Origin of the sequence: Chromohalobacter beijerinckii (assembly GCF_023061185.1) — a bacterium.
Taxonomy (GTDB): Bacteria; Pseudomonadota; Gammaproteobacteria; order Pseudomonadales; family Halomonadaceae; genus Chromohalobacter; species Chromohalobacter beijerinckii.
The window spans coordinates 1-57349 of sequence record NZ_JAKGAK010000017.1 but is presented as its reverse complement, the minus strand read 5'-3'; the positions used below and the strand labels follow the sequence as shown (position 1 = coordinate 57349).

The following is a 57349-nucleotide window of genomic DNA, read 5'->3' as shown; positions in this document are numbered from 1 at the left end:
GAGAAGTTGCGGCAGGACCGGATTGCCTGAATCAATGAACTGCGGAAAGAGGGCACCAAAGAACACGACGGCAAACGGGTTGGCCATGGACGTTATGAAGCCCTGCCGGAAGAGGCGAAGCGAGGAACCTGTGTCACTGACAGCGGCCTTCCGTCCCTCTTCCTTCGACAGGATGAGCTGAAGCCCGATCCAGATGAGATAGGCCACACCGAGCCATTTTATCCAGAGGAACGCGGTTGCAGATGTCGCAACGATCGCTGCGAGACCAAAAGCTGCGGCAATCATTTGCAGGCAGTTGGCGGTCAGGTCCCCACAGGCCGTAAAAACGCTACGTCGCAAGCCGTGTCGGATACTATTCGAGATGATTAGCAATTGGCTGGTATCAGGAGGCGTGGCAAAGAAGACCATCACAGCAGAAAGGTAGACCAAGTAGGTTTCCAAAGGCATTCGATGCTCTCCTCAGCAGCAATGAAAATACTATGCCCATTGCTTATGACAAAATCCACTCTGTCCCATCATATAGGTATCAGGCGGTTCCTGATGCCGCGCCATCCCCTCCCGGACAATGAAATCGCCTTCTGAGGCCCCGCAGCCGCTTTCTGAAGATGACCTCAGATGGCCCAGCGAGCTGATCTTATGCAAAGCAATCGCGTAAACCTTTCTATGTATGGCAAAGGCCTGTTTTTACAGTAGGTTACAATGACGACTCGACACGATACGCCGTATGAATGGCGACAGGGGACCGTCATCAAGCACTAGGCTCCTCTGGAGCCCGCTGTGGAAGAGAGGGGTTGGGCTTGCTCCTTGCTGACGAACCATGAGGCGTTATCGCAATCGCAGCCTGGCGGGCGGCTATCGAACTGTCTTCGGATAGTCGAAAAGCGGCAAACCGCTGGTCAAATCATGGGGCAATGGGGCTGTGTCATCACTACAAACGCAACATCATGTGCATTGGCTGACTGGTCAGTTTAGCGAATTCAGCAGAGAATCGATGTACCGCAAGTCCATCAAAACGAACGTGCGGTTTGAATCCTGCCTTTCGTTGATCTTGGTGTCCTTGGTCTTCGGGATGTTTGCTATTACTGACTATCATCTTCTCGGCGTATCCAGGGAGTATTATTTACTCATCACCATGCGCATCGTGGTGGTGAGCCTCTGCCTTCTCCTGGCATTCATCATCGGTCGTTGGGGCAGCTACTCCCGTAAAGTCTGGCTGCATGCCCTGCCACTTTGGATACTTGCGACAGGCATCATTTTAATCGTTCCCTTGCGTCCCGACAGCCTCCTCACTCAGATCACAGCAGTGGTGGTCGCCACCATGGCTTTCTACCTCCTGATCCCCAATCTGCTGACGGTGGCGATGTTTGCGAGCCTCTATTTGAGCATTGGCTTTCTAGCCGCTGCGGTGCTGTTCGCGGGGATTGCACCGGTGGTGACGCTGCGCCTAGCACTGCTGTTGATTATGACTAATGTCGTGGGCTTCTGTGCCTTGCTGCGCTTGGAGATCTTGCAGCGCAAGCAATTTGCACTGCTGCACGAAGAGCGTAATCAAAACCGCCACCTGCTCAAGGAAATAGCTCATAGAAAGTCACTGGAAGCACAATTGCGCATGGTCGCCGAGCGGGATGCCCTGACAGGACTCAATAGTCGCAGTCATTTCATGAAGCGAGCCGAGGCACTATTGCAGCGCTCGCGATTGGAAAAAGTGCCGTTCAGTCTTTTCATGATCGATGTGGATCATTTCAAGAGCATCAACGATACCTGGGGCCACACTCATGGAGATTGGGTTCTGACCAAAATCGCGGAGGTTTGTGCTCAATCCCTCCGCCCCACTGATGTGATAGGGCGTTTCGGTGGTGAAGAGTTCGTGGTGGCCCTGCCAGACACCAGCCCCAAGGACGCTCAAACCATAGCGGAGCGCTTGAAGAAAAAAGTCGCCGAACTTCCCTTACAAGAGGGAATGAACGAGTTGTGTTTGAGCGTCACCATCGGTATCGCTTTAGCCAACAGCGAAGAGGACGGCCTCGAGTCTTTGATCACGCGAGCGGATCAGACGCTATACGTTGGCAAGCGCAATGGCAGGAACCGGGTAGAGATGAGTCGCGATTCATGCTGATAGGTAGCGGTCATCAAGAGATTAAAGGCCTGCTCTTGGCTGGCTATCCCTCTCTATCCCGCCCTCACGGCCGGAGCGTGGCACCTTCTCTCCCCTCACTCATCGTAATCGATGGCGAAGGCGGACCAGGCTTGGCGCGTGGGCATGACTTCCAGCCGATTGAAGTTGATATGCGGGGGAAGCGTGGCGATGTAGAACATCTGCTCGGCGATATCCTCGGCGGTGAGCGCGGTGGTGCCGCTATACAGCGCATCGGCAGCGACTTGGTCGCCGCCGGTGCGCACAAGGGTGAATTCGGTTTCGGCGATGCCAGGGGCGAGGTCGGTCACGCGCACGCCCGTGCCGAGTAAGTCGCAGCGCAGGTTGTAGCTGAACTGTTTGACGAAGGCCTTGGAGGCGCCGTAAACATGGCTGCCGGGGTACGGCCATTGGCCGGCGATGGAGCCGACATTGACGATGGTGGCGCCCTCGCCGACGTCGATCAGCGTGGGCAACAGCGCATGAGTGACGTTGACCAGACCCGTGACGTTGGTGTCGATCATGGTGTGCCAGTCGCGCCGGTCTACTTTTTGAGCGGGCTGCGGCGCCAACGCGAGGCCGGCGTTGTTGAGCAGCGTGCGCACCCGCGTGAAACCTTCCGGCAGCGCGGCCACGGCGGCATCAACGGCGTCGCTGTCGCGCACGTCGAGGGCGACGATATGCACCGGCACCTGGCCTTGCAACTCTTCTTTCAAGGCTTCCAAGCGTTCGAGACGCCGCCCGGTGAGCACCAGCGACCAACCTGCGGCGGCGAAGCGATGCGCAGCGGCGCGGCCGAAACCGGACGTCGCACCGGTGATGAAGACACAATCCGTCATGAGAGTTTCCTCCAGTTGTGGAAATGAGCGGTGTTGGGGATCAAGCAAGCGCCTCGCGGATCAATACCCACAGCGAGAGCGCGATCAACAGCGGCGCGACGCTGGATTTAAGCGAACGCGGCGGTGCACTCTCGAAGCGCCACTGGCCGAGGGCATTGCCGAGCAGCGCTGGCAACAATAGCCATGCTGCCCAGTGCCAGGTGCTGGCGTGCAAGGCACCCGCCAGGCCCAGCCCGAGCAGGGAAGCGCTACTGCTGGCGGCGAAGAAAACGATGGCCGTGGCACGCATCGAAAGCGATGGCATGCGGCGATAGAGCAGGTACAGCATCAACGGCGGCCCGCCCGAGGAGGCCAGCGTCATGCATAGCCCCGAGAGCCCACCCGCGCCGAGTGCCATGTCACGCCGTTGCGCACCGTGACCGGGCGAGGCGACGTCCCGCTGGCAGAGCAAGGCCACGGCACCGCTCATCGCCAACAGCGCAACGACGATACGCATTGGCGCGGCCGGCACGCTCGCCAGTAGCCACACCCCGAGCCCGGTCGCCAGTGCCATGCCCAGCAACAACGGACGCAGGCACGGCCAGTCAGCATGACGCAGGGCGCGTCGCCATAGTCCCAGGCTCGTGGCGAGATCCAGCAGCAACGCCAACGGCACAGCCTGGATCGGTGGCATGAACAGCATCAATCCCAACGCCAGCAGCATGGCGAACCCGAAGCCGCAATATCCGCGCACGCCACCCGCCAATAGCGCGAGGCTCATCGCAGCGGCAAGCGTGGTCAGCGTCGGGGACACGGCAGCTCCTGGGATCGGGAATGAGGCACTGGCACAGCAGCCTAGCCAGCCTGTAAAAGCCACGGTAGGGCCAGTTACGGTGCCCCAATGGGACATCCCGCCGTCACGGCAGTCGGCATTGGTCGCCGCTAAACGCGGAACACAGGCGTGCTGAAAGGCACACACCAGGAAGGCATGAATCGGATCGAGTTCATCAAGCGGAGGGCTTACGGTACGCAACACGGCACACTTCGTCTTGAAGGGCCGTGTCGCGTTTCCCGGCGTGCGAGACGCTAACCGGGAACGGGGGCGTTACGCGACGTCGAAGCGGTCAGCGTTCATCACTTTCGTCCAGGCTTCGACGAAGTCGTTGACGAATTTCTCGCCATTGTCGTCTTGGGCATAGACTTCCGCGTAAGAACGCAGCAGCGAGTTGGAACCGAAGACCAGGTCAATGCGCGACGCCGTCCACTTGACGGTGTCCGTTTGCCGGTCACGGATCGTGTAGAGATTATTACCTGCGGGCTTCCAGGTGTTGCCCATGTCGGTCAGATTAACGAAATAATCGTTGGTCAACTGCCCTTCACGGTCGGTGAAAATACCGTGCTGGGTACCGCCATGATTGGTGCCCAGCACCCGCATACCGCCGATCAGCACGGTCATTTCCGGCCCGGTCAGCCCCATCAACTGCGCGCGATCGAGCAGCATTTCTTCCGGCTTCACCACGTAGTCTTGCTTCTGCCAGTTACGGAAGCCATCAGCCAGCGGCTCAAGCGCCGCGAAGGAGTCGGCATCGGTCATCTCGTCGGTGGCGTCGCCGCGGCCTTTCACAAACGGTACGCGCACGTCATAGCCCGCCGCCTTCGCCGCTTGTTCGATACCCACGCTACCCGCCAACACGATCACATCGGCGATGCTGGCACCGGTCTCGGCAGAGATCCGCTCATAAACGTCGAGGACTTTGGCGAGACGCTCAGGCTCGTTCCCCGGCCACGCATTCTGAGGCGCCAGGCGAATGCGTGCACCGTTAGCACCACCACGCATGTCGGAACCGCGATACGTGCGAGCGCTGTCCCAGGCCGTGCTGACCATCTCACCGATGCTCAGGCCGCTTTCGGCAATCTTCTGCTTAACGACCTCTTCACAGTAAGCGATGCTGCCTGCCGGAACCGGGTCCTGCCAAATCAGGTCGTCTGCAGGGACGTCAGGGCCGATATAGCGTGCTTTTGGGCCCAAATCGCGATGGGTAAGCTTGAACCATGCCTTGGCAAACGTTTCAGAGAAGTACTCTGGATCGTTCATGAACTTCCGGCAGATGTCGTTGTAGACGGGGTCTACTTTCATCGCCATATCGGCATCGGTCATGATCGGCTTACGGCGAATCGACGGGTCTTCGACATCCACCGGCATATCGTCTTCGGCAATGTCGACTGGCTCCCATTGCCATGCGCCGGCCGGGCTCTTTTTGAGCTCCCATTCGTAGTTGAACAGCATATCGAACCAACCCATGTCCCATTGGGTCGGGTTCTTGGTCCAAGCACCTTCTATGCCGGATACGACGGTATCTCGACCGATGCCACGGCCTTTGGTATTCATCCAACCGATGCCTTGGTATTCCACATCGGCTGCTTCTGGTTCTGCACTGAGCTCGTCAGCATCACCATTGCCATGACACTTACCAATCGTGTGGCCACCGGCAGTTAGCGCCGCTGTTTCTTCATCGTTCATGGCCATGCGAGCAAAGGTTTCACGTACATGCTCGGCAGTTTTCTGCGGATCTGGCTGTCCATTCACGCCTTCAGGATTGACGTAAATAAGCCCCATCTGCACCGCTGCCAGCGGGTTTTCCATGGTGTCCGGATTTTCGACATCAGCGTAACGCTCGTCGGAGGGCGCTAGCCATTCTTTCTCGTCGCCCCAGTAGATATCCTTTTCCGGATGCCAGATATCTTCACGACCGAAGGCAAATCCATAGGTCTTCAAGCCAGCGACTTCGTAGGCAATGGTACCGGAAAGGACCATCAGGTCGGCCCATGAAATCTTATTGCCGTACTTCTTCTTGATGGGCCATAAGAGACGACGTCCCTTATCGGTATTCACATTATCCGGCCAGGAATTGAGCGGCGCGAATCGCTGATTACCCGTACCACCGCCGCCACGACCATCCGCTAAGCGATAGGAGCCTGCAGAGTGCCACGCGACACGAGCAAACATACCTACGTAGCTTCCCCAATCTGCGGGCCACCACTCCTGGCTATCTACCATCAGCTTTCGGAGGTCATCTTTCAGTGCTTGAACGTCGAGTTTCTTGACCTCTTCCCGATAATTGAAGTCAGGATTCATCGGGTTTGTTTTACGGTCGTGCTGGTGCAGGATATCCAGGTTAACACCTTCCGGCCACCAGTCTTTATTGGAGGTTCCCGTGGAGGTGTTACCGCCGTGCATTACCGGACATTTTCCGCTCATATTACTTTCCCCTTGATGGTGCTAGCGCTTGGTTATATTCAAGATACCCATGATCGAAACCTTGAATAACGCGCTCACTTTCGCGTGACAGTCATGCGTTATTGACGTGACCTTTTTTAAAGCATCCTTGTAATAGTAAAAATTTGTATTTTGCTACTCATGCAATAGAAATAAATCATCACACGAGAGCCGGAGCGTGATGGGCATACCACTGTCACGAGGTCGGCGTGTTTCTGGCTCTATCTAGGCGCGGGAAACGCTGCCTAAGCTTGTGCGATAACCGACACCGTTTCTCGCCGACCGCACAGGACCTTGCTCATGACCACGACCAACGACTTCGTTCACCAGCTCGACCGCCAGTACGTCTTTCACTCCTGGTCCCAGCAGGGGCAGCTCGATCCACTGGTGATCGCCGGCGCCAAGGGGTGTCGCATGTGGGATTACGCGGGCAAGGAATACCTGGATTTCAGCAGCCAGTTGGTGAACACCAACATCGGCCATCAGCACCCCAAGGTCATCGCCGCCATCAAGGAGCAGGCCGAGACACTCACCACAGTAGCGCCAGCGCACGCCAATCTGGCCCGAGGCGAGGCCGCCAAGCGCATTGTGGAGCGTGCGCCGCAAGGCTTCTCCAAGGTGTTCTTCACCAATGCCGGGGCGGATGCCAACGAGAACGCCATCCGCATGGCGCGCAGTTACACCGGACGCGACAAGATCCTCTCGGCGTATCGTTCCTATCACGGCAATACCGGGTCGGCCATCGTCGCCACGGGCGACCCGCGTCGCGTGCCCAACGAGTTCGCGCGCGGCCATGCGCACTTTTTCAATCCCTACCTGTATCGCAGCGACTTCTGGGCCAGCGACGAGCAAGAGGAATGTCAGCGCGCCTTGCAGCACCTGCGCCGAGTCATCGAATGTGAGGGCCCCGGCGCCATCGCCGCCATTCTGCTCGAGCCGATCCCCGGTACGGCGGGCGTACTGATGCCCCCGGCAAACTACTTGAAGGGCGTGCGAGCGTTGGCCGACGAGTTCGGTATCCTGTTGATCTTCGATGAAGTGATGGCCGGTTTCGGGCGTACCGGGCGCTGGTTCGCCTTCGAGCACTTCGATGTCACGCCGGATCTGATCGTCTTTGCCAAGGGCGTCAATTCCGGTTATGTACCTGCCGGCGGCGTCGTGGTCTCGGACGCCATCAGCCGTCATTTCGACGAGCACATGTTCTTCGGCGGCCTGACCTACTCCGGGCATCCGCTGGCGATGGCCTCTATCGTCGCCACGCTGGATGCAATGCGCGACGAAGGGGTCGTGGAAAACGCCGCCCGCATCGGCGAAGGCGTGCTCGGCCAGGGGCTCGAGCGCCTGGCGCGCGAACATGCCATCGTCGGCGAAACACGCGGACGGGGAGTCTTTCATGCCCTGGAACTGGTCAGCGACCGCGAGAGCCGCACGCCGCTATCAGCGAGTGCAATGAGCGAGATCAAGCACGCCCTACTCGCCGAAGGCATGCTGCCGTTCGTGGCCGAGAACCGCATTCATGTGGTCCCGCCGTGCATCGTCAGCGAGGCGGAAACCCAGCAGGGACTGGCGATTCTGGATAACGTTTTGGGCGAGATGTCAGCCAAGCACGCCGCTTGATTGCCTGGGTCGCGGGCGGCATCGCCACCGCAAAGCTAGATAACATGCGCCGGGCCTTTGCCCGGCGTCGTCGCGAGTACGCCGTTACTCTAGCGTTCTCGCTAGGCGTTCGATGCCCGGTTCGATGCGTTCGGCATCGATGGCACCGAACCCCAGGCGCATGAAGTTGCGCGGTGGCACGCGCTCAAAGAAATGCTGAAAACCCGGCTCGATGAGCACGCCGTTTTGCGCGGCCTGCCAGGCCAGGCGTTGAGTATCCACGTCTTGCGGAGCTTCCAACCAGAACACGCTGGCATGGTCACCGCCGACCCGGCGGCAACTGGGCATATGCGTCGTGATGGCCTCATTCATCGTCTCCCAGCGCTGGCGCATCTCGTCGGCGAACTGGCGCAGATAGCGGTCGTAATGGCCCTGGGCGAGAAACTGCGCCATCTGCTGTTGCAGCGCCGAGGGCGGATGACGATACATCAGCCGCCGCAGGGCGCGCAGTTCGTCGACCAGTTCGGCGTCAGCAACCAAGTAGCCCAGTCGCAGTCCCGGTGAGAGCGGTTTGGACAGGCTACTCATATAGATTACCCGCCCCCCAACACGGCTGGCTTTCAGTGCCGGTTGCGCATGACGATCGAAGTTCACCTCAGCGTCATAGTCGTCCTCGAGCACGATCTGATCGAAGCGCTGGACCTGTTGAATCAACTGCTCGCGACGCGCACGACCCATGGTAACGCCGGTCGGCCCCTGATGGCTGGGCGTCACGTAGAGATAGTCGCAGCGTGGCGTCTCGGCATCGAGTTGCATGCCCTCGCCGTCCACATGCTGGTAATGAAGCTGAGCGCCCTGGCGCAGGAAGACATTGACCGCCTCGCGATACCCGGGGTTCTCGACGGCGACACGCGTTTGCCGGTCAAACAGCAGCTGCGCAATCAAGAACAACGCGTTTTGTGAACCGAGGGTCACCAAAATCTCATCGCTCTGCGCATGAATGCCACGTTTGGGCAGCACTCGCGTGCGCAATTGCTCGATCAGCATAGGATCGTCCTGATCGTAGCGATCACTGAGCCAGTGACGCTCGCGATTCCCGCCCAGCAGGCGTCTCGAAGTCTCTCGCCATTGTTCGAGGGGAAACAACCGCGTATCCAGTTGCCCATAGACGAAGGGGAACTCGTAATGCATCCAGTTGCTGGGACGCAGTACGCCCTGCAAGTGACTGGGGCGATGCGTGAAGCGTTTGCTCCAGGAAGGTGCATCCACCGTCGTCTGGCTCGTGGCTTGGGCCAGCGCCAGGGTATCGCTGTCATGATAAGCGTCGTGCAGGTAGTAACCGCTACGCGGTCGGCTGACCAGGTAGCCATCCTCGACCAGGCCTTCGTACACCAACGCCACTGTATTGCGCGAAATGCCCAATTGCAGGGACAAGCGGCGACATGACGGCAGCGCCTCATCGGCGGGAATGGTCCCGGTGTGGATAGCATCGAGCAGCGACTCGCGCAATTGTTCTTGCAACCCACGCTGGGTATCGAAATCGAGATGGAAATAATGGTCGAGCATCGTTCTCTCCCGATGAGGCATCACACCGGAGTAGATGCAAGGAGCGCGCCATGACACTGCGCTGCCTGGAGGGACACATGATTAGGCATCGAAACATCTGGCCAGTCGGCGTCCCTCAACTGGCTCTATAGCGACCAACGTCGAATTCTTTAGGGTGGACTCACCACGTTCGAGATTGCCCCGCATGGCGAGCCGTCTTCGGTCTCAGCCAACGATCTCAACAACAACAGCAACAGCGAAGGTGATTATGATGCTTCCCACGACTCGCAACGCAGATCGCACTCGAGGTCCCATTCCCTCCCACTGCTTCCCCAAGGCCCGTTTCTCCAAGGCGATTGCCGCCACCATAGCCGGCACCTTGATGTCGTTGTCGCTACCCGCCCTAGCGGCGGATCTGGAGGAGATCCAGGAACGCGGCTACATGGAGGTGGCCACCGAGGATAACTACGCGCCCTTCAACTTCATCGAGGGCGGCGATGCCAAGGGCTTCAATGCCGATGTGCTCGAAGAGCTGCGCGATTACGCCGATTTCGAGATTCGTCAGGAGATCCTGCCATGGACAGGCCTGCTGGCGGCGGTCTCGAACGATCAGTACGACATGGCCTTGACCGGCGCATCCGTCTCCGATGAACGCTTGCGCGTGTTCAACTACACCCCGCCCTATGCCTCCGCCCAGCATTTCGCCATCAAACGCGCCGACGATGACAGCATCAGCGATGTCGACGATCTCAGCGACAAGACCGTCGGCGTCCAGGCCGGCAGCGTACTGCTCTCGCGCCTGCCGGAACTGGAGACGATGCTCGAGGATGACGGTGGCGAACTCGGCGAAGTCGTACAGTATGAATCCTATCCCGAAGCCTTCGCCGATCTCGCCAATGGACGCCTGGATTACGTCATCGATTCAGCGGTGCCAGTGAATACGCTAGTGGCGTCCAAGCCGGACGTCTTCGCCAAAGGCCCGGCGGTGTCCGGGGCGGGCTATGTCTCCTGGCCAGTGCCCAAGGACAGCCCTGAACTGCTGGAGTACATGACCGGCTTCCTGGAACACCTCAAGGAAAACGGTCGCCTCGCCGAGCTGCAAGAAAAATGGTTCGGTGAAAGCTTCCCGAACCTGCCCGAGAAACCACTCAAGAGCGTCGAACAGTTCCACGAACTGGCCGGTCTCGACGACTGAGCACTTGCCGCCGCCTGTGTCACTGCGGCGCCGTGGTCCAGCCACGGCGCCGCCCTTATTCCTTAGCTCGGGGACTCTGTCATGAATGCCAGCGCCTGGCACATGTTGCTGGAAGGGGCCTGGACCACCCTCTGGATCTCCGCTGTCTCGATTGCCATCGGGGTCATGGCAGGTTTGGTCATCGCCCTGATTCGCCTTGCGCGAATTCCCATCGTCGACCAACTTCTCGTTCTCTATATCAGCGTGGCCCGCGCCACTCCCCTGGTGACCCTAGCACTGTTCATCTTTCTCAGCGCTCCTGACCTGGGGCTCGACCTCAACCGCAGCGTCGCCGGCATCCTGGCGTTGTCGCTCAATACCACCGCTTTCAATGCCGAGATCTGGCGCAGCGCATTTCGCAATTTCTCTCGCGAGCAAAGCGAAGCGGCCATGGCAACGGGCATGACGCCATGGATTACCTTTCGCCGCATCATGTTGCCGCAGATGGTGATTACCAGCTTGCCAGGGCTGGTCAACGAGATGTCGTTTCTGATCAAGGGCAGCCCCGCCATCGCGGTGATCGGCATCGTCGATCTGACCCGCGTGACCAATCGCATCTCGGCCGTGACCTATGAGCCACTGCCGCCCATTCTCGTCGCCGGCGCGCTCTACATGGCAATAATCGGTTGCCTGGTATGGCTACAGCGTCTCGCCGAACGCCGTGCCAACCGGCTGGCAACGTGAGAATAGAACGGTGAGGATACGAGCATGAGCAATTGGGAAATCCTATGGGATGAACGCGCACAGTTCTGGAGCGGTTTTCTGAGCACCCTGGAAATATTTGGCCTGTCGATCGTGGGTGCCTTTGTGATCGGCTGCGGGCTGCTTTATTTACTCGAAGGAAGCCGCAAGCGACTAACCATACCGCTGAGAATATTCATCGACGCAATGCGTATGCTGCCGTTTTTGATACTCGCCTATCTGCTGTATTACGGCTTGCCAAGTGTCGGTATTCGCCTCGATGCCTGGTGGTCAGGGGTCGGAGCGCTGGCGGTGTATCACGGCGCCTATTTCGCCGAAATTTTCCGTGGCAACCGCTTGACCTTTCCGCCAGGGCAGATCGAAGCCGCCAAGGCGCATGGCTTCACCAAGGGCAAGATGTTCTTTCGACTGCTGCTCCCTCAGATCATCATGCAAACCCGTCCGTTGCTGGGCAACCAGTTGATCTATGCGCTCAAGGACACGGCCTTTCTCGTCATCATCACCGTGAGTGAGCTGACCGCCGCCGCCAACAGCTTATCGAGTACCTATTTCATTCCCACCGAGGCGTTCATCGTCGTGATCGGTTTCTACTGGGCGATCAGCGTGACGATGGAGATCATCATCAAACAATGTGGGCGTTTCAGCGCCAAACGGGGGTTCGACAATGTCTGAAGCAAACACGTCTGAGATGGCGGCGGTTTCGATCCGCCACCTTTCGAAAAGCTTCGATGATGTCGAAGTGTTGCGCGATGTCGAACTGGAGGTGAAAACCGGCGAGGTGGTCACGATCATCGGTTCGTCCGGCTCGGGCAAGTCGACGTTATTGCGTTGTATCAATTGGCTGGAGAAACCCGACCGGGGCAGCATTCATATTGCCGGGCAGCGCATAGGGATCCATGAGGACGGCCGCCCTATGCCAGTGCGTGAGCTGGCCAAGGTCCGCGCCAAGACCGGCATGGTCTTCCAGGGCTTCAACCTGTGGCCGCACCTCAACGTGCTGCACAACGTCACCGAGGCACCCATCCACGTACAGGGAGCGTCCAAGCGCGAGGCCGAGGAGCGGGCCATGGCCTTGCTCGAGAAAGTCGGCATGGTAGACAAGCGTGATAGCTATCCCAACACGCTCTCGGGCGGCCAGAAGCAGCGTGTGGCCATCGCCCGGGCGCTGGCCATGCAGCCGGAGGTGATGCTCTTCGACGAGCCCACCTCGGCGCTGGACCCGGAGCTGGTGGGCGAAGTACTGGCGGTAATCAAGGACCTTTCCGCTGAGGGCTACACCATGGTCATGGTGACGCACGAGATGGCCTTCGCCCGTGCGGTGTCCGATCAGGTCGTGTTCCTGGAAAAAGGCTTGATCATCGAACGCGCTGACCCGGAGACCTTCTTCACCACCCCCAAGACTGACCGTGTACGCAAGTTCCTCGAAAATCACGATACGCCCTCGCCCGCCTGAACGGACGAGGGCCGAGGGTGCGTCGTTCAGCCCGTCTGAGCAGGGTCAGGTACGGTCGGGAAGCGCGGCGGATACGCCTGCATGAAGGCGTTGCAGGCACGCAGTACGCGGACATCGTCGAACTTACCACCCGCGAGCTGGAACCCCACCGGCATGCCCGTGTCGGTGAAACCGCACGGCACGGACGCGGCGGGCTGCTGGCTGAGGTTGAAAGGGTACGAGAACGGCGCCCATTCTTCCCAGTCCCGCATGCCGCTGCCCGGTGGGACTTCGTGATTGGCCTCGAACGGTGACACCGACACCGACGGCGTCATCAGCAGATGATATTTCTGATTGAAATGCTCGAGCCGCTGCGTCAGCCGCGCACGGGATTCCAGAGCCCGGAAGAAGTCCAGCGCACTCCAGCGTTCAGCGATGCGCGCATTGGTCACCAGCCCTGGGTCGAGCAGGGTACGCTCGTGCTCGGTGGACCGCGACCAGACCTCCAACGAGGCGGTGAACCATATCTTCTGGAAGATCTCGATCGGCGACTCGAAGCCGGGGTGAACCTCTTCGACCTCGGCGCCTAACGCCTGAAGCTTCTCGGCCGCCTCGCGCACACGGGCGGCAATCTGCGGGTCGACCTGGGCATAGCCGAGATCCGGCGAGTAGGCGATGCGCAGGCCGCGCAGGTCGCAGTCCATGTCAACGCCCCAGTCGTCGGGCTGGCCGCGCGTGGCGTAGGGGTCGTGATAGTCGTAGCGTCCGATCACATTGAGCATGCGCGCGGCGTCGGGCACATTGCGCGTCAACGGACCAATATGCGAGAGCGTCGGCTCCGTGGCGGGTGGCCATTGCGGCGTCCAGCCGAAGGTCGGCTTGAAGCCGAACACGCCGGTAAACGCGGCGGAATACGGATCGAGCCGCCTGAGTCCCCGCCCTGGTGCAACACGCCCATGTTGAGCGCGGCTGCGGCCGCCGCGCCGCCTGACGACCCGCCCGGCGTGAGGCGTGTATCCCAAGGGTTGTAGGTGGCCCCAAACACGCGATTATCGGTGACGGCCTTCCAGCCGAACTCCGGCGTATTGGTCTTGCCCAGGAAAATCGCGCCCGCTTCACGCAGCATGCGCGCCGGCGGCGCGTCGCTTTCGCAGGGCGCATTCGACGTGGTCAACGAACCATCACGGGCTGGCATGCCGGCCACTTCGGTCAAATCTTTCATCGACACCGGCACGCCGTCGATGGGGCTCAGCGGCTTGCCCTGCCCCCAGCGGCGCGCCGAGGCCTTGGCGGCCTGCTCGGCGCCCTCGTGGTCGATGTACACATAAGCGTTGACCGCGTCGTTGAAGCGCTCGATACGCGCAAGCGCAGCACGCGCAGCTTCCAGCGGCGAGGCCTCGCCGGACCGAAACAGTGCCGTCAGCTGCCCCGCATCCATCATCCCCAGATCGGTTTCTTGCATAACACCCTCACATCCCTGTTTGGTGAATGGCACGCAATTGCGTGTCAAAGGACTAGGCTAGACGCGACACCCCCTGCAAGGCAACGCAAGGAGAGGCATCGCATGCCATGGCCGGCAGTCGCCACCAACGCTTATCATCGCTATCAACGACGTTGTCACCCTTGGAAACTTGATGCCCGAAAACCCACTATATCTGCAATTGCGCGGTCGTCTGGTGGACTTGATCAAGACAGGCGAACTGCCGCCCGCGAGCCGCTTGCCCGGCGAGCGCCTGCTGGCCGAGCGCTTCGCGACGACGCGTGTCACGCTGCGCCAGGCGTTGACCCAACTGGAAAGCGAGGGGCTTATCCATCGTCGCAACCGGCGCGGCTGGTTCGTCTCGCCCAGGCGCGTGGAATACTCGCCGAATCACGATCAAAGTTTTGACCAGTACGTGAGTGCGCAAGGACGGCATCCACAGACCGAGGTGTTGGACGTGCGGCGCCAACCGGCCACTGCCGAAGCGGCACAAGCACTCGGCATTGCTTGTGGGCAAGTCACTTTGCATGTGAAACGGCGTCGCTACATCGATGGTCGGGCAGTCTTGTTGGAGCGTATCTGGTTGCGCGACGATCTTTTGCCAGGCCTCGCCGAGGGCGATTTCTCGACATCGCTGTGGCAGCGACTATGGGAAGAGTACGGCCTGGCATTGGCGCGCAAGTCGCTGCGGCTCTACCCTACCGCGCTGACCGGCGACGAAGCCGAGGCGCTCGGCGTACACAGTGGCTGCGCGGGCCTTTGCGTGACACGCGTCACGCATGACCGTGAGGGCCGCGCCCTCGAGTATGACGAGGATTACTGGCTACACGATGCCATCTGTCTGCGCGTGGAAGTGGCGATGTGAGGCCTGCCGAGACGCCTTATTGTCCGGCGCCCATGGCGACCACGACGCAGTCCACACCCTCGCGTGCCAGCTGCCGGCATCCTCGACGCGCCTGGGTTTCCTCGAGATCCACCAACTGTGCCCGAAAGACGCCTCCATCGCCTTGTACCGATGACACCGCCACGCGCCCGTCGAGATCGGCAGGCAGGAATTCGGCAGCCTGGTCGGCCTGCCGACGCGCCCGGGTACGGTCGCTGAACGCGCCCACCTGCACGGCCCAGGCGCCGGCATTCTCGGCCGCTGTCCTGGCGTCACCGTGCTCATATGCCGCCTGAGCGATCAAATCGCGAATCGGGTCATCGGCAGGCGTGGGCGCAGGATCACTCGTTGGGGTGGCCTGCAAGCGGTCCCCGTAAATGTCCGCCTTCGCGATCCAATCACCTTGCGCGACCGACTCGGCGCGGGCGAAACCACGATCGAGCAGCTCGCTCATATGAGCATCGCGCGACTGGGCGGTAAAACCGCCCATGACCACGGACAGCAGACGACGCCCATCATGTACCGCGGAAGTCGCTACATTGAAGCCCGAGGCGCGAATATAGCCCGTTTTGAGGCCATCGGTGCCAGCATAGTTATCGAGCAGCCGGTTGTGCCCTTTGTAGCGTCTCCCTTGCCACGTGAACTCGGTCTTGGCGAACACCGGATAATAACTCGGGAAGTCTTGCATCAGGCGCAGCGCGAGAATCGCCATATCACGCGCGGTGGTGACTTGGCGGTCATCGGGAAGCCCCGAGGCATTGCGAAATGTTGTATGCATCATGCCCAAGGCGCGCGCCTTGTCGGTCATCTGGCCAGCGAAGGTGGACTCGCTACCGGCCAGCCCCTCGGCCACCACCGCCGCCACATCGTTGGCGGATTTGACCACCAGGATATTGATGGCATCTTCCACCTTCACCGTCTCTCCAGGCCTCACGCCCATTTTGGACGGCGGTTTCGCGGCGGCATGCTGCGATACTGGCAGGCGCGAATCCATGCTCAGCGTGTCGTCCTCAAGCGCCTCGAACAGCAAGTAAAGCGTCATCATCTTGGTCAACGACGCGGGATAGCGTCTCGCATCGGCGTTGGCAGCATGCAGGACGGCACCGCTCTGGGTGTCGATGACAATGGATGCGTAACGCGGGTTGGGCGCCGCTTGGGCTGCGGGGAGTATGCACAACGCCATCACGAAGGTGATCAAAATGAGCAGCGCGGACACCGCATGCGATCGATGAGAAGATGGGGACGTCATTTGTTATGTCCTTGAAGGAGGGCCCCTCGCGGGTCCACTCGTAACATTTGCCGCGACATTTTTTATGGCGACGCCACAAAGCGCAATGACATAGGGATTATGAGCGAGAGACGCGCTCTGTACAGCCCCTATAGGCATTTTGGGTACCATTCGTGACATTTCGCAAACATTCGTCACGCGATGATGGCTCCCATGCCCCCATGGCGACGCGAGCGCTCGGTTGCGATCACGCCAGGCGTAGTGGAAGATGGCATCATTCATCTGGTATATACCAGAAAGAAGTCATCGCACTTAACGCCCCTTGAGCCTGCCCGGAGACCCACGCTGAGCGCACTTGCCATTGCCTTGATCGTCGTTTCCGCAGTGCTCCATGCCGGCTGGAACCTGCTCGGCAAGCGCGGTGAACCATCGCTGGCGTTTTTCGCCCGTGCCATGGCAGCCGGCAGCATGCTGTATGCGCCGCTCCTGTTCTGGGGGCCTTCTCCGTTGCGGCTGCCCGATGTCTTCTGGAGTTGGCTCATCGCCACGGGAGCGTGCCAGGCGCTCTACATGGGCGGTCTCGCCTGGGCTTATGCACGTGGTGAGGTAAGTCTTCTCTATCCGCTGGCACGCGCCCTGCCAGTTCTGCTCGTGCCCGCCGTCGCACTCCCATGGCTTACCACAAGCACGCTTAATGGCGGGGACATCCTCGGCATGGCATTGATCGCCGCCAGCGCGCTGGTCATGCCCCTGCCCCACTGGCGCGCCCTTTCGCCTGTCGCGTTACCTCACCCCTGCGCTGGGCTTCGTATTGCTCGCCGCCGTCGGCACTACCGGCTACTCGGTGATCGACAAGCACGCCCTGGGCTTGATGACCGCGCACGGCTATACCCCGCTACAAGCCGGACTGCACTACATGGTGCTGCAAGCCATGACCACCTGGTTGTGGATGTGGCCACTCGTACGCGCATTGCCCAACGAGCGTCACGCGGCACGGCGGCTGCACCGCTCCCCTACCGCGCGTCGTGCCTGGCTGACGGGGGCCATGATCCTCGGCACCTACGGGCTGGTGTTGATCGCCATGTCCACCAGTGCCGACGTCAGCCATGTCGTCGCCCTGCGCCAGCTCTCGATTCCCCTCGGCGTCCTCGCCGCCGGTTACTGGTTCCGGGAACGCCTCACCCCGTTACGACTCGGCGCCACCACCGTCATGCTCGGGGGGCTGGCGCTCGTGGCATGGTAAGGAAACACAAGACGCCGCCGCCATGGTGCCCAGCAAACTCGCTTGTCGAGCCTGCAGGGAATCGGAGAGATAAGTGAACAATGCTTTTACCCGTGCGGTGTGCCGCAAATCGGGATGTGTCAGCAACCAAAGCTCCGTCTGCAACTCAGGAAGCGGCTCACTGACCCTAGCCAGATCATCCATCATATCGGCGAGGTAACACGGTAGAACACCACGTCCCATGCCACTTCTCACGCCCGAGAGCATTCCCAGCATGCTGTCGACACGATAACGACATTGAGCATCAAGCCCTTGTCGTGTCATCCACCTTTCCAATACGGGATATCCCAGATGCGGGTCGGGGCCGACCCAGGCGCTCGTCTCTCGATGGTATCGGCTGATATAGACAGCTTGTGCAATCTGCCCCACCTGGCGTCCGATGAGCGTCTCGGGCGGTGCCGACGTCGGGCGAATCGCGACATCCGCATCACGACGCGACAAATCATAGGTACGGTTGGAGACTTCGACCTCCAGGACAATGTGTGGATACATTCGCTGGAAACCCGCCAGCTCATCGCTCAATACTCCCATGAGCAAGGTATCCGTGGTCGTCACCCGCAGCGTCCCCGACAGTCTGGCATCACGTCCCATGAGGCGACGTTCGACGGCCTCGATGTCCGCTGCGACACGCGCAGCGGTCGTCGAGAGATCGTCACCTGCGAGTGTCGGCACATACCCGGTACGGTGGCGCTCGAAAAGCCGTACTCCCAAGCGAGACTCAAGCGCTCCTAAGCGGCGAAATACCGTCGCATGGCTAATACCGAGCGTTCTTGCCGCCCCAGCGAGAGAGCCACTGTCGGCAATCGCCTGTACTATCTTCAGGTCTTCCCAAGGCACACTTTTTTCATTCATGCAAAGCCCGTTTTCATTTCTGGGGAATGTCCTTTCTTTTATGCAAAGTCTAGCGTAACCAATCCCCTATCGTTATGAGGCGCTCCCATGAATATCTTGATAGTGCATTGTCATCCCGAGCCTCGTTCCTTCAATGCCGCGCTGACCGACATTGCCATGGCTTCTCTGACCCAGGAGGGGCATGAAGTGCATGTTTCCGACTTGTACGCCGAGGGCTTCGACCCTGTCGAGCGAGCCTCTCACTTCAACAGTCGTGCGGATCCCGAGTATTTTTCAGCGCTCACCGAGCAACGTCACCATGTCCAATCAGACACGCTACCTAGCGACGTCCAACGGGAAATCGACCGGTTGCGACAAGCCGACCTCGTCATCTTGCAATTCCCGCTTTGGTGGCACGCTCAACCCGCCATGCTCAAAGGTTGGTTCGATCGTGTGTTCGTCTATGGTGGGCTTTACTCGGGTACATATCGCTATGACCGGGGACCGCTAAAGGGCAAGCGGGCTATCTGTTCGGTCACCACGGGGGCGCCAGCATCGACATTTTCACCCGGCGGTCGAAGCGGCGATATCGCCACACTAATGTGGCCGATCCTATGCTCTCTCTACTACGTCGGTTTCGATGTACTTCCCCCGCACATCACATACGGCGTACAGGGTGGCGGCTTGAGCTATCAAGACGAACTTGCCTTCCACGATCATCTGGAACAGGCCAAACACCAGTGGGAGACACGTCTGCGCCACTGGCAAACGGAGAAAGCGATTCCTTTCACCGGCTGGCAGGACTGGGACGAACAGGGCCAGACCGTAGACGCGCACCCCTTGCGGTGGCGTACATAACCACGACAGACACTATCGGTCGCCCGATAGTCCTTGAGCTCGTCCCGGCATGGCACCTATCTTGAAGGGGCACGGCACATAAAGGTGTCGCGCTTTACTCACGACGAGGAGATGACGAAATGGAAATCATCATCGAAAACGCCGGCATGGACACCGACGACTTCCACATGATCGCAGGTGGCGAGACGGGGGATGCCCTGCGCAAGACTGCCAAGAACTACCTCGGCAGCCAAGAAGTCACCGAGCATCAGCTCGAGGAGCTACGCATGGCGGGTGGCGAAGAATACGAAGCACTGCGCCGCGATATGACGCAACACGCCTTGAGTGTGGTCAATGTGCCCAAGGATACCGCTATCTCACTGGATATCGCTTTCCAAGGTGGCGCCAAGTCGTAATACCCGTGGGATAATGCGTTGTCAGAAGTTATGGGAGCAACACGCTCCCATAGTTCAGGCCGCCTAGATCATGGTGATGAATCCCGCCCTGGCCTGATCGACCCGCTACCATTGAAGATGCCTACCCTAGTCGCGAGGAGCGTGTATGACGCCACGCCATGACCCCATCGAAGAGACACCGCTGCCCGACACCACCGATGTGGTGCCGGGAGAAGCGGTGGCATACGCGGACACGTTCCAGGAGCAGCGTTTCTGGCACAAGATCACCCGCTACGGGCGCCGAGCTGGCCGTGAGGTTACGCGACGAGCGCTCCAGCTCTACTTTGTGCTGCAGCGTCCCGATGTTCCGGTATGGGCGAAGACCACGATCTTCGGTGCACTGGGATATTTCATCTCGCCGTTGGACGCGATTCCCGACCTGATCCCCGCCGGCGGTTACGTCGATGACGCCAGCGTGCTCGGTGCCGCGCTGATCGCGGTGTCGGTCTACATCGACGACGACGTCAAGGCCCGCGCCGAGCAAGCCATGCCCAAATGGTTGTGAGTGCCCATAGCAAAAGCCCCTGACGATGTCAGAGGCTTCTCGTGTCACGCCGGAACACTGCCGTCGATCACTTCTCGACGAAGGCACGCTCGATGACGTAGTCGCCGGGCTCACCCATGCGCGGCGAGATGTTGAAGCCCAGCTCGTCGAGCATGGCGCTAGTGTCGTCGAGCATCGCCGGGCTGCCGCAGATCATCGCGCGGTCTTGCTTGGGGTCGAGCTCGGGGAGACCGGTATCGGCAAAGAGCTTACCGCTACGGATATGATCGGTCAGGCGCCCCATGGTGTGAAACTCTTCACGCGTTACCGTGGGATAGTAGACCAACTTCTCGCTGATCTCCTCGCCCAGGTACTCATGGGCCGGCAGGTCCTTGGTAATGAAGTCGGCGTAGGCCAGCTCGCTAACGGTACGCACGCCGTGGATCAGCACGATCTTCTCGAAACGTTCGTAGACTTCCGGATCCTGGATCAGGCTCATGAACGGCGCCAGGCCGGTGCCAGTGGACAGCAAGTAGAGATTGCGACCCGGCAGCAGGTCATCGACGACCAGCGTACCGGTGGGCTTGCGGCTGACCATGATCTGATCGCCGACCTTGAGATGCTGCAGCCGAGAGGTCAGCGGACCGTCCTGCACCTTGATACTGAAGAACTCGAGGTGATCCTCGTAATTGGGGCTGGCCACCGAGTAGGCCCGCAGCAGCGGCTTACTGTCGGCTTCCAGGCCGATCATCACGAACTGGCCGTTCTTGAAGCGCAGACTACGCTCACGCGTGGTGCGGAAACTGAACAGGGTATCGTTCCAGTGATGAACGCTGAGAACTTCTTCAAGTGCCAGTTTACTCACGAGACGCTCCTTAACTTATAACCGGAAAGCATTAACTGCTGAAATGGAAGTTGCGCTAATTATAAGACTGCGCCAATATATCTGTTAAATGAATTATATGAATATCGGTTATCTATCTAGCCGATATAGGGTGGCCGATGAAACCACCAGGAGATCGCCATGCGTTACACACTGCGCCAACTCGAAGTCTTCGTCGCCATCGCGCAGCATGAAAGTGTGTCCCGCGCAGCGCAGCGTCTGGCGATGTCGCAGTCGGCCACCAGCACGGCCCTCGCGGAGCTGGAGCGACAATTCGACTGCCAACTGCTCGATCGCATCGGCAAGCGGCTAAAGCTCAATGCACTGGGCTTTCAGTTACTGCCCAAGGCCGTAGCGCTGCTTGATCGCGGCGAGGAGATAGAGGAGCTGCTCAAGGGCCAGCGCGGCATCGGCTCGCTGGACGTCGGCGCAACGCTGACCATCGGCAATTACCTCGCCACCCTGCTGATCAGCGACTTCATGCGCCGCCATCCCGGGAGCCGCGTGCGCCTGCACGTGCGCAACACGGCCTCCATCGTCGACCGCATCACCCATCACGACCTGGACTTGGGGCTGATCGAGGGCGACTGCCAACACGATGACATCGTCATGCAGCCCTGGGTCGAGGATGAACTCACCGTGTTCTGCTCGCCGCGACATCCCCTTGCCAACGCCGGTCAGGCGGACCTGGAAACGCTGATGGGCGAGGATTGGATCATGCGTGAGGAGGGCTCGGGAACGCGCCGTACGCTGGATCAAGCAATGCGCCACCGGCGCGGCCGGCTCAACGTACTGCTCGAGCTGGAGCATACCGAGGCGATCAAGCGCGCGGTGGAATCGGGGCTTGGCATCGGCTGTGTCTCGCACCTGGCCCTACGCGACGCCTTTCGGCGCGGCAGCCTAGTGCCCATCGCCACCCCGGAACTCGACCTGACGCGCCAATTCACCTTCATCTGGCATCGTCACAAATACCTCACCACCGCCATGCGCGAATTCTTGCGCCTGTGCCGCGAGATGACCGCAGGAATCCAGCGCAGCGACGACATCGACCTACCCGCCGTGCCTTGATCGAAAACGGCCCATCGGCGTATGCCGATGGGCCGTAGAAGGAAGTGGAGAGATTACGTGGCCTAGGATTTGGTCAACGCCGGGCGTGTCTGCGAGTGTCCGTCCTCACGCAGGCTGAAGCGCCCCACGACTTCGGCCAGGCGTCCGGCTTGGTCACGCATCTGCTCGGCAGCCACGGTAGATTCCTCGACCATGGAGGCGTTGTGCTGGGTCATTTGATCAAGGTCGTTGACGGCCTGGTTGACCTGGGTCACGCCTTGGCTTTGTTCCTGCGTAGCGGCGTTGATCTCGGCGAGGACATCGGAGACCCGCGCCACGGCGGTGACGATTTCCTGCATGCTGTCACCCGCCATGCGCACCATATCGGTACCCTCGCGGGTTTGGGTCACCGAGGCATCAATCAGCTTCTTGATGTCATCGGCCGCCGAGGCCGAGCGGCTCGCCAGTTGGCGCACCTCATTGGCAACCACCGCGAAACCGCGACCCTGCTCGCCGGCGCGCGCCGCCTCGACCGAGGCATTGAGCGCGAGAAGGTTGGTCTGGAAGGCAATCTCGTCGATCAAGCGCACGATATCGGAAATCTGCGTCGTCTGGGCATTGACCTCTTCCATGGTATCGACCGCCTTGCGTGCGATCTCTCCACCATGATTGGCCGCAGTGGTCGCCTCTTGGGAGAGTTGGTCGGCCTGATTGGCAGAATGCGCGGTATTTTCCACCGTGCTGGCGATCTGCTCCATGGCAGTAGATGTTTCCTGCAAGCTGGAAGCCGCCTGTTCGGTACGTCGCGAGAGATCCTGGCTGCCGTGGGCGATTTCACTAGAAGCCTCGCTCACCGAGGTGCTGCTGGCACGGACTTCGAGCAACACATCGTTGACGGCATCGGCGAAGCCATTGAAGCCCTGGGCGATTTGCGCCACTTCATCGCGGCCGTCGATCTCGAGCCTTCGTGTCAGATCGCCTTCGCCGGAGGCAATGTCGAACATCGCATCGCGCGCCAGGCGCAGGCGGCGGAAGACGGGGGATAGCAGTGCCCACAGCAGCAAGGCGGCAATCAAGCCAGATAGGACCATCGCGATGAGCGTGGAATGCAGTACGCCTTGCACGCCGGCGTTGGCTTCGGCGAGGTCCAGCGCGATGATCAAGCGCCAGTTGGTTTCCGGGCACGGGAACGCCATAGAGCAACACATCACGACCTTCGATGACCGTTTCGCGCGGTTCTCCGTCATCGATCAGCGTATCCAGCCAAGCCGACGTGAGCGTATCGTCCAGAGCCGACGCTGATTCCAGCATCAGGTCAGCGTCTCGATATGCCACGACATTGTCGTCACGGTTCACGAGCATCGCGAAGCTGCTCGGGGTAGGGTGGATCGAGGTCACATTTTCAGTCACATCCGCCAAGCTGACGTCAGCACCAATCACCGCTCGGGTCTCGCCGTCTTCGATGACCGGCGTGGCAAACGCAACCACCAGACTGTCGGTCACCATGTCCAGATAAGGCGGACTGACCACGGTATCGCCTGTTTCCACGGCTGATTGATACCAGGGGCGCTGGGTCGGATCGTAATCTTCCGGCGGTTGCCAGTTGTCGTTGGTAATCAGACGCTTGTCCGGCAGGCCGACGTAGACCTGACTGAAGCCGCCAGCCGCAGCGGTCTGTTGCAAGGCGGGAACGAAGTCGTCGCTATCAAGCGCGGGGGGCAGCGCTTCGATCAAGCGTTTCTTGCTGGCCGCCCAGTCTTCGATGGCATCGACATTGCCACGCGCCACGGCGCTCAGCATATCGATATTGGTCGTGCGTTGTTGCTGGCTGACGAGCCAGTAACTGACGCCGCCGGTAGCGGCCAAGGCGACCAGGATCATGGCGACGCAAGCCACCATGATCCGGGTGCGGAGCGATGTGAACATTAATGAGTGCCTATCGTTGGGGGATGCCTCCCTTGATTAACGGCACTCATGGAAAAAACTTTAAGCGAGACGCTTATTCATATTGATTCGAATTTTCACATCAATTTAGGGGTGGGCGAAACTTCTCGGCCAACTCTGCTTCATCGGCACTCGATAGGTCTTTATCCAAAGTATGGATGACGCAAGCCTGGGTTGGCTTATCGAGTTTCTGACGAATCAGGCCCAAGAAGTGCGGCGCGGCGGCAATGATGAACTCATCGGCTTTCCCTTGAGTACGCGACTGGCGGAGATAGTCGGCGACCTCCTTGGCGAAGAACGCGGCATGCTTTTCCATCGTGGCATCGTCATTACCGGACTGACGCGGAGAATGCGATGCCGCATCGTCGGATTCTCCTTTCCCCCCCGTACGCAGATCGCCGGTATGCAAACGGCCCTCGGGATGAATCAACGTATCGACTTCACGAACCACGCCGGCTTGATGCGCGAAGACACGCGCACGCGAGGCATTGGCGGTCACGATATAACGTTTGTTCATGTCTGACTCCTTGATCGGGGTTCACCGGCATCTCGGGACAACGGCGCCTCCTGCGCCGTTGATGTCCGGTCGCCTCTTCGCGTGAAAGGCAGCCCTTCAAGCATCGAAACCCAGCATATTTCTGTCAACCTCGCGGCAAGCGTCGGCGCGCCGCGACATCTATGTGGCATGACAACAACAGGTTCACGCTTGACGTAAACCTGCTAACATCGCGTCGCTGGACAGGAATCACCGGCTACAAGCGCTATCTGCCAGGGAGAGCGACATGCGCGACTTTATATTGATGCGTCGCCCACTACCGCGACGGACGTTGATCTTTTCTCACTGTATCCTGCAAATCGGCCTGCTGTTGGCCGGCGGTGCCTGGCTATGGCGCCATGCACCGGCGGCAAGCGGGCTATCGTGGCAGGAAAGCTGGCCGATGCTTGCGCTCGGTGGGGGTGTGCTGCTGCTTGGTATGGCATTGGTGCGCCTGTTCGCCGAGTTATGGATGGCGCCGCACCACATACAGGCACGCCGAGACGGCTTTGCCCCCGGTGACGTGATGACACGCGCCATCGACCGGCGACCGGCCATACACGACCCAGAGCAAGCCTGGATCAGCACGGCGAAGCCGCTCGACCCCGATGAAGGCGTGGTGGGCCAAGCGCGCGTGACACAGCCCCGCCAGCCAGCCACCGCAAAACGCCAGCCAGCGGCTCCCTCCCAACGCCAGGAACCCAGCCTCTAGCGCTTGAGCACGTCGCCCCGCTAGTGGCCGAGAATCTGACTGAGGAACAGCTTGGTGCGCTCGGAACGCGGATTATTGAAGAACGTCTCCGGTGGCGCCTCTTCGATGATCTGCCCTTGGTCCATGAAAATGACACGGTCAGCCACGGTCTTGGCAAAGCCCATCTCGTGCGTAACGCAAAGCATGGTCATGCCTTCGCGGGCCAGCTCGACCATGACATCGAGCACTTCCTTGATCATTTCAGGGTCGAGCGCCGACGTCGGCTCATCGAACAACATCACCTCGGGTCGCATGCAAAGCGCCCGCGCGATCGCCACACGCTGCTGCTGCCCGCCCGATAATTGCCCCGGGTACTTGTACGCTTGATCGGCGATCTGCACGCGCTCCAGATACTCCATCGCGGTCTTTTCGGCATCGGCGCGCGGTTTCTTCTGCACCCACGTCTGTGACAGGCAGCAGTTCTCCAGCACGCTGAGGTGCGGAAACAGGTTGAAGTGCTGGAACACCATGCCCACGTTGCGGCGAATCTGCTCAATGCGCTTGACGTCCTGAGTCATGGGCACGCCATTGACCACGATCTCGCCTTGCTGGTGAGTTTCGAGATGGTTGATGCAACGAATCAACGTTGACTTGCCCGACCCCGAAGGACCGCACACGACGATGCGCTCGCCGCGCTTCACTGTCAGGTCGATATCGCGCAGAACGTGAAAATCGCCGTACCACTTGTTGAGACCCGTCATCTCGATCATCGGCGTGTCGCCGTGAGAGGTAGCAGTCGCTTGGCTCATGATGCAGTTCCTTGGCGTTATCGTTATTGGTTTAGTCGTTGTGGTTCAGTTCGTGTGGCCTGTCTGTAGGCGCTTCTCGATGTACTGGCTATAACGCGACATGCTGAAACAGAACACCCAGAACACCAGCGCGGCAAACACGTACCCTTCGGTGGCAAAGCCCAGCCAATCACTATCGGTCAGGCCCGCGCGGATGATCGCCAGCAGATCGAACAGCCCGATGATCAAGACCAGCGAGGTATCCTTGAACAGCGCAATGAAGGTATTAACGATCCCTGGGATGACCAGCTTCAAGGCTTGAGGCAACACGATCAGTCCCATTCGATGCCAATACCCGAGTCCCAGCGCCTTACCCGCTTCATCCTGCCCACTGGGAATGGCCTGTAGCCCGCCACGGATGACTTCCGCCATGTAGGCACTCCAGAACAGCATGATCCCCACCAGGGCACGCAGGAGCTTGTCGAACTCGACCTCGGTCGGCACGAACAGTGGCAACATCACCGAGGCCATGAACAACACAGTGATGAGTGGCACGCCGCGCCAGAATTCGATGAAGACGACGCTCACCGCCCTGACCAGCGGCATGTTCGAACGCCGCCCCAAGGCCAGTATGATCCCGATCGGTAACGAGCCGACGATACCGATCGTGGCCACGGTCAGGGTCAGCATCAGTCCGCCCCAATTACGGGTCGAAACGTGCATCAGCCCGAAATGGCCACCCAGAAGCAGGACATACGCCGCGATCGGAAAGCCGATCACTGCGATGATCGCGGCCCAGCGTTTACCCGGGATCCTGGGAATCGCCAACCAGGCAAGCAGTCCAGCCATCAACGCGAAGACGATATCCACCCGCCAGCGCGCCGCCTCGGGGTAGAAGCCATAGATGATCGACTCGAACCGAGCACTGATGAACACCCAGCAGGCGCCTTCGCCACTGCACGCCTGACGCGAGTCACCGAGCCAGTCGGCCTGAATCAAGGCCCATTGCACGAAAGGCCACAATGCCCATAGCAATACGCCAATGGTGATCACCGACACCACGCTATTGATAGGGCCGTTAAACAGATTGCGCTGTAACCACTTCACGACGCCCCGGTGCGCATTGGGTGGACGCCGCGCTTCAATCATCACATCACGCATGGATTCACCGGCCATCTCAACGCTCCTTGAGCAACGTACGCGCGTTATAAACATTCATCAGTGCCGATACCACCAGGCTGATCACCAGATACACGGCCATGGTCATGGCAACGATCTCGATGGCCTGTCCGGTCTGATTGAGGGTCGTGCCCGAGAAGACAGCCACCAAGTCGGGATAACCGATCGCCGTGGCCAACGAGGAGTTCTTGATGAGATTCAGATACTGGCTCGTCAGTTGCGGCACGATGACGCGCATCGCCTGAGGAATCACCACCTTGCGCAAGGTAATGCCGCCCGGCAGGCTCAGCGCATTGGCCGCCTCGACCTGTCCCTCGGGAACCGACTGGATGCCCGAGCGCACGATCTCGGCAATGAACGCGGCCGTATAGATCGACAAAGCCAACCACAAAGCCACCAGCTCAGGCAGGACCCTCACGCCACCGCTGAAGTTGAAGCCTTTGAGCTCAGGGATGGACCACTCGAGCGGCGCCCCCGTGATCAGGAACACCACTAGCGGCGTACCGATGATCAAGCCCGCGCCCAGCCAATAGATCGGCAACGCCTTGCCGGTGCGGAGCTGGCGACGCTTCGCATAAACACCCAGCGCGATCGCCGCGACGATGCCCACCAGCAGGGCCCAGGGGGTCGCCGCGAACCCGCTGAGTGGCTGCGGGTCGGGAATGACCAAGCCGCGCACATTGATAAAGACGATTTCCAACAGGCTGAGGCTTTGACGCGGGCTGGGTAATGCCTGCAGCACCGCGAAATACCAGAACAAGATCTGGACCAGCAGGGGGATGTTACGAAAGATTTCCACATAGGCGCCCGCCAAGCGCGCCAATAGCCAATTCGGCGACAGCCTGGCAATCCCTACCGCGAAACCGATGATCGTCGCGACTACGATGCCCAATGCCGAGACCAGCAAGGTATTGAGCAGGCCGACGATAAAGGTACGTCCATAGGTACTGTCGCCGGAATATTCGATCAACGTCTGCGGAATGGAAAAGCCCGCGCGCTCATCGAGGAAACCGAACCCCGTGGAGATTCCTCTTGCTTCGAGGTTGGCCATCGTATTGGCGACGATAAAACCAATTAGCGCCACTAACGCCGCTAATAACACACCTTGTAGTACATAGGCACGAAACGTTGGATTACGCCACAACGCAACCCGATCGCCGGAAGGAGAACGCGACATGACGATCCTCTAATAGGCTGACACAAGAAGACACCCCGCAGATCATGCGGGGTGCTATAACCAAGTACTTAACGAACCGTATCAGCGGATCGGCGGCGCGTAGAGAATACCCCCCTCGTTCCACAGGGCGTTCATGCCCCGCTGGATTTTCAGAGGTGAATCCTCACCCACCGTGCTGGAGAAGACTTCTCCATAGTTGCCGACGTCCTTGATGATGTTGTACGCCCAGTCGTTGGGCAGACCGAGTTGCTCGCCATAGTTGCCGTCCTTGCCCAGCAGGCGTGCCACCCCGGGATTGGGCGGGTTATCGCGCATCTCATCGACGTTGTCGCTGTTAACGCCCATTTCCTCGGCGTTGACCATGGCGAAGATGGTCCACTGCACGATATCCAGCCATTGGTCGTCACCCTGGCGCACCACCGGGCCCAGCGGTTCCTTGGAAATCAGCGTCTCGAGGATCTCGACGCTATCCGGTTCGGGCAACTGCAGGCGCAACGCACTCAGCTGAGAGGTGTCCGAGGTCAGCACGTCACAGCGCCCGTGAGCGAACCCCTGGGCGGTCTGGTCGGGCGTGTCGAACGTCACGGTGTTGATATCGATATCGCGCGAGGGGAAGTAGTCAGCCAGATTCAATTCGTGCGTGGTGCCGGACTGAATGCAGATGGAAGCGCCGTTGAGGTCTTCCAGGCTCTCAATGCCTAGATCCTTGCTCACCATGAACCCTTGGCCGTCGTAAAAGGTCGTGGCGGTGAAGTTCAATCCCAGCGAGTTGTCGCGGGTCGCTGTCCAGGTCGTGTTGCGCGAAAGGACGTCGATCTCGCCGGACTGTAGCGCGGTAAAGCGCTCCTTCGCGGTCAAAGGTGTAAATTCGACTTTTTCGGGATCGCCAAAGATAGCGGCGGCGATCCCCCGACAGGTTTCCACATCGAGCCCTTGCCACTTGCCATCGGAATCCGGTGCCGAGAATCCCGCCAGCCCGACATTCACCCCACAGTTGAGGGAGCCACGCTCCTTTACATCATCGAGTGTCGCCGCTTGGGAGGCCGTTGCCAGTCCTCCCAGCAGTAGGGCGGCAGGAACGGCAACCATGAACTTGTTCTTGTACAACATGCAGAAGCTCCTTGCGTTATTGTGATGGCTTATTCGAGAGCCACGTTTCACATTAGCAAAGAGCTTGCCAGTCTAGCCAATATACCTAAGTCACGTACCTTTAACGTTTTTCACACGTTGCGCATCACACCAATAATGCACGACGCATGAACGGTGGAAGCGTCAATGCACCACGATGGGTCTCGATGCTGTAGTACTCGAGCGGAAATTCCACCGCAGCGGCAGCGGTCTCGCGAAAGCGCGTCACATCGTTACTCTTGCCGGCCAACGTGACGCTCCACCAGCCCGAGGGGTAGACCGGCTGTGGAAACGGCAGCGTGGCGACACTATCGAAGCCGGCGCGTTGCATGTCGGCGCGCAGCTCGCGAATGATCGAGCCGGTATGATAAAGCGGCGACTCGCTCTGTTGCACCAGCACACCGCCCTCGGCCAGCACGCGGTGACAACGCGCCAGGAAGTCAGCCTCGAACAGCCCTTCCGCTGGACCCACGGGGTCGGTGGAGTCGATGATCATGACGTCGACGCTGCCTGCTGGCGCGTTCTCGACCCATTTGACGCCATCCTCGAACTTGAGCGTGGCACGCGGATCGTCGTTGGAGGCCGTCAGTTCGGGGAAGTAGCGCTGCGAGGCTCGGGTAACCTCTTCGTCGATGTCGATCTGCACGACCTCTTCAACACCGGGATGCTTGAGCACCTCGCGCAACGTTCCACAATCACCGCCGCCGATGATCACCACGCGCTTGGGCGCAGCGTGAGAGAACAGTGCCGGATGCGCGATCATCTCGTGATAGAGGAAGTTGTCACGCGTGCTGAGCATCACGCAGCCGTCGAGTACCATCAGGTTGCCGTAGGTCTCGGTGGCGTAGACTTCCAGGTGCTGATAGGGGCTTTGTACCTCGTGTAGCTTGTCCTTGATCATGAGGGAAAAAGCACTGCCATGGCTGTCGAACACTTCGGTGAACCAGCCCTGATCGAGACGCTCGGTCATGGGAATCCTCTTCATCGCCCTAGTGAAAGCCCTCGAGGGGCCGGAGTCGCGGCGTTCACGGCCTGCCGCGAACGCACCGGAAAACCGCGCAACATAGCCTATCCGCGCGCAACAAGAAAGCGCCTGGGCAGCAGCCAATGACAGGCCCCCACGGCGGCGAACGCCCCTAGCGTATTAGCAAGAACATCGGCCCAATCGGCGCCGCTACGCCCTGGCACGCCTAACTGCAGGCCCTCGATGAAAAGGCCACAACCGATGGTCAGGCCCAGCGCCGTCACCGCACGCAGGCCGCCCAGCCGCAACAACGCAGCCAGCCCCGCATAGGCGATGAAATGGTTGAATTTGTCCCAGGGCAGGTCCTGGGGCATCTCTGAACCAGGCGTCAGACTTCCCCAGGCGATCACAGCGACGCTGACACCAGCCAATATCAGACATAATTCGCGAAGGTGGCGGAAGGAAACACGCATGACTCACTCTCCTTGTGGTGTGTCGGCAGAGTCCGAATTGTCATCCACCAAGGCGAGCGGCAATCCCAGCCGCCGGCAGGTCGCTGCGTCCAGACGCGACACCCAGTGCGGACCAACCTGCTGCGACCAGCCCGTCGCCGGCGCCAGTCGATGACGCCAGCGCCCCACGACATGATAGACACCATCGCGCCAGCCACGCGGACACCAGCGCAGCGCCGCCAGGCCACGCCAGGGCCACTGCAACCCTTGCGCCAGGCGCCACAATGCGGCGCTATCGCGATGCAGCTCGCCCCCGCGTACCAACCAGACGCTATCGAGCTGGCCGGGGTCGGCGCCGAAGTGCTCACCCAAGCGTCGCGCCGACGCCTCGTGCAAGCTCGCCAGGTACACCGGTGCCCGCGCGTGGCGCAGCACGAAGTGTGCCGCGCGCCGACACAATGGGCACTCGGCGTCGAGCACGAGCAACATGGCGCGTTCAGCCATGATAACGCGGGCTGAACTCATGTAACGCCTCGATGAAGGCGGCAACATGATCGGGATCAGTAAATTGGCTAACACCGTGCCCCAGATTGAAGATGTGACCCGGCCCACTGCCATAGCTGGCCAGGATGCGCGCTACTTCATCGCGAATCGCCTGGGGCGAGGCGAACAGCACGTTGGGGTCGAGATTGCCTTGCAGCGCCACACGATCCCCCACGCGGGCCCGCGCATCGCTCAGCTCGGTGGTCCAGTCCAGGCCCACGGCATCGGCACCGCTATCGGCGATGGTTTCCAGCCACTGGCCACCCTGCTTGGTGAACAGAATCACCGGCACGTGGCGTCCATCGTGCTCACGGATCAGCCCTTCGACGATGCGTGCCATATAGGCCAGCGAGAATTCACGATACGCCGGCGTCGACAACACGCCGCCCCAGGTGTCGAAGATCTGCACGATCTGGGCCCCGGCACGAATCTGCGCATTGAGGTAGTCGGTGACCGACCGCGCCAGTTTGTCGAGCAGTGCGTGCATCGCCGCAGGGTCGCCGTACATCAATGCCTTGGCGTGCCGGAAGTCCTTGCTCGAGCCGCCTTCGATCATATAGGTGGCCAGCGTCCAGGGGCTCCCCGAAAAACCGATCAACGGCACGCTATCTGCCAGCTCGTGCCGTATAGTGCGCACCGCGTTCATCACATAATCGAGGTCCCGCTCGGCATCCGGCACCTGCAAGGCATCCACTGCCTCGGCACTGCGCACCGTCTTGCGAAACTTGGGGCCTTCGCCCGTTTCGAAGTAGAGCCCCAAGTCCATGGCGTCGGGGATCGTGAGGATATCGGAAAACAGAATCGCCGCATCGAGCGAATAACGACGCAGCGGCTGCATGGTGACCTCGCACGCCAACTCGGCGTTGCGGCACAGGTCCATGAAACTACCGGCCTGGCCGCGGACTTCCCGGTACTCGGGCAGATAACGGCCCGCCTGGCGCATCATCCACACGGGTGTGCGGTCTACCGGTTGGCGTGCCAGGGCACGCAGTAGGCGGTCGTTTTGCAATGGCATGAGAGCTCCAGGCGTCGATTTTGCCCTCATTGTAACGAATGCCGAGCGCTACGACTTGATTCACGGTGACGCATCCCCCATCTACCAGCCTCTGGCAACGTACTCTTGCGCAGTGACTGTGCACTCGGCACTCAGGGATGAGCCCCGCGTCACGGCCTGCTAGAATGTTCGCCCCGGACGCCTTCCCTTTCCGCACCATAATGTGCATCACCGAGGTTCATCGTGACGATTCGCTTCATCGCCGCCTCTCAACTGCCTACCCCTTGGGCCACCTTCACCATGCATGGCTTCGAGGACGAGGCGACAGGCAAGGAACACATTGCCTTGACCCTGGGCGATGTCTCGACGTCAGAGCCCGTGCTGGGACGCGTACATTCGGAGTGCCTGACGGGAGACGCCCTGTTCTCGATGCGCTGCGACTGCGGCTACCAATTGCAGGAGGCGCTCAAACGCATTGCCGACGAAGGGCGCGGCGTGCTGCTCTACTTACGCCAGGAAGGCCGCGGTATTGGCTTGCTCAACAAGATCCGCGCCTATCATCTTCAGGATCAAGGCTTCGACACCGTGGAAGCCAACGAACATCTCGGTTTCGGCGCCGACATGCGCCGCTATGACCTCTGCGTGCCCATGCTCGACCACCTGGGCGTGCAAGCGCTCAAGTTGATGACCAACAATCCGCGCAAGGTCGACGCCCTGACGCGCGATGGCGTACGTGTCGCCGAGCGTCTGGCGATCACCGCGGGGCGCAATCCGCACAATGAGCAGTACCTGGCTACCAAGGTCGGCAAGCTCGGGCACATGATGACGCTGGACGACTTTTCCCCTACCCGTAAAGGTGATCGGGAACGCTGACGCTGCCATTTGACGAACTATACTGATGCGCATGTTGTCTCGATGTCAGCGCGACGTATTACGTCCAGGAGTTCGCCATGTCACATGGATCCCCATCCGTTTCGCCCGAACAAGACGCGCCTTTTTCCAGTCTCGAAGAAACACTGCATAGCATCAGCCATGGCATCGGCGTCGTGCTCAGCCTCGCCGGCATGGTGGTGCTCATCGTTGCAGCCAGCCTGGCGGCCGAAGTCGATCCTTGGAAGATCGTCAGCGTCAGCCTTTACGGCGTCTGCCTGCTGCTGCTGTACACGGCTTCGACGCTCTATCATGGCCTACGTAGTGCACGTCTCAAGCGCCTGTTCCAGGTATTCGATCACTGCGCTATCTATCTATTGATCGCCGGCACCTATACGCCGTTCTTGCTGGTCAACCTGCGCGGTCCTTGGGGCTGGGCGCTATTCGCGGCGATCTGGAGCCTCGCGCTAGGCGGTATTGCGCTGAAGATCATATGGCCGCATCGCTTGGGCATGCTGCGCGTGGGGGTCTATCTGTTGATGGGCTGGATGATCGTGCTGGCGGCAGGCGAACTCGACGCCCGCCTCAATACTCCCGGCCTCGCCCTCTTGGTCGCCGGCGGTATCACCTACACATTGGGCGTGGTGTTCTACGCGATCCGCGCGATCCCCTTTCATCACGCCATCTGGCACCTGTTCGTCCTGGGTGGCAGTGTATGTCACTACTTCGCCGTCTACACCGCCGTGCTACCGTTCAAGGCGTAAAGCGCGGCGACGCCACCCTGCCAGGAAATACACATGTTCCGCTGGTTCGAAAACCGTCTCGCTCCATTTCCGCCCCAAGAACCACAACGCCCACCGGACACTCTGGTCGCTTTCTGCCTGCATTACACACGTGGCGCCTGGCCTTATCTGCTGACGGCAACGGTGCTGATGGCGCTCATCGCCGGCATCGAAGTATGGATGTTCGGCTTTCTCGGCAACATCGTCGATTGGCTGGCGGCCCAGGATCGCGAGACGTTCCTTGCCGATCAGGGCTGGAAGCTGGCCGGTATGGCATTGATCGTGCTGGTGCTGCTGCCTGGCATGGTGGGGCTGCATTCGCTATTTCAGCAGCAGACGCTGATGGGCAATTTCCCCATGCGCATCCGCTGGCAGGCGCATCGCTATCTACTGCGACAGTCGATGGGTTTCTATCAGGACGAGTTCGCGGGGCGCATCGCCACCAAGGTGATGCAGACGTCACTAGCCGTGCGCGAGTGCGTGATCAAGCTATTCGATGTACTCAACTACGTCAGCGTCTACTTCCTGGGCACGCTGCTCCTGGTGGGCAACGCCGATTGGCGGTTGGCGCTCCCACTCCTTGCCTGGTTGATCGGCTACCTCGTTCTGTTGCGCATTTTCGTGCCCATCATGGGGCGCGTGTCCAAGTCCCAGGCCGACGCCCGCTCGCGCATGACCGGTCGCATCGTCGACAGCTACAGCAACATCCAGACCGTGAAGCTCTTCTCCCACGCCCAGCGGGAAGCGGCGTTCGCCAAGGACGGCATGCATGGCTTCCTGCTCACCGTGCATCGCCAGATGCGCCTGGTCACCGGGCTCTACGGGCTGCTCTATTTGCTCAATGCGCTGTTGCTGTTCAGCATCGGCTGGCTATCGATCCAACTATGGCTGGGCGAGGCAGTCAGCGTCGGCGCGGTCGCCGTGGCGCTGGGCTTGGTGATGCGTCTATGGGGCATGTCGCAGTGGATCATGTGGGAAGTCTCGGCGCTGTTCGAGAATATCGGCACGGTTCAGGATGGCATGGCGACACTCTCGTTGCCGCGCCAGATCGAGGACCGGCAAGACGCCCCGCCGCTGCGTGTCGAGAAGGGTGAAATCGTCTTCGACCGGATTCGCTTTCACTACGGCAAGGGCAGCGGCGTCATCGACGAGTTGTCGCTTGCCATTCAGTCGGGTGAGAAGATCGGGCTGATCGGCCCTTCAGGGGCCGGCAAGTCAACGCTGGTCAATTTGCTGCTGCGATTCTATGAGCTGGAAGGTGGCGCGATCCGCATCGATGGCCAGAACATCGCCGAGGTAACCCAGGAGAGCCTGCGCGCGCAGATCGGCATGGTCACCCAGGACACCTCGTTGCTGCACCGCTCGGTGCGCGACAACCTGCTTTACGGACGCCCGGATGCCACCGACGAGATGGCCTGGAAAGCGGCTCGCGGGGCGCATGTCGCTGACTTCATCGAGTCGCTGCGCGACATCCAGGGCCGCGGCGGCTTCGACGCGCATGTCGGCGAGCGCGGCGTGAAGCTCTCCGGCGGTCAACGCCAACGCCTCGCCATTGCGCGCGTGATGCTCAAGGATGCACCGATCCTGATTCTCGATGAAGCAACCTCAGCACTCGACTCCGACGTCGAAGCGGCAATTCAAGAGAATCTCGACCAGCTGATGAAAGGCAAGACGGTGATCGCCATCGCCCACCGGCTCTCCACCATCGCCGCCATGGACCGCCTGGTGGTCATGGAGGGCGGGCGTATCGTCGAGCAGGGGAGTCACGCCGAGCTGATCCGTCACGATGGTCTCTATGCACGCCTATGGCGGCGCCAATCCGGGGGCTTCCTGGAGTGTGAGGTGGCGTCGACCGAAACGCCCTGAGCCTTCGCTAACCCTTCGACAACGGCATGCCCGCAACACCATCGAGCGACGAGTCGCTCCTGCCAGCCTCGGGAATGACACTAAAGGTGCCGTCGGTCTCCAGCACCACCGCATACACCCGTTCGACGTCGGCGATGCCGTTTTCCCGGATCGCCGCCATGACCTCGGCTTCGACGACACGTTCCTGACGCATCGCTGCATGGCGATACTCACCCGCGTACAGCAGCAATGTCGGCTGCGACTTGACCAAGTTCTTGACCCGTGGCGAGCGCACCGAAGAGAACGTAATGGCGAACTGCAACAGCACGATGATCGCAAACGCCGTGAGGCTCTGCGCCAGCGACACCTGCGTCGAGACCAGCGCAGTGGAAAGCGTCGACCCCAGCGCGATGGTGACCACGAAATCGAAGGCGTTCCACTTCGACAGCGTGCGCTTGCCGGAAAGTCGGATCACGACGATCAGGACCAGATAACTGATGATACCGACGACGACCGTGTGCGCGACCGGATGCATGATGAAACTCCTCGGGAAGGGATGGAACGAGCCTGTCAGCGTAGGCGGCCCGTCCTCCTCCGGCCACCCCTCTCAGCCCCCTGGACGGCTTTTCCGTTCTTGAATACGTTCACACGCAGGGATGTGAAGTGTAGAACAAATCGCCGACAATCTTGTTTATCGGCCCACGAAGTCCTCCCAGGAAGTTGACATCGAGCAGCGCGTGTTATTTTAATAGCACATCACTGTGACTCTAATAACAAAACGACAAGCCACATGCTGGCGTATGCCGTTCCCTGTATAACAACCCACAATCGAACGTCATCAGGATGCTGATATGACCGCTATCATGAGCCTGGTAGGGATGGCGACACTGATCCTTATCGCTGTGCTGTTTTCCTCCAATCGCAAGTCGATTCGACTGCGCACGGTTGGTGGCGCCTTCGCCATCCAGGCCGCCATCGGCGCCTTCGTGCTTTACATTCCTTTCGGACAAGCCGTCCTGGCCACGATCTCGGAGGGGGTCAGCCAGGTCATCGTCTACGCCAATGACGGTATCGATTTCTTGTTCGGCGACCTAGCCGACCCGGAGAGCGTCGGGTTCGTCTTCGCCTTCAAGGTACTCCCGGTCATCATCTTCTTCTCGTCGCTGATCGCCGTGCTCTACCACCTGAAGATCATGCAGTGGATCATCCGACTGCTGGGGGGCGCGCTTCAGCGCGTGCTGGGCACCTCACGCACCGAATCGATGTCGGCCACGGCGAACATCTTCGTCGGACAGACCGAAGCGCCCCTGGTCGTACGTCCCTTCATCGCCTCCATGACACGCTCCGAGCTGTTCGCGGTCATGTGCGGTGGGCTGGCCTCGGTCGCAGGCTCGGTGCTCGCGGGATACGCGAGTCTGGGCATTCCGATGGAATACCTGATCGCGGCCTCCTTCATGGCGGCACCGGGCGGGCTGCTCTTCGCCAAACTGTTGATGCCGGAAACCGAAACGCCCGATGACAGTATCTCCCGCGCCGAAGAAAAGATCGAAGCGGATGACAAACCTGCCAACGTGCTCGATGCCGCCGCCACCGGCGCCACCTCCGGCATGATGCTGGCGGCCAACGTCGGCGCCATGCTGCTGGCATTCATCGGCTTGATCGCGCTGATCAACGGCATTCTCGGCGGCGTAGGCGGCTGGTTCGGCATGGACTCGCTGAGCCTGGAGATGATTCTCGGCTGGCTCTTCGCACCGCTGGCCTTCCTGCTCGGCATTCCCTGGAGCGAAGCCACGCTGGCCGGCTCGTTCATCGGCCAGAAGATCGTCGTCAATGAGTTCGTCGCCTTCATCAACCTGGCGCCATACATCTCCGGCGATACCGTGGTGGCCGCCACCGGCGAGGCCATGTCCAAGCACACTGCCGCCGTGCTGTCCTTCGCGCTTTGCGGCTTCGCCAACTTGTCCTCGATCGCCATTCTCCTCGGCGGGCTCGGCCTCATGGCGCCCAACCGCCGCCAGGAAATCGCCCGCTACGGCCTCAAGGCCGTGCTGGCCGGGACACTTTCCAATCTGATGTCGGCCACCATTGCAGGGCTTTTCATTAGCTTGGCGTAACGCTGAACGTCTCTAGACCACAACGCACAAAACGTAAAGATGGGAACAATGACCATGAACAAGATCACAATAAGCAAGTGGGTTGGTGCTTCGTGCTTTGCCACGATGGTAGGTGCTACTCCGGCCATGGCCGCGGATTACTCGGACGGCATTCATGAAGACGACAACCTCTGGTTGACCTTCAATCTGATGCACAGCGAGGACAACCGCCTGCCGTTTCGTAACGCTCAGGATACCTACGTCGAGATGGAATTCGGCGGACGCTCGGGCATCGTCGACCTCTACGGCTATGTCGACATGTTCGATGCCCTCGACGATAGCAGCGACGATCAGAATGGCGGCGACAACATGTTCATCAAGCTCGCGCCGCGCTTTTCGCTGGATGCCATGAGCGGTCGCGACCTCTCGGTGGGCCCGGTCAAGGAATGGTATATCGCCACCGTGACCAACATCGGTGACAACGGCCCCGGCGGCGGCCTTTGGGAACACTACGTCGGCCTGGGGTCGGACGTGGAGGTACCATGGTTCGGTGAGATCGGCCTCAACCTTACCGCGCGCTACGTGCGCGAGAACTACGGCGGTCCGGATGAGAGTTCGTGGGACGGTTTCATGGCCTCCACCGACTGGTTCAAGCCATTCTACACCTTTGGCAACGGCAACTTTCTCGCCTACCAGGGGTACCTCGACTACAAGTTCGGCGCGGACACCGTGGCCGACCAGGCGGGACGCAGCAGCAACAGCCTAGAGTGGTTCAACGGCCTGTACTACCACGCGGATCGCTTCGCCATCGGCTATGGCCTGAAGATCTACAACAACATGGCCTTTTACCGCGACGACACCGATGCCTCCGGGGTCCGCCAGGATACCTCAGGCCCCGGTCATTACTTCAGCATCAACTACAAGTTCTGAGCTGCTTGCGTGTCCGCCACTCCGGCGGACACGCTCCAGCCACCGACGCCATCCGTCGAGGCACGCATGCAACGCGCAAGCCGTGGCGCAACGTCCTGATTACCAGCCGGCGGGCGCGCCGAGGTCACGGTTGTTGTCGGACAATGTCTCCAACCAGCTCTTATCGTCTTCCGCTGACGCGGAGGACGGCGTGGCGGCCTGCTCGTCGTCATTGATGGCGCGCTGGCTGTCAGCCATGGCGACGCTCATGCCAGAATAACGGAAGGCATCGTTATCGAAGGTCCGTGACGCTGAGGCATTCGCCGATTGCGAGCTCACTTGAAGCGACTCGTGATTGACAGCGGCGGCTTGTTGGGAAGCGGTGCTGGCTTGGGCGGCTAGCGGCAGGGCAGCGGCCAGTAGTGCGATAGCAGTGATTGAACGTGCCATGGGAATGTCTCCTTGTCGTGAGTGAACACGACACATTCTATTAGCCCGCTAAACATTATCATACTATAGTTTTGTTATCGCGATTATAGCCTTTTCCTATCGCTTGGATAGAAAATACCATGGCTCAAGCCAGTAACTTGAGCCCCACTACGGCCGCGACGATCATGCCGACAAAGGCCAACCGCAGCGGGCGCCGGGACTCTCCCCATACCAACATGCCCATCAGTGTGCTGCCGAGCGTTCCGATGCCAGTGAAGACGGCGTAGGCCACGCCCATGTCGATGGAGCGCATAGCAATCGACAGCAGGCTGAGCGAGCAGCCGAAGCCGCCCGCCAGCAGCAGCAAACCGCTTCCAAGACGACCGCGATTGATTCGATCAAAACCGGCTACGCCAACGATTTCGAAGCAACCCGAGGCCAGCAGCGCGAGCCAGTGAAGCGTGGTGATGTCCATCAGTCGCGCACCTGCTGCAGGCCGATCACGCCAATCAGCAACAGTGCGATGAAGGCCAGCACCGGCCAGTGAAAGGCAACGCCGAAGAACGCCCAGTCGGCAATCGCGGTGCCCGCCGCACCGAGACCGACGAAAATCGTGTAGACCGTACTGGTCGGCATGTAGCGTACCGCACGGGAAGCGAGCCACAGGCTGGCCACTACCAGCGCGATCGTCAGCAGCCATTCCGCCAAGGTCTCGGCATGTTTCAGCCCGGTTGCCCACCCGACTTCGACCAACCCGGCCAGCGGCAGTAGGATCCATTGTGCTCGAATCATGGCGGATTTCCCCCGTCTCGATTGGCTAACTAACGGTCGTTAGTATAAAGTTTGCGTCATGACTTGGCAATCACGCCCTCGAGCCGCGATCATACGTCCTTCACGCAGGCTCAGGGACTTTTCGTGCATACCCGCGACAAACTCAAACAAACCGCCCTCGCCCTGTTCGCCCAGCACGGCTACGAAGGCACCAGCCTGGCGCAAATCGCCGCCGAAACGGGCATCAAGAAGCCGTCCATCTACAACCATTTTCCCAACAAGGCGGCGCTCTTCCTGGCGATCTTCGAAGAGGTCGAAAGCGGCATCGTCGCGCTCATCGACGACAGCCTGACACGTTCTCACGACTTGCCCACGCGTGAACGCCTAGAGCGACTCATCCGCTCATGTGCCACCTTCATCCGTCGCGAGCACCAGGGCGTTTTCTACAAGCGCTACTTGCTCTTTCCGCCCACGGATGTGGCGATACAAGTTGCCGCTATTTCGAATGACAACGAGCGACGCATCAACGCCCACCTGCACGTACTATTCGAGGATGGCCGCCAGGCTGGCGAGCTACGCGCGCTGCCCGAGGCGCAGTTCATCGCCGCCTTCTACTGCCTGATGGACGGGTTGTTCGCCGAGAACTTCTACTACGATGCCGATACCTTCGAACGACGCCTGGAGGGGGCCTGGGCCGTCTTCTGGGCGGGATTGGAAGCCTGAGCGTTTTTGTCAGAAGGAGGAAGGCCAGGCCCGCGCCGCCATACGCCGAATGAAGGCAGTCGTGGCCTCGGGCCGCATGATGGGCAGCATATGCCCCGCTTCAGGTTCCACATGCACGAGCATATCGGGGCGCTGACGCTGCAACGTTTCGATATGCAACGCGGGCTCGAGAATACGGTCATGCTTTCCGAACATGACGCCTAGCGGCACTCCTAGCGCCGCATAGCGAAGCACCTGCCGGGGCAATTCGTGCTCGAGCATGGCCAGATCGGTGGAGGCCGCATGGAAGGCCTGGGGACGCAATGCCAGGACCCCACCGCCACGCATGGCGTAATCCGCAGGGACCGCTTCCGGTGCGAACACCTGCGCCAATGCTTGCCGCGAGGTCACGCGCGTCAGGGGAATGGCGAGCGTCTCGGCCATCCATCGCCGCCAGCGTGGCGAGCGAATCGCCAACAGACGCATCGCCGGTGGCACATCCGATACCTGCGCCACCAGGGGCGCGAGCAATGCCAGCCCCGCGACTTCCTCGGGATACTCCAGCGCTAGCGTCAGGGCCACCGCACCGCCCATCGAATGGCCCACCACGAGTGGCCGTTCGATACCCAAGGCCTGCCACGCCTCATGCAACGCCTGGGCCTGACAGGCCAAATGGGCGCGCCGATCGTCAGTGGGAGCGGAATACCCCGACCCCGGCCGGTCGATGGCAATGACGCGAAAATCATTGCCCAGTGCCTCGGTCAAGGCATAGGTGAAATGCTGCAGCTGGCCACCCAAGCCATGGATCATGACCAGCGGCGGCCCCTGACCGACATCGACGTAATGCAAGCGCCCGCCGGAGGTGTCGATGAAGCCGCCGCAAGGCGGTAATCGGGCTTCGGCCTCACGGGCCAGGTCACGCGTCATGCGTCGCAGCCCCCAGAGACACGCCGTGACAAAAAGCACGCCGAGGAACATGCACCAGGCCACGCTCACGATCAGCATCAGGGCCACCCGACGACGCGGTTCATGACCTTACCTCCGGCTTCTGAAAGGCCTGGTAGCAGTGCTGATTGCGCTCCAGCGCGACCAGGCTATGCTGATCGAGCCCAGGAATCGCGCGCGGGTACAAGTCCTCGAGCGCCGTCACGGCATCCGGAGGCACGGCGTTGTAGGGAGGGATATCGTTCCAGCCCAGCAGGAGCCGTCCGCCGGGTCGCAGGCAGGCCACCGTCGAGGCAAAGGCAGTGTCGATATCGCCGGGGGCATCCAATCCCCAGCCCAGCACACCGTTGCAAACCACGGCATCCAGGCTTTCGGGCGGTAAATGCGCTGCCAACGCGATCATGTCAGCGACGATATGGCGCTCAGCGCCGAAGGGCGATTTGGCTGGATCGACGTCCAAGGTGGTCACGCGGCTTACAGGGAAGAGATCGGGATAATCGCGCGTATACCAGGCGCAGCCGACGAGCAGTACATGACCGACGCCGACTTCCCTGGCCAGCGCCGGGAGGATCACCTTCTCCAACAACTGGCGATCACCATAGCGATAGCCCACGCGCCATCCCAGGGAGTCGAATACGCCCAGCACGCGTGCCATGGCGCGGTACACTTGCAATCTCGCGGGCATCCACGTCTCCCGGTGTTGCGCCGTGCAGGCGATGACACCTTTCAGAGTTGCCGACGCTCGGGGCACCTGTCAACGCACCGCCAGGCTGATGCGCTGGTCAGGCGTTCGCTTCGCGAGACTTCTTGATCAAATCGTAGGCGTTGGAGATTTCCTGGGTACGGGTCTCGGCCATTTCGCGCATGCTCTCGGGCAGGCCCTTGCCGGCGAGCTTGTCCGGGTGGTTCTGGCTCATCAGGCGGCGATAGGCCCGCTTGAGTTCGGCATCGCTGGCATCGGATTCCACACCGAGCACTCGGTAGGCATCGGTCAGCGCCTGCTGCGATGTCGCGCCACCGCCCGCCTGCTGCTGACCGCCACGCAACATGGCCTCGATCTGTTCGATCTCAGCTTCGCTACATCCCAGTCCGCGCGCCACGCGCAGCAGCATGTCATGCTCGGCGGGATGCAACTCGCCATCGGCGGCAATGGCCGAGAGTTGGACTTGCAGGAACACCTGCAAAAGCGCGCGCTGCCCGCCGGTCACGCGCCGCACCGTGGCCAATTCGGCATCGAGGTCGAAGTCATCGGCCTTGCCGCGTTCGAAGGCCGCCTTCGCACGCTCGCGCTGCTCTTCGTTCAAGCGTAAACGCTCAAAAAGTGCCTCGACGACACGCAGCTCGTCGCCGCTGACATGGCCGTCCGCCTTGCAGACGCACCCCATGACCGCGAACGTCGAGTCGAGGAACTGGCCCTGCATTTGCGATAGCTTGGAGATGACCACACGGCGTACCAGACGCCGCGCGACCCAATACCCCAATAAGGCACCGATAATCAGTCCCGGCAATTTACCGAACATGAAGCCGAGCCCGGCCCCAATCAAAATGGCGATCAGCATGAAGTTTCCGTCTTGTCGCTAAATGTTAGTCATCGTGGAGTGGCGTACCCCAGCGCCGGCGTACCGCGGTCTCGATACCCTCGGCGTCGAGACCGCACGCCGTCAGCAATTCGGCTGGCTTGCCATGCTCGACGAAGGCATCCGGCAGACCAAGATTCAATACCTCGACCTGGACACCCTCGGCAGCCAAGAGTTCATTGACGCCGCTCCCCGCGCCGCCGGCGACGACATTCTCCTCGAGTGTCACCAGCAGCCGATGTCGGCGCGCCGCCGCGAGTATCGCGTCACGATCCAGCGGTTTCACGCTGCGCATATTGAGGTGCGTGGCGTCGAGATTTTCGGCCACCTCGGCGGCGGGCCCGTTCATGCTGCCAAACGCCAGTAGCGCCACACCGTCCTGTGCGCCGGTACGCCGCGTCTCGGCCTCACCGATGGGCAGTGCCTCGAGGCCGGGCGCGAGCGTCGTCCCCGGCCCGGTGCCGCGCGGATAGCGCACCGCCGCCGGGCCTTCGTGATGATAGGCAGCGCTCAGCATGGCGCGGCATTCGGCTTCATCGGCGGGTGCCAGCACCACCATCCCTGGAATGCAGCGCAAATAAGCGAGGTCCAGCGCCCCGTGGTGCGTGGGGCCATCTTCGCCGACCACGCCCGCGCGGTCGATCGCGAAGGTGACGTCGAGTGCCTGCACCGCCACGTCGTGGATCAACTGGTCATAGCCGCGCTGCAGAAAGGTCGAATAGATCGCCACCACGGGCTTCATGCCTTCACACGCCATGCCCGCCGCCAGCGTCACCGCGTGCTGCTCGGCGATCGCCACGTCGTAGTAACGCTCGGGATACTCGCGCGAGAAGCGGATCAGATCGGAGCCCTCGCGCATCGCCGGCGTGATACCGATCAAGCGCGTATCCGCCGCCGCCATGTCGCAGAGCCACTCACCGAAGACGTTGCAATATTTGCGCGGGGTCGGGCGCATGGCATCTTCGCTGCGGGGCTTGGACTGAGGCTTGGCTTCAGGCTCAGCCATGGCCGCGTTGGGCGAGCGCGGCTCCACCTTGGGCGGCGGCTCACTGGCGGTCTTCTCGAGCTTGGTAATCGCATGATAGCCGATGGGATCGGCCTCGGCGGGGCGAAAGCCGCGCCCCTTGCAGGTCTTGATATGCAGGAACTGCGGCCCCTCGAGGTTCGTCATACTGCCGAGCGTCTGCACCAGAGTCGGCAAGTCGTGGCCGTCGATGGGGCCGATATAATTGAAGCCCATCTCCTCGAACAAGGTCGCCGGGCTGACCATGCCCTTGACGTGCTCTTCGGTGCGGCGCGCCAATTCCAGCGCACCCGGTAGATGCGAAAGCACGCGCTTGCTGTTCTCGCGCATCACCGTATACGGCTTGCTGACCAGGATGCGTGCCAGATAACTGGCCATACCGCCGACGTTCTCGGAAATCGACATCTCATTGTCGTTGAGAATCACCAGCATGTTGGCATCGACATGCCCGGCATGCGCCAGCGCTTCGAACGACATGCCGGCACTCAAGGCACCGTCACCGATCACCGCACAGACGCGGCGCTTCTCGCCCTTGGTCCGCGCCGCCAGCGCCATGCCCAGCGCTGCGGAGATCGAGGTGCTCGAGTGGCCGACACCGAAGGTGTCGTAGGGCGACTCATCGCGCTTGGGGAACGCCGCCAGCCCGCCGAACTGGCGGATGGTCGACATCTGCTCACGGCGCCCGGTGAGGATCTTGTGCGGATAGGCTTGATGGCCGACATCCCAGACCAGGCGGTCATACGGAGTGTCGAGAATATGGTGCAAGGCGACGGTCAACTCGACCACGCCCAGCCCCGCGCCGAAGTGGCCGCCGGTACAGCCGACACTATAGAGCAGGTAAGCACGCAGCTCGTCGGCCAGTTCGCGCAACTGCGCCGCATTGAAATCGTGTAACGCCGCAGGAGACTCGAGGGTATCGAGCAATGGCGTGGCCGGACGTTCGGCAGGAATCTCGTCGAACAGCTTCATAAGCGTTGTCTACAACCGATCAGTGATCGCGGTCGATCATATGGCGGGCCAGGTCGGCCAAAGGAAAAGCTCGCTCGCCCAAGGGCGCCAAGGCGTCCAGCGCCTCGTCGAGCAGGCCGTGCGCCTTGGCACGGGCGCCTTCCAGGCCGAGCAAAGCCGGATAAGTGGGTTTGGCACGCGCCGCGTCGGCGCCGGTGGCCTTGCCCAGAGTCGCGGCGTCGCCAGCGACATCGAGGATGTCATCCTGAATCTGGAACGCCAAGCCGATGGCGGCAGCGTAGGCATCCAGCGCCGCCACGCGAGGGTCGTCTTCATCGACGGCCGCCAGGGCGCCGAGCCGCACGGCAGCACGAATCAGCGCACCGGTCTTGTAACGATGCATGGTCGCCAGGGCATCGACATCCAACTGGCCACCCACTGCGCACAAATCCAGCGCCTGGCCGGCGGCCATACCGTCACGTCCCGAGGCGTGGGCGAGCACACCCACCATTGCCCCCAGACGCGGTGGGCGCGCCTCGGCGAGCACCTCGAAAGCCAGCGTTTGCAGCGCGTCGCCGGTCAGGATAGCCATCGCCTCGTTATAGACACGATGCACCGTAGGACGCCCACGCCGCATGTCATCGTCGTCCATGGCGGGCAAGTCATCGTGGATCAGCGAGTAAGCGTGGATCAGCTCGATGGCGGCCGCGGGGGCATCCAGTGCGGTGTCCGCAGCGCCCAGTACGCGGCCGGCGGCATACACCAGCACTGGCCGCAGGCGCTTGCCGCCGCCCAGTACGCCATAGCGCATGGCGGCATCGAGCTCGCCAGCGACAGGCGTCGCGCGCTCGAAAACTTGCGCCAACACTTGCTCGGTACGCGTCCGCGCCGTGGTGATGATGTCACGCTCGGCCAAGGGTTCAACGCTCACCATCGACCTCCCCAGCATCGAAGGGCGTCTCGTGGAAGCTACCATCGGGCTGCTCCAGAAGCGCCTTGACGCGCAACTCGGCGTTTTCTAGGCGTTGCTGGGCATCGCGGGTCAAATGCACACCGCGCTCGAACGCCACTAATGACGCTTCCAGAGACAGCTCGCCCGACTCCAGTTGAGCCACCAGCGATTCCAGACGCGTCAGCGTGGCCGCGAAGTCCTCCGGAGCAGCGTCCTGAACATCCGTTTCGTCGGGCTGGGCGCCATCGCCAACCGATGCATCCTTTTCCACCATGGCGTTTCTCGCTCATCCGTGCGGACCGATGCTACGGCCCGGCTTGCCAAGAGTTGGGCACACAGTATACACCCAAGCCCCGGGGACGCGTCTGCCCCGGCGTGGCCGCCAGCATTACCGATGCAAAGGCGTTCATGCGCAAGGTGCAGCGAATTCATCCTCAAACTGGGTGCCTGTGCTACGATATGGCCCCTGTCGCTGGGCAGTCTCCTCCCCCTTTTCATGCCTCGGGGGCCTCGGATCGCCCGCTTGGACAGGCCACCACCATACCGATTAGATAAACGTCGCATCAGTCGACGAAAGGGTTGAACCGACAATGGCCAAGACGTCTCTGGACAAGAGCAAGATCAAGATCCTGCTGCTCGAGGGCATTCACCAGTCCGCCGTGGACAACCTGCTGAATGCCGGTTACACCAACATCGAAACGCTCTCCACTTCCTTGTCCGAGGACGAGCTGGTCGAGAAGATCCGCGACGTTCATTTCATCGGCCTGCGCTCGCGCACGCAGCTCACCGAGCGCGTGTTCGCCGCCGCCGAGCGGCTCACCGCCGTGGGTTGCTTCTGCATCGGCACCAACCAGGTCGATCTCAATGCCGCTCTCGAACGCGGCATCCCGGTCTTCAACGCGCCGTATTCCAATACCCGCTCGGTGGCCGAGCTCGTCCTCGCCGAAGCCATCATGCTGCTGCGCGGCATCCCCGAGAAATCCACCCGCGCTCACCAAGGTGGCTGGCTGAAATCGGCCAAGAACGCCCATGAAGCACGTGGCAAGACACTGGGGATCATCGGCTACGGCAGCATCGGCGCCCAGCTCTCGGTGCTCGCCGAATCGCTCGGCTTCGACGTCCTGTATTACGACGTCATCACCAAGCTTGCCATGGGCAATGCGCGTCAGGTGGGCTCGCTCGAGGAACTGCTGGCACGCGCCGACGTCGTCAGCCTGCACGTCCCCGACGTGCCGTCCACGCGCTGGATGATCGGTCGCGACCAGTTGGCGCTGATGAAGCAGACGGCCATCTTCATCAACGCTTCACGCGGCACCGTCGTGGATATCGAAGCCCTGGCGGAAGTGCTCGAGAGCGGCAAGCTGCTCGGCGCGGCCATCGACGTCTTCCCCGTCGAGCCCAAGGGTACCAACGAAGAGTTCGTCTCTCCGCTGCGCGGCAAGGACAACGTCATCCTGACTCCGCACATCGGCGGCTCGACCCTGGAAGCCCAGGAAAACATCGGCATCGAGGTCTCCGAGAAGCTGATCACCTATTCCGACAACGGCACCACCATCACCTCGGTCAACTTCCCCGAGGTCGCGCTGCCTGCCCATCCGGACAAGCACCGCTTGCTGCACATCCACGAGAACGTGCCGGGCGTGATGTCCGAGATCAACAAGGTACTCGGCGACGAAGGCATCAACATCTCGGCGCAGTACCTGCAGACCAACAGCGGCGTCGGCTACGTGGTCATCGATGTCGACAAGGCCTACGGCCCCAAGGCGCTGGAAGCGCTCAAGCGCGTCAACCACACCTTGCGTCTGCGCGTGCTCTACTCCGAGAGCAACTTCGAAGCTTGACGGCACACTGACCATCCAGCGCAACATGGCCCCTCAGGCGAGGGGCTTTTGTAATTATAAGCTAGCATAGGGTTCAATATGCTTTCCCATGGATCGGGGCACAGCGCTTGACAATCACACTTCCGCTACTTGCATAACCTAAAAGCCGCTACCGAATACTAAAGGGACCTTCTTATTATGGGCCGTGCACAGCCACTTTATTTAAAAATACAGCAACATTTACTAGACAATATCCAAAATGGCACTTGGAAAGCTCATCATCAGATCCCTCCCGAAGAGCAGCTAGCCAAAGATTTTAACGTGAGCCGAATGACTGCCAATAAAGCGATTCGCGATCTAGTACAGCAAGGCTACCTCTCCCGGCAACCAGGACTAGGAACTTTCGTCACCGACCTTAAATCAGAGTCATCCCTCGTTGAGGTTCACAACATCGCTGAAGAGGTTCGCGAACGCGGCCACTCGTATAGCTGCAACGTACTATCGAGCGGGGTCATGGAAGCTGACGACGAAGTGGCACTACGCTTGGGCGTACGACTAGGTACACAAGTCTTTCATACGCTAATAGTACACCGGGAAAACGACACTCCCATTCAGTTGGAAGATCGTTTCGTCAACCCTCGCTGGGTACCCGATTACCTCAACACTGATTTCACTCTACATACCCCTAACGAGATACTCGTAACTGCCTGTCCCATCAACGATGTCGAGCATGTCGTAGAAGCTGTCCTAGTAGATGAGCAAACTGCTCTCCATCTAGAAATCGATACTGCGCGACCCTGTTTGTGCATGACACGTCGCACATGGTCCGGCGATCACTTAATCAGTTACGCCCGGCTAATACATCCAGGTGAACGTTATAAGCTGCGCTCTTCAGTACATCGAAATCCTTCATGATACAGTGACACAACTGGAGAACACGTCATGCCCTCACCCGTTAACAGCCAATGCCATCACGGCATAACCTGCCGGAATAGCCAAGAGCAAGCTTAAAGCCACTCTCAAAAACCAGATCACTACAATACGTCCAATGCTAATCGGAATAGTGGTGGATAGAATGCAAGGAATCGAAGCCGAAAAAAACAGCACCTCCGACACCGATACGACGCCTGTAGTGAAACGGGCAACAAAACCAGTATCGCCCATCAGCAGGGCTGGCAAGAACATTTCAGCAAAGCCGGCAGAGGCCGCCTGGGCCAGTTGCATCGCTTCATCCAGCCCCCACAAGGCCGTCACCGGATAGAACACCATCCCCAGCCAATCGAATAACGGCGTGTACTTGGCCAACAGCAAACCAATCAACCCCACCGACATGATCGACGGCAGGATACTGATCGTCATCAGCAGCCCTTCCTTAAAGTTGAGCGCCACACTATGCGTCAGGCTCGGCGCCTTGGCGGCCACATCGAGCCCCGTATGCCAAGCAGTGGCCAAACGACGCCCGCGAGCTACCTTAGGCTCATCACTCGACTTTTCATTGTCCATGTTCGCTAACGGCGGCAAGCGCACGGTAATCGCGGTCACCACGAAGGTGATCAGCAGCGCCAGCCAAAAGTACAGATTCCACACTGTCATGAGATCCAGCGTCTTGGCGACGATGATCATGAAAGTCGCCGATACCGTTGAAAAACCGGTCGCGATGATCGCTGCCTCGCGCGCCGAATACTCTCCCGATTGGTAGACACGGTTGGTGATCAACAATCCAATCGAGTAACTACCGACGAATGACGCCACGGCGTCGATCGCCGACTTGCCCGGCGTACGCCAGACAGGGCGCATAACCGGCTGCAGCAGGATGCCGATCAGTTCGAGCAGACCATAGCCGATCAGTAGCGACAGGAAAATGGCGCCGATCGGCACGATCAGGCCCACCGGGATCACCAGCTTGCCGAACAGGAACGGCAACATGTCCGGGGTATGCAACAGCGCTGGCCCCCAGCCAGTAAGCGCCATGACCGCCGCCACGACACCCAGCAACTTGAGCACGGTGAAGATCCGCTCGGTAACACTACGTCGCCAGCGTCCGGTCGCCAGTGGATAGACTGCCCCGGCGACGATCAACGCCAACGCATACCAACTATCCAGTCCACCCAACAGGTACCGCGCCCCACTCACCATGTGATCGAGGGGGATGGTGGTTCGCCCCGCCAGCGTCACCGGTACAAAGAAGATCAGGATCCCCAGCAGGCTGGGAATGAACAGGTACAGCACCGTCTTCAGAGAATGCCGCCGCCCCGATGTCCCGTTCGTATCTAGTGTCTTGTCTCGATATGGCATGAGAGCCTCGCGGTGTTGCTTATGGATCGATATTTGTATATACAATATTCAAACTTTTCTCGCATTTCTTCTGCGAACCCAGCTATTTCGACCAATGTCTAACATCGATTCGACCGCTATAATAGCGCTTCAGGCAGTGATGAATCGGACTCGTCGGCTGACACGCTTGACGTCGGCGCCCCGCTTCGCTATTTGTATATACAATTAATCGAAACGTTCTTTCAGGAGTCTTCCATGCCGCAGACACCACGAAAGCTATGGCGAGACATGACGGTCTTCGACGGGGTGCAGGAATGGCCCGAGCCCATGGCGGTGATCACCCGAGGCGATCGCATCGACACGCTATGCCCGATGCGCGAACTCGATGCGTCTCTCATCCAGAATGCTCATGACGCTGGCCGGGGCGGGGTCATGACGCCAGGGCTCGTGGATTGCCATACCCACCTGGTCTTTGGCGGCAACCGCGCCGACGAATTCGAGCGGCGTCTGGAAGGCGCCAGCTACGCCGAGATCGCCAAGGCCGGCGGCGGCATCCTCAGTACCGTGCGTGCCACCCGTGAAGCCAGTGAGGATGAGCTCCTTGAGCGCGCCCTGCCCCGTCTGCAGGCACTGATCGACGATGGCGCAACCACGGTGGAGATCAAGTCCGGTTATGGCCTGAACGTCGCCGACGAACTCAAGATGCTGCGCGTCGCCCGGCGCCTCGGCGAGCGGCTTCCGGTGCGGGTCGTGACCACCCTGCTCGGCGCTCACGCCCTGCCACCGGAATACCAGGACGCCAGCGACGCCTATATCGATCTGATCTGTGACGAGATGATCCCCGCTGCAGTAGCCGAGGGACTCACCGACGCCGTCGACGTGTTCTGCGAGAAAATCGCCTTCTCCGTCGAGCAGTGCGAGCGCGTCTTCCTGGCCGCCGAAAAGCATGGCCTGCCGATCAAGGCCCACGCCGAGCAACTCTCCAACCTGGGCGGCACGGCGATGGCCGCCCGCCATGGCGCGCTGTCGGCGGATCATATCGAGTTTCTGGATCAGGCCGGGGTCGATGCCATGCGCGAGGCTGGTAGCGTGGCGGTGATTCTACCCGGCGCCTTTCATACGCTGCGCGAGACCCAACTGCCACCCATCGAGGCGCTGCGTGAAGCCGGCGTACCCATGGCCGTGGCGACCGACGCCAACCCCGGCAGCTCGCCGCTGTTCCAACCGACGCTGATGCTCAATCTGGCCTGCACGCTGTTCCGCCTGACGCCGCGTGAAGCGCTGGCGGGCATGACCGCGCACGCCGCTCAAGCCCTGGGGGCCAAGGAGTTCGGACGGCTCGAGGTGGGCGCTCTCGCCGACCTGTGCGTGTGGGATATCCAGCGTCCTGCCGAGCTGGCCTACGCCGTGCAACCCGGACGATTGCGTCAGCGGATGTTCCAGGGAGTGATGACCCATGAGCGCTGATAGCGATACTCACGACACGCCTCCTATCGACATGACGGCCTGGCAGGGTCGCGTCGACCCGGAGCCGGACAGCCCGCGCTGGCATCAGTGCGTGCAACCCTGGACAGCGCACGCGACGCCCGGCGCCACCCTGCTGGGCTTCGCCTCGGATGCCGGCGTCAAGCGCAACCAGGGCCGCCCGGGCGCCGCCGACGGACCACTGGCGATCCGCCGGGCGCTGGCCAATCTGGCCTGGCATCGTCAGGGACCGGCTTATGATGCAGGTACCGTCGTTTGTGAGGGCGATGCCCTGGAAGACGCCCAGCAACGTCTCGGCGAGCGTGTCGCCGAGACGTTGGATGCCGGCCACTTCCCGGTGGTGCTCGGCGGTGGCCATGAGATCGCCTTCGGCAGTTGGCAGGGCCTCGCCCGTCACCTGGAAGCACAGGGTAGCAAGGCACCCAGGGTCGGCATCATCAATCTCGATGCGCATTTCGATCTGCGCGACCCTGTCCATGTGCGCTCGTCCGGCACACCCTTCGCCCAGATCGTTGATCAGTGCGAGATGCATGACTGGCCGTTCCGCTATGCCTGTCTGGGCGTCAGCCGCGCAAGCAACACCCGAGCCCTGTTCCAGCGCGCCGAGGATCTCGGCGTACTGGTGCGCGAGGATCGCGAATTCACCGCGGCGACGTTCGACGCCATCGTGCGCGACGTCGAGCGTTTCGTCGCTCGCTGCGAGCACGTCTATCTGACCATCGATCTCGACGTACTGCCCGCTGCCGAGGCGCCGGGCGTCAGCGCGCCGGCCGCGCGCGGCGTGTCATTGGCGCTGCTCGAGCCGCTGATCGAGATCATCCGCGACAGCGGCAAGCTGCGGCTCGCCGATATCGCCGAACTCAACCCCGAGCACGATATCGACAGCCGCACCGCCAAGGTCGCGGCGCGACTCGTCCATCAATTGACCCTGACCGGCTGAACCGGCTCCGGCCACCAGCCCCAGTGTTTGTCTAAAAGCGCAAAGAGAGACCACAAGCATGTCCAACACCGACAAGCGTCACGACCCCAGCCGCCAGATCGCCGCCCCGACCGGCACCGAGCTCTCCTGCAAGAGCTGGCTGACCGAAGCACCGCTGCGCATGCTGATGAACAACCTGCACCCGGACGTCGCCGAACGCCCGGAGGACCTGGTCGTCTACGGCGGCATCGGTCGCGCCGCCCGCGACTGGGCGTGCTACGACAAGATCGTCGAGACGCTCCAGCGCCTGGAAGATCATCAAACGCTGTTGATCCAGTCCGGCAAGCCGGTGGGCGTGTTCGAGACCCACAAGGACGCGCCGCGGGTACTGATCGCCAACTCCAACCTGGTACCGGCCTGGGCCAACTGGGAGCACTTCAACGAGCTGGATCGCAAGGGCCTGATGATGTACGGCCAGATGACCGCCGGCTCGTGGATCTACATCGCCTCCCAGGGCATCGTTCAGGGGACCTACGAGACCTTCGTCGAGGCCGGGCGCCAGCACTATGACGGCAAGCTCGCCGGCCGCTGGATCCTCACCGCCGGCCTGGGTGGCATGGGCGGCGCCCAGCCGCTGGCCGCCAGCATGGCCGGCGCCTGCTCGCTGAACATCGAGTGCCAGCAGTCACGCATCGATTTTCGCCTGCGCACGCGCTATCTCGACGAACAGGCCGACGATCTCGACGACGCCCTGGCACGACTCGAGAAGTACACCCAGGCGGGCCAGGCGATCTCCATCGGCCTGTGCGCCAACGCCGCCGATGTGCTGCCCGAGCTGGTCAAGCGCGGCGTGCGCCCGGACATGGTCACCGACCAGACCAGTGCCCACGATCCGCTGCATGGCTACCTGCCCGCCGGCTGGAGCTGGGACGACTATGTCGCCAGAGGCAAAAGCGAGGCCGAGGCGGTGGTCAAGGCCGCCAAGCAGTCCATGGCCGTGCACGTCCAGGCCATGCTCGACTTCCAGGCGATGGGCATTCCGACCTTCGACTACGGCAACAACATTCGCCAGATGGCCCAGGACGAAGGCGTGACGAAGGCCTTCGATTTCCCCGGCTTCGTGCCGGCCTACATTCGCCCGCTGTTCTGTCAGGGTATCGGCCCGTTCCGCTGGGCGGCGCTGTCCGGCGACCCGGAGGATATCTACAAGACCGACGCCAAGGTCAAGGAGCTGATCCCCGACGATCCGCACCTGCACAACTGGCTCGACATGGCGCGTGAACGCATCAGCTTCCAGGGGCTGCCGGCACGCATCTGCTGGATCGGCCTCAAGGATCGTGCGCGCCTCGGCCAGGCCTTCAACGAGATGGTCAAGAACGGCGAACTCAAGGCGCCGGTGGTCATCGGTCGCGACCACCTCGACTCCGGCTCGGTGGCCAGCCCCAACCGCGAGACCGAGGCCATGCTGGACGGCAGTGACGCGGTCTCCGACTGGCCGCTGCTCAACGCCCTGCTGAATACCGCCGGCGGCGCCACCTGGGTCTCGCTGCATCACGGCGGTGGCGTAGGCATGGGCTACTCCCAGCACGCCGGGGTGGTGATCGTCGCCGACGGCACGGACGACGCCCACGCACGCCTGGGCCGGGTGCTGCGCAACGACCCCGCCACCGGGGTGATGCGCCATGCCGATGCCGGCTACGACATCGCGATAGACAGTGCGCGGGAGAACGGTCTCGACCTGCCGATGATTAACACGCAGGAGGGCAAGTAATGAGCCATCTCGAAATTTCCCCCGGCAAGATGACCCTGGCGCAAATGCGCCGGGTGTTCGAAGCGCCGCTGCAGGTCAGCCTGCCGGATAGCGCCAACGCGGCCATCCAACGCAGTGTGGATTGCGTCAACCAGGTACTGGCGGAAGATCGTACCGTGTATGGCATTAATACCGGTTTCGGCCTGCTGGCCCAGACACGCATCGGGAAGGACCAGCTCGAGGACTTGCAACGCTCCCTGGTGCTGTCGCATGCCACCGGCGTCGGCGAGCCCATGGACGATGCTCTGGTACGCTTGATCATGGTGCTCAAGGTCAATGCCCTGGCACGCGGTTTCTCGGGTATTCGCCGCCAGGTACTGGACGCCCTGATCGCGTTGATCAATACCGAGGTCTACCCACGCATTCCGCTCAAGGGCTCGGTGGGGGCCTCCGGCGATCTGGCCCCATTGGCACACATGAGTGCCCTGCTGCTGGGCGAAGGCCAGGCCCGCTATCGGGGCGAGTGGTTGCCTGCACGCCAGGCGCTGACCATCGCCGGGCTGGAGCCATTGGCCCTGGCACCCAAGGAGGGCCTGGCACTGCTCAACGGCACTCAGGTTTCCACCGCCTACACGCTCAAGGGGCTGTTCGACGCCGAGGATCTGTACGCGGCAGCGACGGTCTGTGGCGCTCTGACCGTGGAAGCGACGCTCAGCTCGCGCGCGCCCTTCGATACGCGGATTCACGAGGCGCGCGGCCAGCAGGGTCAAATCGATGCCGCTGGCGCTTACCGCCACCTGCTGGGTGAGCGCAGTGCGGTCAGTGACTCGCATATCGATTGCGGCAAGGTGCAGGACCCCTACTCGCTACGCTGCCAGCCTCAGGTCATGGGTGCCTGCCTGCGCCAGATGCGCCAGGTCGCCGACGTCCTGGAAGTCGAAGCCAACGCGGTCTCCGACAACCCCCTGGTGTTCGCCGCAGAAGGCGATATCCTCTCCGGCGGCAACTTCCACGCCGAACCGGTGGCCATGGCCGCCGATAACCTGGCGCTGGCCATCGCCGAGATCGGCTCGCTCACCGAGCGGCGCATCTCGCTGATGATGGACAAGAACATGTCCCAGCTGCCGCCCTTTTTGGTAGAGAAAGGCGGCGTCAACTCCGGCTTCATGATCGCCCAGGTCACCGCCGCGGCGCTGGCCAGCGAGAACAAGGCCCTGGCCCACCCGCACAGCGTCGATAGCCTGCCGACCTCCGCCAACCAGGAAGACCACGTATCCATGGCGCCGGCCGCCGGCAAACGCCTGTGGGAGATGGCTGCCAACGTGCGCGGTACCGTGGCCATCGAGTGGCTGGCCGCCTGCCAGGGGCTCGATTTCCGTGACGGCCTCACCACCACCGCCCCCCTGGAAAAGGCCCGCGCTGCATTGCGTGAGCGCGTGGCTTACTACGACAAGGACCGTTTCTTCGCGCCGGACATAGAGGCGGCCACCGAGCTGCTGCTCGCACGTACGCTCAGCACGCTGGTACCGGATAGCCTGCTGCCCAGCTACTGAAAGATCGCCCGCGATACTCACGTATCGCGGGCCTGAGTCATCTAAAACCATTAATGCAATGAAGGAACACCGACATGCCAAAACAATCACAAGACATTCCTTTTTTGGCCGCCATGCTGCCTTTCATCGTGATGATCGTCACGATGATGACGACCATCATGGTCTTCGAAGGCAGTCCGCATATTCCCCTCCTGATCGGCGCCGTGACGGCGGGCATCGTCGCCTGGTTTCACGGCTATTCGTGGGAGGCGCTCGAAGGCTATATCTACGATGGCATCAAGAAGGTGCTGCCCGCCGTCGTTATCCTGATACTGGTGGGGCTGTTGATCAGTTCCTGGGTCGCTGGCGGTGTCGTCGGCGCGATGATCTATTACGGCCTGGAGTTCTTGTCGCCCGACTATTTCCTGCCCGCCCTGCTGCTGATCTGCGCCTTCAGTACGCTGATGATGGGTAGCTCCTGGTCGACTATCGGCACCCTGGGCGTTGCGGGCATGGCGGCCGGCACCAGCATGGGACTGCCGCCAGCGGCCATCGCCGGGGCGATCGTTTCCGGCGCCTTCTTCGGCGACAAGATGTCACCGCTGTCCGACACCACCATTCTTGCCTCGGGCATCGCGGGCGCGAATATCTTCGCGCACATCCGCCACATGCTCTACACCACCATCCCCGGGCTTGTCATCGCCCTGGTCGTGTTCATGTTCATGGCCCATTCCACCGACGCCGGCGAACTATCCCAATCGATAGGCAGCGTCGTGAATAGCCTCCAGGCGAATTACGCCATCTCGCCTTGGCTGTTCATCATTCCCTTGTTGATTCCGGTATTGGCGACCCGCAAGGTACCGGCCATCCCGACACTGATCATCGGCATCGTGCTGGGCAGTCTGTCTTATCTGTGGATTCAGGGCGGTGATATGAAAACGCTGTTTTCCGTTCTACAGGGCGGCTATGTATCGGCTACCGGTAACGAAACCGTCGACAACCTGCTTAGCCAGGGTGGCCTGGACTCGATGATGTATACCGTATCACTGGCGATGATCGCGATGATGTTTGGCGGCATCATGGAAAGCACCGGCATGCTGAACGCGCTGGTCGGCAAGATCGTGAGGCTGGCAAGAAGCGGCCGGTCATTGTGCGCCGTCACCGTCGGCTCGTCGTTTC

56 protein-coding genes and 1 pseudogene (1 of these 57 cut by a window edge) are annotated in these 57349 nt (G+C 60.9%); 26 read left to right on the top strand and 31 right to left on the bottom strand.

Annotated elements, in window-relative coordinates; genetic code table 11:
* Positions 1–447, bottom strand: partial view of a LysE family translocator gene (locus L1075_RS12585; RefSeq protein WP_246895223.1) — the 5' portion only. It extends 183 nt beyond the left edge of the window; 447 of the gene's 630 nt are visible here — the first part of the coding sequence; the start codon lies at positions 445–447; its stop codon lies off the left edge, out of view.
* Positions 448–991: 544 nt separating this feature from the next.
* Here L1075_RS12585 and L1075_RS12580 point away from each other — a divergent pair.
* Positions 992–2116 carry a GGDEF domain-containing protein gene (locus L1075_RS12580; RefSeq protein ID WP_246895224.1) on the top strand — a complete coding sequence of 375 codons (1125 nt, stop codon included), beginning with the start codon at positions 992–994 and terminating at the stop codon, positions 2114–2116.
* A gap of 95 nt (positions 2117–2211) precedes the next feature.
* Here L1075_RS12580 and L1075_RS12575 read toward each other — a convergent pair whose 3' ends face one another.
* The 3 genes from L1075_RS12575 to katG all read right to left on the bottom strand — a co-directional run bounded on the left by L1075_RS12575 (position 2212) and on the right by katG (position 6211).
* Entirely contained in the window at positions 2212–2973 is a 762-nt protein-coding gene (locus L1075_RS12575) for an SDR family NAD(P)-dependent oxidoreductase (protein WP_040240628.1), read from the bottom strand.
* Positions 2974–3013: 40 nt separating this feature from the next.
* Positions 3014–3766 carry a TSUP family transporter gene (locus L1075_RS12570; protein WP_246942142.1) on the bottom strand — a complete coding sequence of 251 codons (753 nt, stop codon included), beginning with the start codon at positions 3764–3766 and terminating at the stop codon, positions 3014–3016.
* A gap of 291 nt (positions 3767–4057) precedes the next feature.
* Positions 4058–6211 (bottom strand): catalase/peroxidase HPI, encoded by a 2154-nt coding sequence (gene katG, locus L1075_RS12565; protein WP_040240625.1) that lies wholly within the window; start codon positions 6209–6211, stop codon positions 4058–4060.
* A 318-nt stretch (positions 6212–6529) separates the two neighbouring features.
* Here katG and L1075_RS12560 point away from each other — a divergent pair, with 318 nt between their 5' ends.
* Positions 6530–7846, top strand: coding sequence for an aspartate aminotransferase family protein (locus tag L1075_RS12560; protein WP_246895227.1), 1317 nt, complete (start codon positions 6530–6532; stop codon positions 7844–7846).
* Positions 7847–7930: 84 nt separating this feature from the next.
* Here the strand turns inward: L1075_RS12560 and pdxR are convergent, their stop codons facing one another.
* Positions 7931–9391, bottom strand: a complete 1461-nt coding sequence (gene pdxR / locus L1075_RS12555; protein ID WP_040240620.1) for a MocR-like pyridoxine biosynthesis transcription factor PdxR — start codon at positions 9389–9391, stop codon at positions 7931–7933.
* 250 nt (positions 9392–9641) lie between these two features.
* Here pdxR and L1075_RS12550 point away from each other — a divergent pair, with 250 nt between their 5' ends.
* The 4 genes from L1075_RS12550 (at position 9642) to L1075_RS12535 (ending at position 12759) form a co-directional block, all read left to right on the top strand.
* A complete protein-coding gene (locus L1075_RS12550; RefSeq protein WP_246895228.1) occupies positions 9642–10565 on the top strand; it encodes a transporter substrate-binding domain-containing protein in 924 nt (307 codons plus the stop codon).
* Between the two features lie 81 nt (positions 10566–10646).
* Positions 10647–11288 carry an amino acid ABC transporter permease gene (locus tag L1075_RS12545; protein WP_040240617.1) on the top strand — a complete coding sequence of 214 codons (642 nt, stop codon included), beginning with the start codon at positions 10647–10649 and terminating at the stop codon, positions 11286–11288.
* Between the two features lie 24 nt (positions 11289–11312).
* Positions 11313–11978 carry an amino acid ABC transporter permease gene (locus L1075_RS12540; protein WP_246942141.1) on the top strand — a complete coding sequence of 222 codons (666 nt, stop codon included), beginning with the start codon at positions 11313–11315 and terminating at the stop codon, positions 11976–11978.
* Entirely contained in the window at positions 11971–12759 is a 789-nt protein-coding gene (locus tag L1075_RS12535) for an amino acid ABC transporter ATP-binding protein (protein WP_281504177.1), read from the top strand. The genes L1075_RS12540 and L1075_RS12535 overlap by 8 nt, the downstream gene beginning before the upstream one ends.
* Positions 12760–12785: 26 nt before the next feature.
* Here L1075_RS12535 and L1075_RS12530 read toward each other — a convergent pair.
* A pseudogene (locus L1075_RS12530) lies at positions 12786–14176 on the bottom strand (amidase).
* Between the two features lie 196 nt (positions 14177–14372).
* Here L1075_RS12530 and L1075_RS12525 point away from each other — a divergent pair.
* Positions 14373–15083: a UTRA domain-containing protein gene (locus L1075_RS12525; protein WP_246942138.1), complete on the top strand. Its 711-nt coding sequence runs from the start codon at positions 14373–14375 to the stop codon at positions 15081–15083.
* A 16-nt stretch (positions 15084–15099) separates the two neighbouring features.
* Here L1075_RS12525 and L1075_RS12520 read toward each other — a convergent pair whose 3' ends face one another.
* Positions 15100–16317: a D-alanyl-D-alanine carboxypeptidase gene (locus L1075_RS12520; RefSeq protein ID WP_343311186.1), complete on the bottom strand. Its 1218-nt coding sequence runs from the start codon at positions 16315–16317 to the stop codon at positions 15100–15102.
* A gap of 823 nt (positions 16318–17140) precedes the next feature.
* Here L1075_RS12520 and L1075_RS12515 point away from each other — a divergent pair.
* Positions 17141–17572, top strand: coding sequence for a hypothetical protein (locus tag L1075_RS12515; protein WP_246942134.1), 432 nt, complete (start codon positions 17141–17143; stop codon positions 17570–17572).
* Here the strand turns inward: L1075_RS12515 and L1075_RS12510 are convergent.
* Complete coding sequence (locus L1075_RS12510) at positions 17516–18463, bottom strand: LysR family transcriptional regulator (RefSeq protein WP_246942132.1); 948 nt, start codon at positions 18461–18463, stop codon at positions 17516–17518. The two genes, L1075_RS12515 and L1075_RS12510, sit on opposite strands and share 57 nt — an antisense overlap.
* Before the next feature lie 87 nt (positions 18464–18550).
* Here L1075_RS12510 and L1075_RS12505 point away from each other — a divergent pair, with 87 nt between their 5' ends.
* The 3 genes from L1075_RS12505 to L1075_RS12495 all read left to right on the top strand — a co-directional run bounded on the left by L1075_RS12505 (position 18551) and on the right by L1075_RS12495 (position 20239).
* A complete protein-coding gene (locus L1075_RS12505; RefSeq protein ID WP_246895232.1) occupies positions 18551–19300 on the top strand; it encodes an NAD(P)H-dependent oxidoreductase in 750 nt (249 codons plus the stop codon).
* Between the two features lie 119 nt (positions 19301–19419).
* Entirely contained in the window at positions 19420–19695 is a 276-nt protein-coding gene (locus tag L1075_RS12500; RefSeq protein WP_040240605.1) for a hypothetical protein, read from the top strand.
* Between the two features lie 145 nt (positions 19696–19840).
* Complete coding sequence (locus L1075_RS12495) at positions 19841–20239, top strand: YkvA family protein (RefSeq protein WP_246942131.1); 399 nt, start codon at positions 19841–19843, stop codon at positions 20237–20239.
* A gap of 67 nt (positions 20240–20306) precedes the next feature.
* Here L1075_RS12495 and L1075_RS12490 read toward each other — a convergent pair whose 3' ends face one another.
* On the bottom strand, positions 20307–21083 hold the full coding sequence (locus L1075_RS12490) for a ferredoxin--NADP reductase (RefSeq protein WP_097021641.1): 777 nt from the start codon (positions 21081–21083) through the stop codon (positions 20307–20309).
* Positions 21084–21242: 159 nt separating this feature from the next.
* On the opposite strand from L1075_RS12490, the gene L1075_RS12485 reads away from it, so the two are divergent.
* Positions 21243–22169, top strand: a complete 927-nt coding sequence (locus L1075_RS12485; RefSeq protein ID WP_040240596.1) for a LysR family transcriptional regulator — start codon at positions 21243–21245, stop codon at positions 22167–22169.
* A 62-nt stretch (positions 22170–22231) separates the two neighbouring features.
* On the opposite strand, the gene L1075_RS12480 is transcribed toward L1075_RS12485, so the two are convergent.
* From L1075_RS12480 to L1075_RS12470, 3 genes are all read right to left on the bottom strand, one after another.
* Positions 22232–23152 (bottom strand): methyl-accepting chemotaxis protein, encoded by a 921-nt coding sequence (locus L1075_RS12480; protein WP_246942150.1) that lies wholly within the window; start codon positions 23150–23152, stop codon positions 22232–22234.
* The gene (locus tag L1075_RS12475; protein WP_246942129.1) at positions 23088–24074 is read right to left on the bottom strand and encodes a PDC sensor domain-containing protein; all 987 of its coding nucleotides are present in this window, start codon (positions 24072–24074) and stop codon (positions 23088–23090) included. The genes L1075_RS12480 and L1075_RS12475 overlap by 65 nt, the downstream gene beginning before the upstream one ends.
* Positions 24075–24174: 100 nt before the next feature.
* Positions 24175–24609, bottom strand: a complete 435-nt coding sequence (locus L1075_RS12470) for a host attachment protein (RefSeq protein WP_097021639.1) — start codon at positions 24607–24609, stop codon at positions 24175–24177.
* Between the two features lie 265 nt (positions 24610–24874).
* Here L1075_RS12470 and L1075_RS12465 point away from each other — a divergent pair, with 265 nt between their 5' ends.
* On the top strand, positions 24875–25339 hold the full coding sequence (locus L1075_RS12465; RefSeq protein ID WP_246942127.1) for a hypothetical protein: 465 nt from the start codon (positions 24875–24877) through the stop codon (positions 25337–25339).
* Between the two features lie 20 nt (positions 25340–25359).
* Here L1075_RS12465 and L1075_RS12460 read toward each other — a convergent pair whose 3' ends face one another.
* From L1075_RS12460 to hemE, 8 genes are all read right to left on the bottom strand, one after another.
* Positions 25360–26088 (bottom strand): amino acid ABC transporter ATP-binding protein, encoded by a 729-nt coding sequence (locus L1075_RS12460; RefSeq protein WP_246942148.1) that lies wholly within the window; start codon positions 26086–26088, stop codon positions 25360–25362.
* A gap of 84 nt (positions 26089–26172) precedes the next feature.
* A complete protein-coding gene (locus L1075_RS12455) occupies positions 26173–27282 on the bottom strand; it encodes an amino acid ABC transporter permease (RefSeq protein ID WP_246942125.1) in 1110 nt (369 codons plus the stop codon).
* A gap of 1 nt (position 27283) precedes the next feature.
* Positions 27284–28462 (bottom strand): amino acid ABC transporter permease, encoded by a 1179-nt coding sequence (locus L1075_RS12450; protein ID WP_246942123.1) that lies wholly within the window; start codon positions 28460–28462, stop codon positions 27284–27286.
* 81 nt (positions 28463–28543) lie between these two features.
* Entirely contained in the window at positions 28544–29572 is a 1029-nt protein-coding gene (locus L1075_RS12445) for an amino acid ABC transporter substrate-binding protein (protein WP_178998397.1), read from the bottom strand.
* A gap of 124 nt (positions 29573–29696) precedes the next feature.
* Complete coding sequence (gene speE / locus L1075_RS12440) at positions 29697–30560, bottom strand: polyamine aminopropyltransferase (RefSeq protein WP_246942121.1); 864 nt, start codon at positions 30558–30560, stop codon at positions 29697–29699.
* Positions 30561–30658: 98 nt separating this feature from the next.
* Positions 30659–31027 (bottom strand): VanZ family protein, encoded by a 369-nt coding sequence (locus L1075_RS12435; RefSeq protein ID WP_246942119.1) that lies wholly within the window; start codon positions 31025–31027, stop codon positions 30659–30661.
* 3 nt (positions 31028–31030) lie between these two features.
* On the bottom strand, positions 31031–31531 hold the full coding sequence (locus tag L1075_RS12430; protein WP_246942117.1) for a thiol-disulfide oxidoreductase DCC family protein: 501 nt from the start codon (positions 31529–31531) through the stop codon (positions 31031–31033).
* Positions 31503–32564 carry a uroporphyrinogen decarboxylase gene (gene hemE, locus L1075_RS12425; protein WP_246942115.1) on the bottom strand — a complete coding sequence of 354 codons (1062 nt, stop codon included), beginning with the start codon at positions 32562–32564 and terminating at the stop codon, positions 31503–31505. The genes L1075_RS12430 and hemE overlap by 29 nt, the downstream gene beginning before the upstream one ends.
* Before the next feature lie 222 nt (positions 32565–32786).
* Between hemE and ribA the strand changes: the two genes are divergently transcribed.
* The 3 genes from ribA to L1075_RS12410 all read left to right on the top strand — a co-directional run bounded on the left by ribA (position 32787) and on the right by L1075_RS12410 (position 36061).
* Positions 32787–33416, top strand: coding sequence for a GTP cyclohydrolase II (gene ribA / locus L1075_RS12420; protein WP_246942114.1), 630 nt, complete (start codon positions 32787–32789; stop codon positions 33414–33416).
* A 77-nt stretch (positions 33417–33493) separates the two neighbouring features.
* A complete protein-coding gene (trhA, locus tag L1075_RS12415) occupies positions 33494–34177 on the top strand; it encodes a PAQR family membrane homeostasis protein TrhA (protein WP_178998402.1) in 684 nt (227 codons plus the stop codon).
* Positions 34178–34210: 33 nt separating this feature from the next.
* Complete coding sequence (locus tag L1075_RS12410; protein WP_246942112.1) at positions 34211–36061, top strand: ABC transporter ATP-binding protein; 1851 nt, start codon at positions 34211–34213, stop codon at positions 36059–36061.
* Positions 36062–36068: 7 nt separating this feature from the next.
* Here the strand turns inward: L1075_RS12410 and L1075_RS12405 are convergent, their stop codons facing one another.
* Positions 36069–36575, bottom strand: coding sequence for a DUF421 domain-containing protein (locus L1075_RS12405; RefSeq protein ID WP_246942110.1), 507 nt, complete (start codon positions 36573–36575; stop codon positions 36069–36071).
* Positions 36576–36891: 316 nt separating this feature from the next.
* On the opposite strand from L1075_RS12405, the gene L1075_RS12400 reads away from it, so the two are divergent.
* Positions 36892–38154: a NupC/NupG family nucleoside CNT transporter gene (locus L1075_RS12400; protein ID WP_040240570.1), complete on the top strand. Its 1263-nt coding sequence runs from the start codon at positions 36892–36894 to the stop codon at positions 38152–38154.
* 126 nt (positions 38155–38280) lie between these two features.
* Positions 38281–39063 carry an outer membrane protein OmpK gene (locus L1075_RS12395; RefSeq protein WP_245798074.1) on the top strand — a complete coding sequence of 261 codons (783 nt, stop codon included), beginning with the start codon at positions 38281–38283 and terminating at the stop codon, positions 39061–39063.
* 99 nt (positions 39064–39162) lie between these two features.
* On the opposite strand, the gene L1075_RS12390 is transcribed toward L1075_RS12395, so the two are convergent.
* The 3 genes from L1075_RS12390 to L1075_RS12380 form a co-directional block, all read right to left on the bottom strand.
* Positions 39163–39492 (bottom strand): hypothetical protein, encoded by a 330-nt coding sequence (locus L1075_RS12390; protein WP_040240569.1) that lies wholly within the window; start codon positions 39490–39492, stop codon positions 39163–39165.
* A gap of 124 nt (positions 39493–39616) precedes the next feature.
* Positions 39617–39946: a DMT family transporter gene (locus L1075_RS12385; protein ID WP_040240567.1), complete on the bottom strand. Its 330-nt coding sequence runs from the start codon at positions 39944–39946 to the stop codon at positions 39617–39619.
* Positions 39946–40263, bottom strand: a complete 318-nt coding sequence (locus tag L1075_RS12380; RefSeq protein ID WP_040240565.1) for a DMT family transporter — start codon at positions 40261–40263, stop codon at positions 39946–39948. Before L1075_RS12380 ends, L1075_RS12385 begins: the two co-directional genes overlap by 1 nt.
* A 63-nt stretch (positions 40264–40326) precedes the next feature.
* On the opposite strand from L1075_RS12380, the gene L1075_RS12375 reads away from it, so the two are divergent.
* Complete coding sequence (locus L1075_RS12375) at positions 40327–40965, top strand: TetR/AcrR family transcriptional regulator (protein WP_179861066.1); 639 nt, start codon at positions 40327–40329, stop codon at positions 40963–40965.
* A 9-nt stretch (positions 40966–40974) separates the two neighbouring features.
* Here the strand turns inward: L1075_RS12375 and L1075_RS12370 are convergent, their stop codons facing one another.
* The 6 genes from L1075_RS12370 to L1075_RS12345 all read right to left on the bottom strand — a co-directional run bounded on the left by L1075_RS12370 (position 40975) and on the right by L1075_RS12345 (position 46664).
* Positions 40975–41949, bottom strand: coding sequence for an alpha/beta fold hydrolase (locus tag L1075_RS12370; RefSeq protein WP_281504174.1), 975 nt, complete (start codon positions 41947–41949; stop codon positions 40975–40977).
* Positions 41950–41971: 22 nt separating this feature from the next.
* Positions 41972–42574, bottom strand: coding sequence for a class I SAM-dependent methyltransferase (locus L1075_RS12365; RefSeq protein WP_040240562.1), 603 nt, complete (start codon positions 42572–42574; stop codon positions 41972–41974).
* A 97-nt stretch (positions 42575–42671) separates the two neighbouring features.
* Positions 42672–43448 carry a co-chaperone DjlA gene (djlA, locus tag L1075_RS12360; protein ID WP_075369106.1) on the bottom strand — a complete coding sequence of 259 codons (777 nt, stop codon included), beginning with the start codon at positions 43446–43448 and terminating at the stop codon, positions 42672–42674.
* 25 nt (positions 43449–43473) lie between these two features.
* Positions 43474–45459, bottom strand: coding sequence for a 1-deoxy-D-xylulose-5-phosphate synthase (locus tag L1075_RS12355; protein WP_246942108.1), 1986 nt, complete (start codon positions 45457–45459; stop codon positions 43474–43476).
* Between the two features lie 19 nt (positions 45460–45478).
* The gene (gene ispA / locus L1075_RS12350; RefSeq protein WP_246942107.1) at positions 45479–46372 is read right to left on the bottom strand and encodes a (2E,6E)-farnesyl diphosphate synthase; all 894 of its coding nucleotides are present in this window, start codon (positions 46370–46372) and stop codon (positions 45479–45481) included.
* Positions 46359–46664 (bottom strand): exodeoxyribonuclease VII small subunit, encoded by a 306-nt coding sequence (locus L1075_RS12345; protein ID WP_178998413.1) that lies wholly within the window; start codon positions 46662–46664, stop codon positions 46359–46361. Before L1075_RS12345 ends, ispA begins: the two co-directional genes overlap by 14 nt.
* Positions 46665–46980: 316 nt before the next feature.
* Between L1075_RS12345 and serA the strand changes: the two genes are divergently transcribed.
* Entirely contained in the window at positions 46981–48231 is a 1251-nt protein-coding gene (gene serA, locus L1075_RS12340) for a phosphoglycerate dehydrogenase (protein ID WP_040240550.1), read from the top strand.
* 177 nt (positions 48232–48408) lie between these two features.
* On the top strand, positions 48409–49125 hold the full coding sequence (hutC, locus tag L1075_RS12335) for a histidine utilization transcriptional repressor HutC (RefSeq protein ID WP_246942105.1): 717 nt from the start codon (positions 48409–48411) through the stop codon (positions 49123–49125).
* A 33-nt stretch (positions 49126–49158) separates the two neighbouring features.
* Here the strand turns inward: hutC and L1075_RS12330 are convergent, their stop codons facing one another.
* Positions 49159–50505, bottom strand: coding sequence for a YjiH family protein (locus L1075_RS12330; protein WP_246942103.1), 1347 nt, complete (start codon positions 50503–50505; stop codon positions 49159–49161).
* Positions 50506–50739: 234 nt separating this feature from the next.
* On the opposite strand from L1075_RS12330, the gene hutI reads away from it, so the two are divergent.
* The 5 genes from hutI to L1075_RS12305 form a co-directional block, all read left to right on the top strand.
* The gene (gene hutI, locus L1075_RS12325; RefSeq protein WP_246942101.1) at positions 50740–51951 is read left to right on the top strand and encodes an imidazolonepropionase; all 1212 of its coding nucleotides are present in this window, start codon (positions 50740–50742) and stop codon (positions 51949–51951) included.
* Complete coding sequence (hutG, locus tag L1075_RS12320) at positions 51941–52909, top strand: formimidoylglutamase (protein ID WP_246942100.1); 969 nt, start codon at positions 51941–51943, stop codon at positions 52907–52909. The genes hutI and hutG overlap by 11 nt, the downstream gene beginning before the upstream one ends.
* A gap of 58 nt (positions 52910–52967) precedes the next feature.
* Positions 52968–54659, top strand: coding sequence for a urocanate hydratase (gene hutU / locus L1075_RS12315; protein ID WP_246942098.1), 1692 nt, complete (start codon positions 52968–52970; stop codon positions 54657–54659).
* Positions 54659–56191, top strand: a complete 1533-nt coding sequence (gene hutH / locus L1075_RS12310) for a histidine ammonia-lyase (protein ID WP_246942096.1) — start codon at positions 54659–54661, stop codon at positions 56189–56191. Before hutU ends, hutH begins: the two co-directional genes overlap by 1 nt.
* A 74-nt stretch (positions 56192–56265) precedes the next feature.
* A partial coding sequence (locus tag L1075_RS12305; protein ID WP_246942094.1) for a Na+/H+ antiporter NhaC family protein occupies positions 56266–57349 on the top strand: 1084 nt, incomplete at its 3' end.

Coding starts and splice junctions, on each gene's coding strand:
- hutH (WP_246942096.1), top strand. CDS start 54,659: ATGAGCCATCTCGAAATTTCCCCCGGCAAGATGACCCTGGCGCAAATG.
- L1075_RS12575 (WP_040240628.1), bottom strand. CDS start 2,973: ATGACGGATTGTGTCTTCATCACCGGTGCGACGTCCGGTTTCGGCCGC.
- L1075_RS12410 (WP_246942112.1), top strand. CDS start 34,211: ATGTTCCGCTGGTTCGAAAACCGTCTCGCTCCATTTCCGCCCCAAGAA.
- L1075_RS12480 (WP_246942150.1), bottom strand. CDS start 23,152: ATGTTCGACATTGCCTCCGGCGAAGGCGATCTGACACGAAGGCTCGAG.
- pdxR (WP_040240620.1), bottom strand. CDS start 9,391: ATGCTCGACCATTATTTCCATCTCGATTTCGATACCCAGCGTGGGTTG.
- L1075_RS12455 (WP_246942125.1), bottom strand. CDS start 27,282: ATGGCCGGTGAATCCATGCGTGATGTGATGATTGAAGCGCGGCGTCCA.
- L1075_RS12510 (WP_246942132.1), bottom strand. CDS start 18,463: ATGAATGAAAAAAGTGTGCCTTGGGAAGACCTGAAGATAGTACAGGCG.
- L1075_RS12430 (WP_246942117.1), bottom strand. CDS start 31,531: ATGAGTTCAGCCCGCGTTATCATGGCTGAACGCGCCATGTTGCTCGTG.
- L1075_RS12535 (WP_281504177.1), top strand. CDS start 11,971: ATGTCTGAAGCAAACACGTCTGAGATGGCGGCGGTTTCGATCCGCCAC.
- L1075_RS12505 (WP_246895232.1), top strand. CDS start 18,551: ATGAATATCTTGATAGTGCATTGTCATCCCGAGCCTCGTTCCTTCAAT.
- L1075_RS12500 (WP_040240605.1), top strand. CDS start 19,420: ATGGAAATCATCATCGAAAACGCCGGCATGGACACCGACGACTTCCAC.
- L1075_RS12495 (WP_246942131.1), top strand. CDS start 19,841: ATGACGCCACGCCATGACCCCATCGAAGAGACACCGCTGCCCGACACC.
- L1075_RS12365 (WP_040240562.1), bottom strand. CDS start 42,574: ATGCCCGCGAGATTGCAAGTGTACCGCGCCATGGCACGCGTGCTGGGC.
- hutI (WP_246942101.1), top strand. CDS start 50,740: ATGCCGCAGACACCACGAAAGCTATGGCGAGACATGACGGTCTTCGAC.
- L1075_RS12330 (WP_246942103.1), bottom strand. CDS start 50,505: ATGCCATATCGAGACAAGACACTAGATACGAACGGGACATCGGGGCGG.
- L1075_RS12395 (WP_245798074.1), top strand. CDS start 38,281: ATGGCCGCGGATTACTCGGACGGCATTCATGAAGACGACAACCTCTGG.
- hemE (WP_246942115.1), bottom strand. CDS start 32,564: ATGCCATTGCAAAACGACCGCCTACTGCGTGCCCTGGCACGCCAACCG.
- L1075_RS12560 (WP_246895227.1), top strand. CDS start 6,530: ATGACCACGACCAACGACTTCGTTCACCAGCTCGACCGCCAGTACGTC.
- L1075_RS12405 (WP_246942110.1), bottom strand. CDS start 36,575: ATGCATCCGGTCGCGCACACGGTCGTCGTCGGTATCATCAGTTATCTG.
- L1075_RS12380 (WP_040240565.1), bottom strand. CDS start 40,263: ATGATTCGAGCACAATGGATCCTACTGCCGCTGGCCGGGTTGGTCGAA.
- L1075_RS12370 (WP_281504174.1), bottom strand. CDS start 41,949: ATGCTGATCGTGAGCGTGGCCTGGTGCATGTTCCTCGGCGTGCTTTTT.
- L1075_RS12460 (WP_246942148.1), bottom strand. CDS start 26,088: ATGATCGAGATGACGGGTCTCAACAAGTGGTACGGCGATTTTCACGTT.
- L1075_RS12345 (WP_178998413.1), bottom strand. CDS start 46,664: ATGGTGGAAAAGGATGCATCGGTTGGCGATGGCGCCCAGCCCGACGAA.
- L1075_RS12445 (WP_178998397.1), bottom strand. CDS start 29,572: ATGTTGTACAAGAACAAGTTCATGGTTGCCGTTCCTGCCGCCCTACTG.
- L1075_RS12550 (WP_246895228.1), top strand. CDS start 9,642: ATGCTTCCCACGACTCGCAACGCAGATCGCACTCGAGGTCCCATTCCC.
- speE (WP_246942121.1), bottom strand. CDS start 30,560: ATGACCGAGCGTCTCGATCAGGGCTGGTTCACCGAAGTGTTCGACAGC.
- ispA (WP_246942107.1), bottom strand. CDS start 46,372: ATGGTGAGCGTTGAACCCTTGGCCGAGCGTGACATCATCACCACGGCG.
- L1075_RS12355 (WP_246942108.1), bottom strand. CDS start 45,459: ATGAAGCTGTTCGACGAGATTCCTGCCGAACGTCCGGCCACGCCATTG.
- hutG (WP_246942100.1), top strand. CDS start 51,941: ATGAGCGCTGATAGCGATACTCACGACACGCCTCCTATCGACATGACG.
- djlA (WP_075369106.1), bottom strand. CDS start 43,448: ATGCTGATCGCCATTTTGATTGGGGCCGGGCTCGGCTTCATGTTCGGT.
- L1075_RS12470 (WP_097021639.1), bottom strand. CDS start 24,609: ATGAACAAACGTTATATCGTGACCGCCAATGCCTCGCGTGCGCGTGTC.
- L1075_RS12475 (WP_246942129.1), bottom strand. CDS start 24,074: ATGTTCACATCGCTCCGCACCCGGATCATGGTGGCTTGCGTCGCCATG.
- L1075_RS12540 (WP_246942141.1), top strand. CDS start 11,313: ATGAGCAATTGGGAAATCCTATGGGATGAACGCGCACAGTTCTGGAGC.
- katG (WP_040240625.1), bottom strand. CDS start 6,211: ATGAGCGGAAAATGTCCGGTAATGCACGGCGGTAACACCTCCACGGGA.
- hutC (WP_246942105.1), top strand. CDS start 48,409: ATGGGCCGTGCACAGCCACTTTATTTAAAAATACAGCAACATTTACTA.
- L1075_RS12545 (WP_040240617.1), top strand. CDS start 10,647: ATGAATGCCAGCGCCTGGCACATGTTGCTGGAAGGGGCCTGGACCACC.
- L1075_RS12465 (WP_246942127.1), top strand. CDS start 24,875: ATGCGCGACTTTATATTGATGCGTCGCCCACTACCGCGACGGACGTTG.
- hutU (WP_246942098.1), top strand. CDS start 52,968: ATGTCCAACACCGACAAGCGTCACGACCCCAGCCGCCAGATCGCCGCC.
- L1075_RS12385 (WP_040240567.1), bottom strand. CDS start 39,946: ATGGACATCACCACGCTTCACTGGCTCGCGCTGCTGGCCTCGGGTTGC.
- L1075_RS12580 (WP_246895224.1), top strand. CDS start 992: ATGTACCGCAAGTCCATCAAAACGAACGTGCGGTTTGAATCCTGCCTT.
- L1075_RS12525 (WP_246942138.1), top strand. CDS start 14,373: ATGCCCGAAAACCCACTATATCTGCAATTGCGCGGTCGTCTGGTGGAC.
- L1075_RS12400 (WP_040240570.1), top strand. CDS start 36,892: ATGACCGCTATCATGAGCCTGGTAGGGATGGCGACACTGATCCTTATC.
- L1075_RS12390 (WP_040240569.1), bottom strand. CDS start 39,492: ATGGCACGTTCAATCACTGCTATCGCACTACTGGCCGCTGCCCTGCCG.
- L1075_RS12435 (WP_246942119.1), bottom strand. CDS start 31,027: ATGCGTGTTTCCTTCCGCCACCTTCGCGAATTATGTCTGATATTGGCT.
- serA (WP_040240550.1), top strand. CDS start 46,981: ATGGCCAAGACGTCTCTGGACAAGAGCAAGATCAAGATCCTGCTGCTC.
- trhA (WP_178998402.1), top strand. CDS start 33,494: ATGTCACATGGATCCCCATCCGTTTCGCCCGAACAAGACGCGCCTTTT.
- L1075_RS12450 (WP_246942123.1), bottom strand. CDS start 28,462: ATGTCGCGTTCTCCTTCCGGCGATCGGGTTGCGTTGTGGCGTAATCCA.
- L1075_RS12485 (WP_040240596.1), top strand. CDS start 21,243: ATGCGTTACACACTGCGCCAACTCGAAGTCTTCGTCGCCATCGCGCAG.